Annotated in this window: 57 protein-coding genes (1 of these 57 cut by a window edge); 22 read left to right on the top strand and 35 right to left on the bottom strand. The window is 71.1% G+C overall.

What is annotated here, in order from left to right; translation table 11 throughout:
- On the bottom strand, window positions 1-301 hold the 5' portion of the coding sequence (locus AB0230_RS09160; RefSeq protein ID WP_363578275.1) for a TetR/AcrR family transcriptional regulator. The gene continues 326 nt to the left of window position 1, outside the view; the window shows 301 of its 627 coding nt (coding positions 1-301); it begins with the start codon at window positions 299-301; the stop codon falls past the left edge of the window.
- 117 nt (window positions 302-418) lie between these two features.
- Here AB0230_RS09160 and AB0230_RS09165 point away from each other — a divergent pair, with 117 nt between their 5' ends.
- From AB0230_RS09165 to AB0230_RS09175, 3 genes are all read left to right on the top strand, one after another.
- Window positions 419-3,307: an MMPL family transporter gene (locus AB0230_RS09165; RefSeq protein ID WP_366375310.1), complete on the top strand. Its 2,889-nt coding sequence runs from the start codon at window positions 419-421 to the stop codon at window positions 3,305-3,307.
- The gene (locus AB0230_RS09170; RefSeq protein WP_366375312.1) at window positions 3,304-5,388 is read left to right on the top strand and encodes a YhgE/Pip domain-containing protein; all 2,085 of its coding nucleotides are present in this window, start codon (window positions 3,304-3,306) and stop codon (window positions 5,386-5,388) included. The genes AB0230_RS09165 and AB0230_RS09170 overlap by 4 nt, the downstream gene beginning before the upstream one ends.
- Before the next feature lie 507 nt (window positions 5,389-5,895).
- Complete coding sequence (locus tag AB0230_RS09175) at window positions 5,896-6,465, top strand: DUF559 domain-containing protein (RefSeq protein WP_366375314.1); 570 nt, start codon at window positions 5,896-5,898, stop codon at window positions 6,463-6,465.
- Window positions 6,466-6,636: 171 nt separating this feature from the next.
- Here AB0230_RS09175 and ccsB read toward each other — a convergent pair whose 3' ends face one another.
- From ccsB to AB0230_RS09210, 7 genes are all read right to left on the bottom strand, one after another.
- Window positions 6,637-7,647 carry a c-type cytochrome biogenesis protein CcsB gene (gene ccsB, locus AB0230_RS09180; RefSeq protein WP_315995119.1) on the bottom strand — a complete coding sequence of 337 codons (1,011 nt, stop codon included), beginning with the start codon at window positions 7,645-7,647 and terminating at the stop codon, window positions 6,637-6,639.
- A gap of 4 nt (window positions 7,648-7,651) precedes the next feature.
- Window positions 7,652-9,334 (bottom strand): cytochrome c biogenesis protein ResB, encoded by a 1,683-nt coding sequence (locus tag AB0230_RS09185; protein ID WP_366375316.1) that lies wholly within the window; start codon window positions 9,332-9,334, stop codon window positions 7,652-7,654.
- A gap of 13 nt (window positions 9,335-9,347) precedes the next feature.
- Window positions 9,348-10,097 carry a cytochrome c biogenesis protein CcdA gene (locus AB0230_RS09190; RefSeq protein ID WP_363390823.1) on the bottom strand — a complete coding sequence of 250 codons (750 nt, stop codon included), beginning with the start codon at window positions 10,095-10,097 and terminating at the stop codon, window positions 9,348-9,350.
- Entirely contained in the window at window positions 10,094-10,699 is a 606-nt protein-coding gene (locus tag AB0230_RS09195) for a TlpA disulfide reductase family protein (protein WP_315995122.1), read from the bottom strand. The genes AB0230_RS09190 and AB0230_RS09195 overlap by 4 nt, the downstream gene beginning before the upstream one ends.
- On the bottom strand, window positions 10,699-11,340 hold the full coding sequence (locus tag AB0230_RS09200) for a histidine phosphatase family protein (protein ID WP_315995123.1): 642 nt from the start codon (window positions 11,338-11,340) through the stop codon (window positions 10,699-10,701). Before AB0230_RS09200 ends, AB0230_RS09195 begins: the two co-directional genes overlap by 1 nt.
- Before the next feature lie 79 nt (window positions 11,341-11,419).
- Window positions 11,420-12,121: a DedA family protein gene (locus AB0230_RS09205; protein ID WP_366375319.1), complete on the bottom strand. Its 702-nt coding sequence runs from the start codon at window positions 12,119-12,121 to the stop codon at window positions 11,420-11,422.
- A gap of 100 nt (window positions 12,122-12,221) precedes the next feature.
- Window positions 12,222-12,776 (bottom strand): DUF6264 family protein, encoded by a 555-nt coding sequence (locus AB0230_RS09210; protein ID WP_363390828.1) that lies wholly within the window; start codon window positions 12,774-12,776, stop codon window positions 12,222-12,224.
- A 15-nt stretch (window positions 12,777-12,791) separates the two neighbouring features.
- On the opposite strand from AB0230_RS09210, the gene aspS reads away from it, so the two are divergent.
- A complete protein-coding gene (gene aspS / locus AB0230_RS09215) occupies window positions 12,792-14,132 on the top strand; it encodes an aspartate--tRNA(Asn) ligase (protein WP_315995126.1) in 1,341 nt (446 codons plus the stop codon).
- A 73-nt stretch (window positions 14,133-14,205) separates the two neighbouring features.
- Window positions 14,206-15,270 (top strand): ABC transporter ATP-binding protein, encoded by a 1,065-nt coding sequence (locus AB0230_RS09220; RefSeq protein WP_366375321.1) that lies wholly within the window; start codon window positions 14,206-14,208, stop codon window positions 15,268-15,270.
- A gap of 39 nt (window positions 15,271-15,309) precedes the next feature.
- Here the strand turns inward: AB0230_RS09220 and AB0230_RS09225 are convergent, their stop codons facing one another.
- The 6 genes from AB0230_RS09225 to AB0230_RS09250 all read right to left on the bottom strand — a co-directional run bounded on the left by AB0230_RS09225 (window position 15,310) and on the right by AB0230_RS09250 (window position 17,244).
- The gene (locus AB0230_RS09225; RefSeq protein ID WP_366375323.1) at window positions 15,310-15,612 is read right to left on the bottom strand and encodes a Dabb family protein; all 303 of its coding nucleotides are present in this window, start codon (window positions 15,610-15,612) and stop codon (window positions 15,310-15,312) included.
- On the bottom strand, window positions 15,609-15,887 hold the full coding sequence (locus AB0230_RS09230) for a glutaredoxin family protein (protein ID WP_315995129.1): 279 nt from the start codon (window positions 15,885-15,887) through the stop codon (window positions 15,609-15,611). Before AB0230_RS09230 ends, AB0230_RS09225 begins: the two co-directional genes overlap by 4 nt.
- 40 nt (window positions 15,888-15,927) lie before the next feature.
- Complete coding sequence (locus AB0230_RS09235; protein WP_315995130.1) at window positions 15,928-16,221, bottom strand: rhodanese-like domain-containing protein; 294 nt, start codon at window positions 16,219-16,221, stop codon at window positions 15,928-15,930.
- Window positions 16,222-16,338: 117 nt separating this feature from the next.
- On the bottom strand, window positions 16,339-16,437 hold the full coding sequence (locus AB0230_RS09240; protein WP_003792170.1) for an AURKAIP1/COX24 domain-containing protein: 99 nt from the start codon (window positions 16,435-16,437) through the stop codon (window positions 16,339-16,341).
- 83 nt (window positions 16,438-16,520) lie between these two features.
- Window positions 16,521-16,712 carry a helix-turn-helix domain-containing protein gene (locus AB0230_RS09245; protein ID WP_076677409.1) on the bottom strand — a complete coding sequence of 64 codons (192 nt, stop codon included), beginning with the start codon at window positions 16,710-16,712 and terminating at the stop codon, window positions 16,521-16,523.
- A 136-nt stretch (window positions 16,713-16,848) separates the two neighbouring features.
- Window positions 16,849-17,244, bottom strand: coding sequence for a metalloregulator ArsR/SmtB family transcription factor (locus AB0230_RS09250; protein ID WP_315995131.1), 396 nt, complete (start codon window positions 17,242-17,244; stop codon window positions 16,849-16,851).
- A gap of 68 nt (window positions 17,245-17,312) precedes the next feature.
- Here AB0230_RS09250 and AB0230_RS09255 point away from each other — a divergent pair, with 68 nt between their 5' ends.
- On the top strand, window positions 17,313-18,755 hold the full coding sequence (locus AB0230_RS09255; protein WP_315995132.1) for a potassium transporter TrkG: 1,443 nt from the start codon (window positions 17,313-17,315) through the stop codon (window positions 18,753-18,755).
- Window positions 18,748-19,419 (top strand): TrkA family potassium uptake protein, encoded by a 672-nt coding sequence (locus AB0230_RS09260; protein ID WP_056224009.1) that lies wholly within the window; start codon window positions 18,748-18,750, stop codon window positions 19,417-19,419. The genes AB0230_RS09255 and AB0230_RS09260 overlap by 8 nt, the downstream gene beginning before the upstream one ends.
- A gap of 143 nt (window positions 19,420-19,562) precedes the next feature.
- Here AB0230_RS09260 and AB0230_RS09265 read toward each other — a convergent pair whose 3' ends face one another.
- Both AB0230_RS09265 and proC read right to left on the bottom strand, forming a co-directional pair.
- A complete protein-coding gene (locus AB0230_RS09265; protein ID WP_366375326.1) occupies window positions 19,563-19,850 on the bottom strand; it encodes a DUF1905 domain-containing protein in 288 nt (95 codons plus the stop codon).
- A 1-nt stretch (window position 19,851) separates the two neighbouring features.
- Window positions 19,852-20,697, bottom strand: coding sequence for a pyrroline-5-carboxylate reductase (proC, locus tag AB0230_RS09270; protein ID WP_366375328.1), 846 nt, complete (start codon window positions 20,695-20,697; stop codon window positions 19,852-19,854).
- 121 nt (window positions 20,698-20,818) lie between these two features.
- Between proC and AB0230_RS09275 the strand changes: the two genes are divergently transcribed.
- Window positions 20,819-21,931: an alpha/beta hydrolase gene (locus AB0230_RS09275; protein ID WP_363390846.1), complete on the top strand. Its 1,113-nt coding sequence runs from the start codon at window positions 20,819-20,821 to the stop codon at window positions 21,929-21,931.
- A gap of 30 nt (window positions 21,932-21,961) precedes the next feature.
- Window positions 21,962-22,891, top strand: a complete 930-nt coding sequence (locus AB0230_RS09280) for an LLM class F420-dependent oxidoreductase (RefSeq protein ID WP_363390849.1) — start codon at window positions 21,962-21,964, stop codon at window positions 22,889-22,891.
- A gap of 22 nt (window positions 22,892-22,913) precedes the next feature.
- Here AB0230_RS09280 and tadA read toward each other — a convergent pair whose 3' ends face one another.
- Complete coding sequence (tadA, locus tag AB0230_RS09285; RefSeq protein ID WP_366375489.1) at window positions 22,914-23,345, bottom strand: tRNA adenosine(34) deaminase TadA; 432 nt, start codon at window positions 23,343-23,345, stop codon at window positions 22,914-22,916.
- Window positions 23,346-23,432: 87 nt separating this feature from the next.
- Between tadA and upp the strand changes: the two genes are divergently transcribed.
- The gene (gene upp / locus AB0230_RS09290; protein WP_076677423.1) at window positions 23,433-24,065 is read left to right on the top strand and encodes a uracil phosphoribosyltransferase; all 633 of its coding nucleotides are present in this window, start codon (window positions 23,433-23,435) and stop codon (window positions 24,063-24,065) included.
- A gap of 99 nt (window positions 24,066-24,164) precedes the next feature.
- Here the strand turns inward: upp and AB0230_RS09295 are convergent, their stop codons facing one another.
- The gene (locus AB0230_RS09295; RefSeq protein WP_366375331.1) at window positions 24,165-27,707 is read right to left on the bottom strand and encodes a TM0106 family RecB-like putative nuclease; all 3,543 of its coding nucleotides are present in this window, start codon (window positions 27,705-27,707) and stop codon (window positions 24,165-24,167) included.
- 109 nt (window positions 27,708-27,816) lie between these two features.
- On the opposite strand from AB0230_RS09295, the gene AB0230_RS09300 reads away from it, so the two are divergent.
- Window positions 27,817-29,877 carry an NAD(+) synthase gene (locus tag AB0230_RS09300; protein WP_366375333.1) on the top strand — a complete coding sequence of 687 codons (2,061 nt, stop codon included), beginning with the start codon at window positions 27,817-27,819 and terminating at the stop codon, window positions 29,875-29,877.
- 24 nt (window positions 29,878-29,901) lie between these two features.
- Here the strand turns inward: AB0230_RS09300 and AB0230_RS09305 are convergent, their stop codons facing one another.
- Window positions 29,902-30,399 carry a DUF427 domain-containing protein gene (locus tag AB0230_RS09305; RefSeq protein ID WP_363390858.1) on the bottom strand — a complete coding sequence of 166 codons (498 nt, stop codon included), beginning with the start codon at window positions 30,397-30,399 and terminating at the stop codon, window positions 29,902-29,904.
- 91 nt (window positions 30,400-30,490) lie between these two features.
- Between AB0230_RS09305 and AB0230_RS09310 the strand changes: the two genes are divergently transcribed.
- The 4 genes from AB0230_RS09310 (at window position 30,491) to AB0230_RS09325 (ending at window position 32,627) form a co-directional block, all read left to right on the top strand.
- Entirely contained in the window at window positions 30,491-30,688 is a 198-nt protein-coding gene (locus AB0230_RS09310) for a hypothetical protein (protein WP_366375335.1), read from the top strand.
- A complete protein-coding gene (locus AB0230_RS09315; RefSeq protein ID WP_167494236.1) occupies window positions 30,685-30,825 on the top strand; it encodes a hypothetical protein in 141 nt (46 codons plus the stop codon). The genes AB0230_RS09310 and AB0230_RS09315 overlap by 4 nt, the downstream gene beginning before the upstream one ends.
- A gap of 204 nt (window positions 30,826-31,029) precedes the next feature.
- A complete protein-coding gene (locus AB0230_RS09320; protein WP_366375337.1) occupies window positions 31,030-31,974 on the top strand; it encodes an aldo/keto reductase in 945 nt (314 codons plus the stop codon).
- Between the two features lie 95 nt (window positions 31,975-32,069).
- Window positions 32,070-32,627: a nucleoside phosphorylase gene (locus tag AB0230_RS09325; RefSeq protein WP_315995142.1), complete on the top strand. Its 558-nt coding sequence runs from the start codon at window positions 32,070-32,072 to the stop codon at window positions 32,625-32,627.
- Window positions 32,628-32,650: 23 nt separating this feature from the next.
- Here AB0230_RS09325 and AB0230_RS09330 read toward each other — a convergent pair whose 3' ends face one another.
- The 7 genes from AB0230_RS09330 to AB0230_RS09360 form a co-directional block, all read right to left on the bottom strand.
- Window positions 32,651-34,153, bottom strand: coding sequence for an MFS transporter (locus tag AB0230_RS09330; protein ID WP_315995143.1), 1,503 nt, complete (start codon window positions 34,151-34,153; stop codon window positions 32,651-32,653).
- Between the two features lie 250 nt (window positions 34,154-34,403).
- On the bottom strand, window positions 34,404-34,586 hold the full coding sequence (locus AB0230_RS09335; protein ID WP_315995144.1) for a hypothetical protein: 183 nt from the start codon (window positions 34,584-34,586) through the stop codon (window positions 34,404-34,406).
- A 34-nt stretch (window positions 34,587-34,620) separates the two neighbouring features.
- Window positions 34,621-37,755, bottom strand: coding sequence for an SMC family ATPase (locus tag AB0230_RS09340; RefSeq protein WP_366375340.1), 3,135 nt, complete (start codon window positions 37,753-37,755; stop codon window positions 34,621-34,623).
- Window positions 37,752-38,906 carry an exonuclease SbcCD subunit D gene (locus tag AB0230_RS09345; RefSeq protein WP_366375342.1) on the bottom strand — a complete coding sequence of 385 codons (1,155 nt, stop codon included), beginning with the start codon at window positions 38,904-38,906 and terminating at the stop codon, window positions 37,752-37,754. The genes AB0230_RS09340 and AB0230_RS09345 overlap by 4 nt, the downstream gene beginning before the upstream one ends.
- Window positions 38,907-39,065: 159 nt before the next feature.
- Complete coding sequence (locus AB0230_RS09350; protein WP_363390874.1) at window positions 39,066-39,383, bottom strand: hypothetical protein; 318 nt, start codon at window positions 39,381-39,383, stop codon at window positions 39,066-39,068.
- 1 nt (window position 39,384) lies between these two features.
- Window positions 39,385-39,594 (bottom strand): hypothetical protein, encoded by a 210-nt coding sequence (locus AB0230_RS09355; protein WP_315995148.1) that lies wholly within the window; start codon window positions 39,592-39,594, stop codon window positions 39,385-39,387.
- 169 nt (window positions 39,595-39,763) lie between these two features.
- Window positions 39,764-40,063, bottom strand: a complete 300-nt coding sequence (locus tag AB0230_RS09360) for a GNAT family N-acetyltransferase (protein ID WP_366375345.1) — start codon at window positions 40,061-40,063, stop codon at window positions 39,764-39,766.
- Between the two features lie 440 nt (window positions 40,064-40,503).
- Between AB0230_RS09360 and AB0230_RS09365 the strand changes: the two genes are divergently transcribed.
- The 3 genes from AB0230_RS09365 to AB0230_RS09375 all read left to right on the top strand — a co-directional run bounded on the left by AB0230_RS09365 (window position 40,504) and on the right by AB0230_RS09375 (window position 42,719).
- The gene (locus AB0230_RS09365) at window positions 40,504-41,265 is read left to right on the top strand and encodes a winged helix-turn-helix domain-containing protein (RefSeq protein WP_363390878.1); all 762 of its coding nucleotides are present in this window, start codon (window positions 40,504-40,506) and stop codon (window positions 41,263-41,265) included.
- A 73-nt stretch (window positions 41,266-41,338) separates the two neighbouring features.
- Window positions 41,339-42,328 (top strand): DNA-3-methyladenine glycosylase 2 family protein, encoded by a 990-nt coding sequence (locus tag AB0230_RS09370; RefSeq protein WP_366375347.1) that lies wholly within the window; start codon window positions 41,339-41,341, stop codon window positions 42,326-42,328.
- Between the two features lie 169 nt (window positions 42,329-42,497).
- Entirely contained in the window at window positions 42,498-42,719 is a 222-nt protein-coding gene (locus AB0230_RS09375) for a hypothetical protein (RefSeq protein WP_315995152.1), read from the top strand.
- Window positions 42,720-42,723: 4 nt separating this feature from the next.
- Here the strand turns inward: AB0230_RS09375 and AB0230_RS09380 are convergent, their stop codons facing one another.
- The 4 genes from AB0230_RS09380 to AB0230_RS09395 are packed head-to-tail and all read right to left on the bottom strand — an operon-like array spanning window position 42,724 to window position 46,474.
- Window positions 42,724-43,482, bottom strand: a complete 759-nt coding sequence (locus AB0230_RS09380; protein WP_366375349.1) for an ATP-binding cassette domain-containing protein — start codon at window positions 43,480-43,482, stop codon at window positions 42,724-42,726.
- The gene (locus AB0230_RS09385; RefSeq protein WP_366375351.1) at window positions 43,479-44,489 is read right to left on the bottom strand and encodes an iron chelate uptake ABC transporter family permease subunit; all 1,011 of its coding nucleotides are present in this window, start codon (window positions 44,487-44,489) and stop codon (window positions 43,479-43,481) included. The genes AB0230_RS09380 and AB0230_RS09385 overlap by 4 nt, the downstream gene beginning before the upstream one ends.
- Window positions 44,482-45,456 (bottom strand): iron chelate uptake ABC transporter family permease subunit, encoded by a 975-nt coding sequence (locus tag AB0230_RS09390; RefSeq protein ID WP_366375353.1) that lies wholly within the window; start codon window positions 45,454-45,456, stop codon window positions 44,482-44,484. Before AB0230_RS09390 ends, AB0230_RS09385 begins: the two co-directional genes overlap by 8 nt.
- Window positions 45,457-45,496: 40 nt before the next feature.
- The gene (locus AB0230_RS09395; RefSeq protein WP_363578252.1) at window positions 45,497-46,474 is read right to left on the bottom strand and encodes an ABC transporter substrate-binding protein; all 978 of its coding nucleotides are present in this window, start codon (window positions 46,472-46,474) and stop codon (window positions 45,497-45,499) included.
- An 82-nt stretch (window positions 46,475-46,556) separates the two neighbouring features.
- On the opposite strand from AB0230_RS09395, the gene AB0230_RS09400 reads away from it, so the two are divergent.
- A complete protein-coding gene (locus tag AB0230_RS09400; protein WP_363578251.1) occupies window positions 46,557-47,339 on the top strand; it encodes a siderophore-interacting protein in 783 nt (260 codons plus the stop codon).
- Between the two features lie 43 nt (window positions 47,340-47,382).
- On the opposite strand, the gene AB0230_RS09405 is transcribed toward AB0230_RS09400, so the two are convergent.
- Together AB0230_RS09405 and AB0230_RS09410 are read right to left on the bottom strand one after the other, a co-directional pair.
- Complete coding sequence (locus AB0230_RS09405) at window positions 47,383-49,143, bottom strand: S16 family serine protease (protein ID WP_366375491.1); 1,761 nt, start codon at window positions 49,141-49,143, stop codon at window positions 47,383-47,385.
- Window positions 49,143-49,604, bottom strand: coding sequence for a GNAT family N-acetyltransferase (locus tag AB0230_RS09410; RefSeq protein ID WP_363578250.1), 462 nt, complete (start codon window positions 49,602-49,604; stop codon window positions 49,143-49,145). The genes AB0230_RS09405 and AB0230_RS09410 overlap by 1 nt, the downstream gene beginning before the upstream one ends.
- 89 nt (window positions 49,605-49,693) lie before the next feature.
- Between AB0230_RS09410 and AB0230_RS09415 the strand changes: the two genes are divergently transcribed.
- Complete coding sequence (locus tag AB0230_RS09415) at window positions 49,694-49,984, top strand: DUF4287 domain-containing protein (RefSeq protein WP_315995159.1); 291 nt, start codon at window positions 49,694-49,696, stop codon at window positions 49,982-49,984.
- Here the strand turns inward: AB0230_RS09415 and AB0230_RS09420 are convergent.
- Window positions 49,981-50,595 carry a MerR family transcriptional regulator gene (locus tag AB0230_RS09420; RefSeq protein WP_366375356.1) on the bottom strand — a complete coding sequence of 205 codons (615 nt, stop codon included), beginning with the start codon at window positions 50,593-50,595 and terminating at the stop codon, window positions 49,981-49,983. The two genes, AB0230_RS09415 and AB0230_RS09420, sit on opposite strands and share 4 nt — an antisense overlap.
- A gap of 69 nt (window positions 50,596-50,664) precedes the next feature.
- Between AB0230_RS09420 and AB0230_RS09425 the strand changes: the two genes are divergently transcribed.
- Together AB0230_RS09425 and AB0230_RS09430 are read left to right on the top strand one after the other, a co-directional pair.
- Entirely contained in the window at window positions 50,665-51,177 is a 513-nt protein-coding gene (locus AB0230_RS09425; protein ID WP_366375358.1) for a DUF4188 domain-containing protein, read from the top strand.
- A gap of 4 nt (window positions 51,178-51,181) precedes the next feature.
- Window positions 51,182-52,042 carry a sulfurtransferase gene (locus tag AB0230_RS09430; RefSeq protein ID WP_366375360.1) on the top strand — a complete coding sequence of 287 codons (861 nt, stop codon included), beginning with the start codon at window positions 51,182-51,184 and terminating at the stop codon, window positions 52,040-52,042.
- Window positions 52,043-52,078: 36 nt separating this feature from the next.
- Here the strand turns inward: AB0230_RS09430 and AB0230_RS09435 are convergent, their stop codons facing one another.
- Together AB0230_RS09435 and AB0230_RS09440 are read right to left on the bottom strand one after the other, a co-directional pair.
- A complete protein-coding gene (locus AB0230_RS09435) occupies window positions 52,079-53,404 on the bottom strand; it encodes an NAD(P)/FAD-dependent oxidoreductase (RefSeq protein ID WP_366375362.1) in 1,326 nt (441 codons plus the stop codon).
- Between the two features lie 109 nt (window positions 53,405-53,513).
- The gene (locus tag AB0230_RS09440; protein WP_363390915.1) at window positions 53,514-54,968 is read right to left on the bottom strand and encodes an amino acid permease; all 1,455 of its coding nucleotides are present in this window, start codon (window positions 54,966-54,968) and stop codon (window positions 53,514-53,516) included.
- Window positions 54,969-55,010: the final 42 nt, after the last annotated feature.

Here is a 55,010-nt window from a genome sequence, read left to right on the forward strand (position 1 = left end):
CCTGGACGAGCTGCAGCACGTCGCCGGCGTCTTCGAGGCCGCGACTCTCGATCGATGTGACGCGCGCGCGCACCGCCGCGATCGTCGTCTCCGCCGATCGCGCGCACAGGGCCAGGAAGAGCTCCTCCTTCGACCCGAAGTTGGAGTAGAACGCGCCGCGGGTGAAGCCGGCACGCTCGCAGATGGCCTCGACCGACGCTCCGTCGATGCCGACCTCGGCGAACATCTCGGCTGCGGCATCCATGAGACGGACGCGTGTGTTCTCGCGGCGGCGCGTCGTCGCGGGCGCGGAATCGGTCATCCGAGGCCTCCTGTTCTCGGGTGACATCCAGGTTCGACAGCACCCCCGAGGGTCTAGGATACATTGTTGTATCCGATACGGTGATGTATCGACCCGTTCACCGATCTGGGAGTCACCGTGTCGACATTCCTGTACACCCTCGGGCGTTGGTCGTTCCGTCACCCGTGGCGCGTTCTCACGGCCTGGCTGCTCGTGCTCGTGCTCGCCGGCGGAGGTGTCGCGCTGTTCGCGAAGGGCACCGACAACACCTTCACGATCCCTGGCACGGAGTCGCAGGCGGGCCTCGAGATGCTCGGGCGCACGTTCCCCCAGGTGAGCGGCGCCAGCGCCGAGATCATCGTGGTCTCCGCCGACGGGGCGAAGGTCACCGACCCGGCGTATCAAGACGCCGTGCAGAAGACGTCGACCGACATCGGCGACCTCGATTTCGTCGAAGCCGTGACCGACCCCTACGACACCCGCATCTCGGGCGGCATCTCCGACGACGAACGCGCCGCCATCGTCCGCATCCAGTTCTCCGGCGAGGCCACCGAGGTGCCGCAGGCCACCGAAGACGGGCTCCGCGAGGCCGCGACGGCTCTGGGCGAGGCACTTCCCCCCGGTTCGCAATCCGTTCTCGGTGGGCAGCTGTTCGCCACCGAGATCCCCGGCGCCTCGCTCACCGAAGCCCTCGGCGTGCTCATCGCCGCGCTCGTGCTGATGGTGACGTTCCGCTCGTTCCTGGTGGCCGGGATGCCGCTGGCCACCGCCATCCTGGGCGTCGCCCTCTCGATCGCCCTCATCTTCATCGCGACCGGCTTCGCGACCGTGTCGTCGACGACCCCGCTGCTGGCGGTGATGTTGGGCCTGGCGGTCGGCATCGACTACGCGCTCTTCATCGTGTCTCGACATCAAGACCAGACGAGAGCGGGCATGGACCCCGAGGAGTCCACGGCCCGCGCGGTCGGCACCGCGGGTTCGGCCGTGGTGTTCGCCGGCATCACGGTGCTCATCGCCCTCATCGGGCTGAGCTTCGCCGGCATCCCGTTCCTGACGACCATGGGGATCGCCGCCTCCGTCGCCGTCGCGATCGCGGTGTGCGTCGGGCTGACGCTCACGCCGGCCTTCCTCGGCTTCGCCGGTCACCGTGTCGTCGGGTGGGGATACAAGCGCCCGAAGAAGCGCTCGCGCACCGCCACCGCCGAAGACGACACGGCCGCCGCCGAAGAGGCCGCCGCCGAGAGCGTGCGACGCGCCACCACCGCGGCCATCAAAGCCGAGCGGAACGGCCCCGCCAAGCGCTGGGTCGGCCTGGTGACCCGGCATCCGGTGGTCACCACCGTCGCGGTGATCGGGCTGCTCGGCGTCACCGCCGTTCCCGCCGCGTCGCTGGCCCTGACCCTGCCGAACGCCGGCCAACTGCCCGAGGGCGACGAGGCGCGCGTCGCCTACGAGCTGACCGACGAGTACTTCGGACCGGGAGCGAACGGGCCGCTCATCATGACCGGCACGATCGTGACCTCGAACGATCCCCTCACCCTCATGACCGACATCGGCGACGAGATCGCCAAGATCCCCGGGGTCGCCGAAGTGGCCCTGGCCACCCCCAACGAGACCGCCGACACCGGCATCGTGCAGATCGTCCCCGAGACCGCACCCGACGACCCCCGCACCGCCGACCTCGTGCGCGAGCTGCGGGCTCAGGAGGATCGCCTCTACGACGAGTTCGGCGTGCGCCTGCTCGTCACCGGCTACACCGCGGTGACGATCGACATCTCCGACCAGCTCGGAGCCGCGCTCCTGCCCTTCGGCCTCTTCGTCGTCGGACTCTCCCTCGTGCTGCTGATGATCGTGTTCCGCTCGATCTGGGTTCCGCTCACCGCTGCGGGCGGATATCTGCTGTCGGTCGCCGCCTCGTTCGGCGTGGTCGCCGCGGTGTTCGAGTGGGGCTGGTTCGCCGATGCGCTGCATGTCGCGAAGGTCGGGCCCATCATCAGCTTCATGCCGATCGTCGTGATGGGCGTGCTCTTCGGCCTCGCCATGGACTACCAGGTCTTCCTCGTCTCGCGCATGCGCGAGGACTACGTCCACGCGAAGCGCGAGGGGCGCACACCCCGCGAGGTGGCACTCGGCGCGGTGCGCAGCGGCTTCGCGGCATCCGCCCGTGTCGTCGTGGCGGCCGCGGTCATCATGTTCGCCGTGTTCGTCGCGTTCGTGCCCGAGGGCGACTCGAGTCTCAAGCCCATCGCTCTGGGGCTCGCGGTCGGCGTGGCCGTCGACGCGTTCCTCGTACGCATGACCCTCGTCCCGGCGATCCTCGCGCTGCTGGGCGCGAAGGCCTGGTGGATGCCGCGCTGGCTCGACCGCATCCTGCCCAAGCTCGACGTCGAGGGCGAGGCCGTCGAGCGCGAGGTGCACCTCGCCGAGTGGCCCTCCGAGCCCGCGCTGGCGATCGCCGCCGACGACCTGCGCACCAGCGTCGCCTCCGAGACCGCGGAGCCGGTCTTCCGCGACGTGTCGATGCGACTGGGGTACGGCGGCACCCTGCTCGTGACGGGAGAGAGCCGCACCACGCGCGCACTTCTCCTCGCCCTCGCCGGTCGCCTGTCGAAGATCGAGGGGAAGCTGCGCGTCGACGGGCTCCTGGTGCCCGAACGCGCCGGTGCCGTGCGGGCCCGCGTCGGTGTCGCCCTCCTCGACGACCCCTCGACGGCGGAGGCGGACGTGGCCCAGGCCGTCGCCCGCGGCACACGCATCGTCGTCGTCTGCGACATCGACCGCCTCGACGACGACGCCCGCGATGACGTCGCACACGTGCTCCGCCGCGCGGCCGTCGAGGCCCGCGAGCGGTCGGGCGACGCGTCGTCACCCTTCACGCTCGTCGTCTCTGCCCGCGACGAGCGCCGTGCCCTCGCCCTGCTGTCCGAGGCGCACCGCCCCGACGTGACCTCCCTCCCGTTGCCCACGCCGCGACGGCACCGCTCCGAACCCGAAACCTTCGCCGATCTCTCCGAGGTGTTCGCATGACTCTCCCCGTCGAGCGCTCCCGCTCGCGCCGCCCCGTCACGTGGTTGACGCTCATCGGCGTGCTCCTGCTGCCCGCCGTGATCGGCGGCATCCTGGTGGGCGCGCTGTACAACCCCACCGACCGACTCGAGAACATCACGGCCGCGATCGTCAACGACGACAAGGCCGTCGAGCTGAACGGCCAGCTGGTCCCCCTCGGTCGGCAGCTCACCGGCGGCCTCGTGAAGGGCGCCGACGATCAGCCGAGCAACATCGACTGGGTCATCTCGAACGACGAGGATGCCGCGGCCGGTCTCGCCGACGGCACCTACACCGCCGTCGTCACGATCCCCGAGAACTTCACCGCCGCCTCGTTGTCGACGCGCCCCGGCGAGACGCCGGTCAAGGCGACCATCGGCGTGCAGACCGCTCCCGACGCGCGCGTCGTCGACGGAGCGATCACCTCCGCGCTCGCAACGACCGCCACGAGCGTCTACGGGGGCGAGCTGTCCTCTCAGTACCTGAAGAACGTCTTCCTCGGCTTCACGACGCTGAGCGACCAGCTCGGTTCCGCGGCGAGCGGCGCCCATCAGCTGGCCGACGGGGCATCGCAGGCCGCGTCCGGCGCGGGTGATCTGCGCGACGGCCTGGGACAGCTCTCGAACGGAGCCTCGAGCCTCGCCGATGGGGCGTCGCAGCTCGCGGCCGGCGCGGGTCCGCTCGCCGACGGCGCGACGCAGTTGGCATCGGGCTCGGCGGCGCTCGCGAACGGGACGCGGGATGCCGCGGCGGGAGTGAGCAAGCTCGCGACCGGTGCCGACGGCATCGCGGCCGGCAATCAGCAGCTCGCGACGCAGATCAACGGTCTCGCCGACCAGATCCCGCCGGGTTTCGCCGACGACGCGCAGAAGCTCGCCGATGCCGCCCCGCAGGTCAACAAGGCTCTCGTCGACGCGAACGCCGCCCTGCAGAAGGCGGCGGCGGAGTGCACGGGGACCCCGGAGCAGTGCCAGGCGCTGCGCGATGCGGCAGCCGCCGCCGCGGCCTCCCTCGACCGGGCCACCGACACCGTCACGCAGATCGGCGACCTCGCCGGTCAGGCGGCGCAGCTGCCCACGGGCATCCGTGCGATCGCCGACGCCAACCAGCAGCTCGCCGACGGCGCGACCGGCCTCGCCGGTGGCGCCCGCGAGGCGGCCTCCGGACTCGGCACGCTCGCCGGCGGCATGGACGGCATCGCCGGGGGCGCGACGAAACTGGCCGACGGCGCGACGCAGTTCGGCACCGGAGCCGCGGCCCTCGGCTCGGGCGCCGCGCAGCTGGCATCCGGAGCCTCCGGCGCCGAAGACGGCGCCGGCCAGCTCGCCGACGGCGTGCAGCAGGTCGCGACGGGAACATCCTCCCTCGCCGATGGGCTCGACACCGCCGTCGCGCAGTTGCCGACGTACACCGACACCCAGGCGACCACCCTCGCCGACGTCGTCGCCGACCCGGTCTCGGCCACGGGCGCAGACAATTCGTTGTTCGGCCTCGCCGCGGTGCCCCTGTTGGCCATGGCCGTGCTGTGGTTCGGCGGACTCGCCTCGTTCGTCGCATTCCAGGCGGTGTCGGCGCGTGCTCTCACCAGCCGTCGCCCGTCCGCGCTGGTCGCGCTGCGCGGCTTCGCCCCCGCTGCGCTCGTCGGCGCCGTGCAGGGCCTGCTGGTCGCCTCCGTCGTCCAGATCGCCTCGAAGTACGACTGGGGCGACTGGGCCCTCTTCGCCCTCGTGTGCATCGCGGCCGGCATCGCCTTCGCCGCCGTCCACCAGGCCCTCGTGGCGGTGTTCGGCGGAGCGGGCCGATGGATCGCGGCGGTGATCGGCGCCCTGGCCCTGGCCGCGAGCATCGTGTCGACCGTGCCGCCCGCGCTGGCCGCCGTGGCATCCCTGCTGCCGACCGCCCCCGCCTACGACGCGATGCTCGGCGCCCTGTCGTCGGCCGGCGGAGTCGGGGCGGGTATCGCCGGGTTCGTGGTCTGGGCCGTGCTGTCGCTCATCGCCACGACACTGATCGTGGTGCGCCGCCGCACCACCTCCACCCGCGCCGCCGCCCAGCCCGCGTAAGCGCGCGGGTGCCCGACGCGCCCTCTCCTGTCGAGTGTCCAAGACACGCCGCCCCTGGCCGCGAGAGACGGCGTTTCTTGGACACTCGAGGGCGGTCCGGGGAGTGCACCACTCCTTCACAGCGGGGGGTATCCACAGCAGAGCGGGGGCCGGGCGGCCCACGCGCGGACGATCGTGTCTGCTGTGGGCATGCACCCGCACGCACTCCCCCCTGAACTGCGCTCGGCGTTCCACGTCCGCGACGCGGATGCACACGGCGTCCCCCGCCGGCGGCTCTCCGCCGGTGACCTACGGTCGCCGTTCCATGGAGTGCGCGTCGCGCGCGAAGATCCGCTGGAAGGTCTGGAGGCGAGATGCAGGGCATTTCTCCCTCGGATGATCGGCGCGCAATTCTTCAGCCACTCGACCGCCGCCACGCTGTGGGGGATGCCCCTCCCGTTCCGCCCTGACGACTTTCTGCATGTGAGCGCGGTTCCCCCCGCGCGGGAGCCTCGCACGGCAGGTGTCGTGGGACATCGCTTGGTCATGCCGTCGGAGGGTGTCACACTGCGCGCCGGCCTGCCGGTCGCAAACCGCGTCGAGACCTGGGCTCAGCTCGGCTCGCTCGTCCCGATGGAAGACCTCGTCGCCGCGGGAGACTGGGCGTTGTCACAGGGCGACACCGTGTCAGACCTCGACGCAGCTGCACGACGCGCACGGCGTCGCGGAGCAGTCGCCCTCCGCGAGGCAGTGCAGCTTGTCAGACCCGGAGCGGAATCTCCGCGAGAGACGGCCGTGCGCCTCGTCCTCCTGCGGGCGGGCCTGCCCGAGCCGCACCTCAACTGGACCCTCTGCACGGCAGACGGGGTCTTCGTCGCTCGACTCGACATGGCCTACCCCGACCACCGGGTAGCGGTCGAGTACGACGGGCGGCAGCACGCCGACGCAGACCAGTTCCGACGGGATGCCGACCGCTGGCGCGCCATTGCCCGGGAGGGGTGGACGCTCATCCGTGTCGTGGCCCACCACCTCGAGACGCCGATGCAGGACATCGTCGCACCCGTGCGTCACGCGCTCCGCGCGGCCGACGCCCCTTGAGTGTCCAAGACATGCCGTGTCCACCCGCCGCCAGCGGCATGTCTTGGACACTCAAACCCCGCCGCCCATCGGGCGAGGGCATCGCGCCCGGGCCAGAGCCGGGACGTTCCGCGAAACACGAAGGGCCCGCCCGGCGACAGCCGGACGGGCCCGGGAACCGGGTGAGGGTCCTTACGTCGTCAGGCCGCTGTAGGCGTGCAGGCCCTTGAAGAAGACGTTGACGATCGTGAAGTTGAACAGCACCGCAGTGAAGCCGATGATCGACAGCCACGCCGAGCGGGTGCCGCGCCAGCCGCGCGTCGCGCGGGCGTGGATGTAGCCCGCGTAGAGCACCCAGATGACGAAGGTCCAGACTTCCTTGGTGTCGAAGCCCCAGAACCGGCCCCATGCGTCGTTCGCCCAGATGGACCCGGCGATGAGGGTGAAGGTCCAGAAGATGAATCCGACGATCGCGAAGCGGTAGGCCAGCGACTCGAGGGCGTCGGCGTTCGGAACCGTGCGCAGGAAGCTGCGCTTCGGTTCGGCATCCACCGGGGCTTCGGCGAGCTTGCGCTCGCGCCGCGTCTGGATGAGCTGCACGACCGAGAGCCCGAAAGCGAGGGCGAACAGTGCCGTCGCGAGACTCGCGACGAAGACGTGCACGACGAGCCAGACCGACTTCAGCGGGTCGGCCAGCGGAACGACCTCGACGTGGAACGCCAGCGTCGCGCCACCCAGCAGCAGCACCGCGAGGCCGGTCATGAGCGAGCCGAGGAAGCGCAGGTCGTAGCGCGTCAGCACGGCGAGGTACACCGCGATGATCAGCAGCAGGCCGGTCATGGCGAACTCGTACATGTTCGACCACGGCACGCGCTCGGCTGCGATCCCGCGCAGGACCGTCGCCACGAGGTGGAAGACGAAGCCGAGCGCCGTCAGCACCGTGCCGAGACGCGCCCACAGGTAGCGGGGCTTGGCGGTGGAGGCACCGGATGCCGACGACCCGGCGCCCGAGGAGATCACTCCCCCGCCACCCGCGGTCACGAGCTCGCGCGCGACGACCTCGTCTTTGGCCTTGAGCGCGAGGTCGGAGCGGCGCGCGAGATCGATGGCGTACGCGATGAACGCCAGCACGTAGATGGCGACCGCCGTCCACACCAGGAGGAGGGAGATCTCGTCGAGGAGAAGCGGGTCGGTTCCGGGCATGGTCTCAGTCTACTTTTCCGGTGTCGGGGTGGCTCTGGGGAGGAGGGCCGGGGAGGGTCGCGCCGTGCTTCTCGGCGAGCTGATCGACGGCGGCGGCGAGCGTCGGGTCCTCACCGCGCGCGAGGCCCGCGTACTCGACGAGCACCGAGCCGCCCTGCGGGGTCGCCTTGACCCACATGCGGCGACGCGGGACGAAGAGCGCGGCGAGCAGGCCGAGCAGCGCCAGCAGGGCGAAGGCGAGCACCCACGGTCCGGCGAGGTCGCGGTGGATCGACAGGGATGCGAAGCGCTTGACCGATCCGTCGTACCCGACGGCCCCCGCGGGCGCCTCGTTCTCGAAGGTGATGGTGCCGAGGCCGTTGGGCAGATCCTCGGTCTGCCCGGGCATGAGCTGGATGGCGGGGTTGCCGCTGTCGCCGCCGGCGATCTGCGTCATGCCCGACGGATCGAGCGTGTAGACCGAGCGGGGCGTTCCGTCGTCGATGCCGAGGTCGCCCTCGTACACGCGCAGCGTCAAGGTCGGGTACTCCAGCGCCCCGTACGTGGAGGTCAGCGCGCCCGAGGGCAGCACGTCCATCGTCGGGTAGAAGAATCCGAGCAGACCGAGCTGTTCGGGCAGACCGTCGGCGACCTTAATGACGCCGAGCGAGGTCATGTTGGCATCCTGCGGCAGGAACGCGACCGAGTCGTGGAACACCTCGTTGCCCTCGGCGTCGCGGATCGTCACGGTCGGGGCGTAGCCGTTGCCGAGCAGGTAGACGCGGTCGCCCTGCACGTCGAGCGGGTGGTTGACGCGCACCTCGCCGTCCTGCGGGTCGGTGCCGGGGGCCTGCGTCGTCACGTGCGCCACGAAGTCGCCGGCTTGTCCCGAACCGGGCTGCCCGGGCGGAACGTAGGACACGTCGAACTTGTCGAGCGTCATCGAGTAGGGCGTGAGGGTGTCTCCGCTGACGAAGCGACCCGGGTTGAACGAGGAGTAGTCGAGCAGGCTGTTCGCGAAGGCCTGGCCCTCGACGAGCACGCGTTGACCGGTGTAGGTGAAGCCCCCGCCGACACCGACGGCGATCAGGACGCCCACGAGCGCGCCGTGGAAGAGCAGATTGCCGGTCTCGCGCAGGTACCCGCGCTCCGCCGACACCGAGAACGACCCGCGCCCGTCGTAGCGCGCCACCCGGTAGCCGCTCTTGCGCAGCTGCGCGGCCGCGCTCTCCACGGCGGCGGTCGCCAGGGCATCCGCATCCGCGTCGACCGCGATCGAGCGGGAGCGGTGGTCGTCCAGGCGCGACAGACGCGCGGGCGTGCGCGGCGGCTGCGAGCGCAGCGCCTTCCAGTGGTGCTTCGTGCGCGGGAGCACGCAGCCGATCAGCGAGATGAACAGCAGCAGGTAGATCGCCGAGAACCAGGGCGAGGTGTAGACGTCGAACAGGCTGAGCTTGTCGAGCACCGGCGCGAGATCGGGGTTGTCGGTGAAGTACTGCGTGACGCCGTTGGGGTCGGCGCTGCGCTGGGGCACGAGCGATCCCGGGACGGCGGCGATCGCGAGCAGGAGCAGCAGCACGAGGGCCGTGCGCATGCTGGTCAGCTGGCGCCATCCCCACCGCAGCCATCCCACGACGCCCAGGCGCGGCTGGGTGACCTCGTCGGACGTGGAGTCGGCGTGGTCGGACGGACGCAGCGGGTCGGTCATCGTGTTCCCTCGATCAGAGCGGGAGTTGGACATTGCCCATCACCCCCTGCAGGGTCGACATCCACTGGCCCCACAGGCCCGTCACCATGAGCAGGCCGAGCACGATCAGCAGCGCTCCGCCGATGAGGTTCACGACGCGGATGTGCGTGCGCACGAACGCCACGGACTTCGTCGCCCACCCGAAGCCGAGGGCGAGGAGCAGGAAGGGGATGCCGAGGCCCAGCGAGTACATCAGCCCGAGCAGCGCCGCCCGGCCGGGATCCCCGAGGTTGTACGACACGGAGATGATCGCCGCCAGCGTGGGCCCGATGCACGGGGTCCAGCCGATGCCGAGGGCGATGCCCAGCAAAGGGGCGCCGATGAGCCCCAGGTTGCCACGGGACTGCATCCGCACCGAACGCTGCGCGAGGCCGAACAGCCCGATGAACACCAAGCCCATCAGGATGATGACCACGCCCATGACGCGCGTGATCACGTCGGCGTAGGCGAGGAAGAAGGCGCCCAGCGTTCCGCCCAGCACATTGACGGCCATGAACACGACCGTGAACCCCGCGATGAACAGCAGGGTCCCGCCGAGCAGCCGTCCTCGACCGGGCCCGGATGCCGAGCCCCCGCGCGGGGCGACGGCACCGCCGATATACCCGAGGTAGCCCGGAACGAGCGGCAGCACGCACGGCGAGAGGAAGGAGATGAGGCCGGCCGCGAGCGCGATGGGAACGGCGACCCACAGCGCGCCGTCGAAGACGAGGGCGCCGGGGTTCACGCGCTCTCCGCCACGAGCGTGCGCACGATCGCCTCGAGGATCGAGGCCTCGGGCAGCTCGCCGACGATACGGGCGGCGACGCGGCCCTGCTTGTCGAGCACGAGGGTGGTGGGGGTGGCGTTCAACGGCGTGGCCTTGTTGAACGCGAGCTTCAGCTGGGCGTCGTCGACCGCCATCGCGCTGGAGTACGACACCTCGTGGTCGCGCGCGAACGACAAGGCGGTCGCGGGCTGGTCGTAGGTGTTGATGCCGAGGAAGGCGACGTCCTGTCCCTGGAAGCTCTGGTAGGCCTGCTCGAGACGCGGGGCCTCGATGATGCAGGGACCGCACGTGGCGTACCAGAAGTTGACCACGAGCACCTTGCCCGAGAAGTCGGCGCTCGAGACGGGCGAGCCGTTGTCGAGCGTGCCGGAGAACTCCACGGGCTCGCCGCGCTGATCCGCCGCGATCTCCTTGGTCTGGAACCCGTTGGCGGCGATGTAGCCCTTGTTGTCGCCGGCGCGGTACTGGTCCGCGAGGGGGTCGGCGCTGCAGGCCGCCAGACCCGTGACGAGCGCGGCGGAGGCGAGGACCGCCCCGACCGCGGAGAGGATTCGGCGCATCACACGGCTCCTACGTCGACGGCGCCGGCGGTGGACGCCGGCGTTGCGTACGCCACCTCGACGAACCGCGGACCGCCGGCGCCGTCGCGCCGTTCGAAGCTCGTCACGCTCGACAGCGCGCAGCGACGCTTGCGCGGGTCGTGTCGGGTGGGCTGGTGGGACAGGGCGAGGTGGGTCACCCAGATGGGGAGCTGGTGCGAGACGACGACGACGTCGCCCGCGGGCACACGGTTCCAGGCGTCATCCATCGCCGCGACCATGCGGGCGACGATCCGCTCGTACGGCTCGCCCCAGCTGGGGACGGCCGGGCGGCTGAGGTGGCGCCAGTTGAGGGGATTCGCGAGCGCCTGCTTCATCCGGCGCCCTTCGAAGACGTTGGTGGGCTCGATCACCCGGTCGTCGATGAACGGCTCGGCACCGAACAGCTCGACGAAAGGCTCGGCGGATTCGCGCGTGCGCTGCAGCGGCGAGACCACGAGAGCGCTCACCGGCCGCTCGAGGCTCTTCACGTACTCGGCCGCCTGCCGCGCCATGCGCCGACCGTCGACGCTCAGGCCGAATCCGGGGAGCCGACCGTAGAGCACGCGACGGGGGTTGTACACCTCTCCGTGGCGCACGAGATGAAGGCGATCGGCGGGCACGATCCCAGTCTAGGCGCGGGTTCTGTGGTCTGACTGAGTCCGGATGCCGGTTGCCTCGACGTGGAGATATCCCGCCGGGTCAGGCGTCTTTGCGCGCGGCGAGCAGCGAGCGCACGCGCGAGTACAGGAACCACGCGACACCGATGCCGACCGCCGCGATCACGATGTACTGCAGGATCGACGCGTACTCCTCCACGATGTGCCAGTTCTCGCCGAGCAGGTACCCGGCGAGCACGAAGATCGTGTTCCAGATGAGGCTGCCCGCGCCGGTGAGGAGCCCGAAGCGCCAGAGCGGCATCTTCGCGACTCCCGCGGGGATGCTGATGAGGCTGCGGAAGATCGGGATCATGCGCCCGAAGAACACCGCCTTCCCCCCGTGCCTCTCGAACCAGGCGACCGTGCGATCGACGTCTTCGGGGTGCAGCAACGGCATCTTCGCGGCGAACGCACGCAGACGCCCCGCGCCCAGCCACCGCCCGAGCCCGTAGAGCGCGAAGGCGCCCACCACGGATCCGAGCGTGGTCCACAGCAGCGCCTCGAAGAGCGTGAACGAGCCGCGGCTCGCGGTGAGCCCGGCCATGGGCAGCACGACCTCGCTGGGCAACGGCGGGAAGAGGTTCTCGAGGGCGATCGCGACACCGGCGCCGACGGGGCCGATGACCTCCATGAGCGACACGGTCCAGTCGGCCAGCGAGGTCAGCCACGACTGGCCCTCCGTCGAGCCCGACCCGGCGCGCACCGGAGAGAGGGAGGGAGACAGGGAGAGGGTGACGTCGGTCATCGGGTGCCTTCGCGCTCGGTGATCAGCCGCCCGTGCGGGCGCCCAAGGGTCAGGTTACGGGCCGGTCAGGCGCCGTTGCTGGGGGTTGCCCCGGAGCGGTTCAGGATGCCGTGAGCCCGGCACCCACGAGCGCCGCGGCGATGAACCACACGGCGACCATCGAGAGGATCGCGACCAGCGGCACCCAGAACGCCAGGCGATGCCGTACGAGACGGATGATCGCCACGACGAGCCCGACCACGAGGATCACCCACGGCGCGATGACGGCGATCCAGAACCCGAGGTTCATCAGACCGGCGTCGCACGCCTGCGCTCCGCAGACGCGCGCGGCGGAGGCGAGGACGACACCCGCGTAGGAGGCCGCGAGCGCCAGGAGGGGCAGGAGCACCAGCAGAACGATGGTCGTCGCGACGTCCCACGGCCGGGGGGCACGCCCCCGTGGTTCCGGACGCAGCGTCCGGAACGACTCCGGGGGGAGGGAGAACGTCACGAGCGCCATCATAGGGATGCCGCGTCGGAATCCGAGGGTTCGCGCCCGCCCGGGCCTCGACGAGCGACGAGCGGCGTCTCTTCCGCCCGCCGCACGGGGCCCACGTCCCGCGACACCGGGCGACGAGGCGCGAGGACGGCGGGTGGGGGCCGCCACCACCCGCACGTAGACTGGTCGATCGTGAGCGAACGCGTCCTGGTCAACCAGCTGAAGTCCCTCCCCGCCGGCCCCGTCGAGGTGTCGGGATGGGTCGAAACCGTACGCGATCAGAAGAAGGTGCAGTTCGTCGTCCTCCGCGACGAGACGGGCGCCGTACAGCTGGTCAACCCGGCGACCCGCCCGACGGAGGACGCCGCGGACCAGGATGCCGCCGCCCTCGCCCTGACCGAGACGATCGGCGCCCTCGCGACCGGCACCTTCCTGACGGTGCGCGGGGAGCTCAAGCACGACGAGCGTGTCAAGCTCGGCGGCGTCGAGATCAAGGTCGGCGAGCTCGTGATCGCGGCCGCGGCGAACCCCGAGACCCCGATCGCCGCCGACAGCAGCCCCGACAAGCGCATGGACTACCGCTTCATCGACCTGCGTCAGCGTCGCAACAACCTCATCTTCCGCGTGCAGACGACGCTCGAGCACGCCATGCGCACGTACTGGGTGGAGCGCGATTACATCGAGGTGCACTCGCCCAAGCTCATGGCATCCCCTTCGGAGTCCAACGCGGAGCTGTTCGAGGTTCCCTACTTCGAGGACAAGACGGCCTACCTCGCGCAGAGCCCGCAGTTCTTCAAGCAGATGGCCCAGGTCGCCGGCTTCGGCAAGATCTTCGAGATCGCGCCGGCCTTCCGCGCCGACCCCTCGTTCACGAGCCGTCACGCGACCGAGTTCACCTCGATCGACGCCGAGATCAGCTGGATCGACTCGCACGAAGATGTCGCCCGCATGCAGGAGGAGCTCCTGCAGACCGCCTTCCAGGCCGTCGCCGACAAGCACGGCGCGGAGATCCAGGAGCTGTTCGGCGTCGAGGTGCAGGTGCCCACCCTGCCGTTCCCGCGCATCCCGCTCGCCGAGGCCCGCGAGATCGTCGCCGCGCGCGGCTACGACATCCCCCGCACCGACGGCGACCTCGACCCGGAGGGCGAGCGTCAGATCGCGGCGCACGTGCAGGAGACCTACGGTCACCAGTTCGTGTTCATCACCGACTACCACCCCGCGATCCGCGCTTTCTACCACATGCGCGACGAGGAGACCGGACTCACCAAGTCGTACGACCTGCTGTTCAACGGCGTCGAGATCACCACGGGCGCGCAGCGCGAGCACCGCGTCGAGGTGCTCATCGAGCAGGCGAAGGAGAAGGGGCTCGACCCCGAGCACCTCGACTTCTACCTGGACTTCTTCCGCTTCGGCGCCCCGCCGCACGGTGGCTTCGGAATGGGCCTCGCCCGCGTGCTGATGCTGCTGCTCGGTGAGTCCTCGATCCGCGAGGTCACCTACCTCTTCCGCGGACCGACGCGTCTGGCCCCGTAAGTTTCGACCTGACGACGCCCGGGGTTCACCCCCCGGGCGTCGTCGTGTCATCCGGGGTCTCTAGCGTCGGGTCATGGTCGCCATCACTCCGCTCGATTCCCCATCGGGAGGCGCGTCGCGCCCGACGGGCTGGACCATCGTGCTCGACGGCGTGCGTCGCGAGCGCGCGGGCACCGTCGTCCTGGACGACGTCGACCTCGATGTCGCCCCGGGCCGCATCGTCGGGCTGGTCGGCCCCTCGGGCTGCGGAGCCTCCACACTGCTGCGGCTCGTCGGCGGAGCCGAGCGACCCGACGCCGGGACGGTGACGATCGAGGGACGGGTGGGCGCTGCGGCGCCCCGCGTCGCGGAGGTGCGGGATCGCACCCCCGTCGCCCGCTTCGGCCGCGCCCGCGCGGCGATCGTGGCCGCAGCCCGGCAGGCGGGCGTGATCGACCCGGATGCCGAGGCCGACCGTCTCTGCGACCTGGTCGGCCTCTCGACGGGCCACAAGAGCGTGCACCGTCTCTCGCACGGCGACCGTCAGCGCTGGGCGGTGGCCCGCGCGCTGGCCTCGCGGCCCCGGGCCCTCGTGCTCGACGACGCCCTCGCTGCTCTGCACACGAGTGCTCGCGCCGAGACGCGCGACCGTCTCGTCCGGGAGCTCCGCGAGCGCGGTGTCACCACGCTCTGGGCGACGCGCGACACCACTGAGGGGGCCGCGGTCGCCGACCACCTCGTCGTGATGGATGCCGGACGCATCGTGGCGTCGGGCAGCCCCGACGAGGTCTACGCGCGCGTCGCTGACGCGGCGGTCGCGGAGGTCCTCGGTCCGGTGAGCGCGGTGCCCGGGATCGTCGAGGGAGTGGTCGTCGAGGTCTGGGGGCAGGAGCTCCCGCTCGCCGGCTCCGCGCACGACGGACACTGCGAGGTCGTCGTGCGGCCCGAGAACGTGCTGCTGGTCGGCCCCGACGTTCCGGGGATGGACGCCGTCGTGGAGGAGACGACGTTCCTGGGCAGCGTGCGGCGTTCGACCGTGCTCACCCGCGACGGCAGCCGCGTCGTCGTGGAACATGCGCCCGATCAGCGCGTCGACGACCGTGATGCGGTGCGCATCGCCCTCGCAGCCGTCCCGGCGACGGTGCGCCCGCTCGAATGACGGCAGCCGACGGCGTCACCGCCGGTCCGCGGCGACCCCTCAGAACGGGTAGTCGACGCAGGACCGCTCGGCGACCACCGAACGGACGAAGCCCGCGACCTCCTGGTGGGCCGGGTGCACCTGGTAGCGCTCCAGCGCATCCACGTCGGCGAACTCGCTGACCAGCGCGACATCCCAGTTGGACTGCGGGTTGGCCACGTTGCGCCCGACCTCGATGTGCACGATGTCGTCGATGACCTCGCGAAGGGCCATCAGGCGCTCCGAGATCTGCTCGGCGTGCAGCGCACGGGTGTCGGCGTCGTCCGCCGCGAGCTTCCACAGGACGATGTGACGGATGCTCACGACGAGGCTCCTTCAGGGTCTGCCGCCAGCAGCGCGGCACGGAGACGGTCGGCCGACACGCGCCAATGCGCGTGCAGGTCGCCGTCGATGAGGACGACCGGGATCTTCTCCCACCACGTGGCGAAGAGTGCGGGATCATCGGCGATCGACGCGTGCTCGATCTCGACGCGGTCCGCCACCTCGGCGGGGAGGCCGTCGACGACGCTCTCGACGATCTGCTCCGCCACGTCGCACAGATGGCACTCGGGCTTGCCGATCAGCGTGAGGGTCGTCACGCCTCCATCCTAGGAGGCGCGGACGGACGGGAGACGAAGGCTAGGCCTCGACGTCGTAGCCGGCGGCGATCCAGTCGCCCGTGCCGCCCTCGACGTTCGTCGCGTCGTGACCGCGCGCCGACAGGGCCTCGACGACACGCGCCGAGCGTCCGCCGGCCTGGCAGATCACATCGAACGGCTCGCCCGGGAGTTCGTCGAGGTGCTCGCCGATGCTCGACATCGGCATGTTGACGGCGCCGGGCACGTGGCCCGCGGCGAACTCGTGCTCCTCGCGCACGTCGATGAGGGGACGCTCGCGCCCCGCGTGCAGGTCGTGGACCGAGATGGACTGCATGCTTTCCTCCATGGAGACGGAACGAGCGGGCGCGGAGACGCCGCGCCGGTAGGCGGAACGTGCACGGATACACGAAGCGCCCGTCGCATCGGACAGGCGCTCGGTGTGGTGGCCGCGTTACTTCTTGTTGCGGCGCTGGTGACGAGTCTTGCGAAGCAGCTTGCGGTGCTTCTTCTTCGCCATGCGCTTACGGCGCTTCTTGATGACAGAACCCACGGAAAACCTCACTAAGTCGGGGTCTGGGTGCCGATGTCGGCGCCCGGGAACACTAGGCGTTCGGAAAAAAGCCTCGGATCAGTCTAGCCGACGTCGGACACCGGTCGCTGCACAGCCTCGACGACGGCCGATTCCGGCACGCGGTAGCTGCGTCCGAACCGCACCGCCGGCAGTTCGCCGGCGTGCACGAGACGGTAGACCGTCATCTTGGACACGCGCATCAGCTCGGCGACCTCGGCGACCGTCAGAAACCGCACGTCCGGCAGCTCGGCCATCGCTCACCCCTCGTTCCGGGTGAACTCACCCTCCTGATGCTGAGCACACTCTAGGGTCTGCGCGCGACGGCTGTAAACCTGTGGGCCCTCTGTGACGGATGTGCTGTGTGGACGCCGCACAGCGGCATCCGGATGCTCACCGGCCGGGGAGTTTTCGCAACGCCGTCGAGAAAGAGTGCTTGACGGATGCCGCGGCCCGGCCGACGACCTCGGCGGCGTGCACGGCGGACTCCGGCAGGGCCGGTTCGTTGTCCTCTTCGATGGAGAAGAAGGGCACCAGCCAATCATCGACCTCGTCGAGCGGAGCAACGGCGAGGCTGTAGTAGCGGTGCTGCCCCTCCTCGCGCACGGACACCAGCTCGGCCTCGCGCAGCACCTTCAGGTGCTTCGACACCGTCGGCTGGCTCACCCCGAGCGCCGCCACGATCTGGGAGACGCTCGTGCCCCGCTCACCGCCGGTCGCGCGGTCGAGGAGCAGCTGAAGGATGTCGCGACGCGTTCCGTCAGCGATCACGTCGAAGATGTCCGCCATGGCATCAGATTAGCCGCGCCCCGGCCCGAGTACCATGATTCGGGTTCGGGTATCGGAGGGAGCGGCGCATGGCGGCGACGCCGAATGAGGCGCGACTGCCGGTGCGCGCGCGGCGCATCGCCTACGAGGCATGGGATCGTCTGCGCAATCTCACGACAGCATCCCCGGCCCGTTTCGCCGTCCTCGTCTTCGCGACTCTCATCGCCCTCTTCACGGCGCTCTTCTCCCTCCCCGCCGCTTCCGCGACGGGCCAGCGCATCCCCCTCGCCGATGCCCTCTTCACCGCGGTGTCGACGATCTGCGTCACGGGTCTGTCGACGATCAACATGTACTCGGACCTGTCGCCGCTCGGCCGTGTCATCACGTACATCGGCGTCAACGTGGGCGCCCTCGGCGTGCTGACGCTGGCATCCATCCTCGGACTCGTCATCTCGAAGCGCCTGGGACTGCGGGCGAAGCTCATCGCCGCCGGAGACAGCAATCCGCTGCGCGCCCACGGCGGCCCGGTCAACGAAGGCCAGACCGTGCGCCTGGGAGAGGTCGGTCAGCTGCTGCGGACGGTGGCCCTGTCGACCCTCGTGATCGAGGCGGTCCTCACGGTGCTGATCTACCCCTCGTTGATCATCGGCGGCATCCATCCCCTGGTCGCCCTGTGGGAGGCGCCGTACTACGCGGCCATGGCGTTCACCAACACCGGCTTCATTCCGAACGCGGACGGGCTGACCCCGTTCGCGCAGGACTACTTCCTGCTGACCGTGCTGATGGCGGGGGTGTTCCTCGGGTCGATCGGGTTCCCCGTCATCTTCACGCTGTGGCGGCACTACTGGAAATTCCGCCTGTGGTCGCTGCACGCGAAGCTGACGATCATCACCACGGTGGTGCTCTTCTTCGTGGGAGCCGGCGTCATTCTCCTGCTGGAATACGACAACCCCCTCACATTCGGGAGCATGGATGCGTGGGACACCACGTTCCAGGCCTTCTTCCTCTCGGCCATGACGCGCTCCGGCGGCTTCAGCGTCATCGACATCGGCGACCTCAACGGGGCGACGCTGATCGTCGGATCCATGCTCATGTTCGTCGGCGGGGGTTCGGCATCCACCGCCGGCGGCATCAAGGTCACCACCCTCGCCGTGCTCGCCCTCGCGGTCTTCTCCGAGGCGAAGGGCCGCCCGTCGGTGCAGGCGTTCGGCCGCCGCATCCCCAGTGATGTGCAGCGCGTCGCCCTCTCGGTGGTCGCCTGGGGAGCGACGATCGTCGCGGTCTCGACGGTGACCATCAGTCGCATCACCGACGCGCCCATCGAGCATGTGCTGTTCGATGTCGTCTCGGGGTTCGCGACCGTGGGGCTCTCGACCGGACTCACCGCCGAGCTCTCCGACCCGGCCGTCTACGTGATGGCGGCCACGATGTTCATGGGGCGCATTGGTACAGTGACTCTCGCCGCGGCCGTGGCGGCATCGTCGAGGTCGCAGTTGTACGCGCTCCCCGTGGAAAGGCCCATCGTTGGTTGAACGCATCCGCAGTGACGCCCCCGTCCTGGTCATCGGGCTCGGGCGCTTCGGGGCGGCCTGCGCGGGCGAGCTCGACCGCCTCGACCGCGAGGTGCTCGCCGTCGACGGCAACCTCGAGCTCGTGCAGAAGTGGTCGGAGCGCGTCACCCACGCCGTCCAGGCCGACGCCCGCAACATCGACGCGCTCCGCCAGATCGGCGCGCAGGACTTCCAGGTCGCGGTCGTCGCCGTCGGGTCGCTGATCGAGGCCTCGGTGCTCATCACCGCCAATCTCGTCGACCTCAAGGTGCCGCAGATCTGGGCGAAGGCGGTGTCGCAGTCGCACGGCAAGATCCTCGCCCGCGTCGGCGCGAACCACGTCATCTACCCCGAGGCCGAGGCCGGAGAGCGCGTCGCCCACCTCGTGAGCGGGCGCATGCTCGACTTCATCCGCTTCGACGACGACTTCGTGCTGGCCAAGATGTACCCGCCGAAGCTCGTGCGCGGCGTGGGGCTGAACGAGTCGGGCGTCCGCAGCAAGTACAACGTCACGGTGGTCGGAGTGAAAAGCCCCGGACGCCCCTTCCGCTACGCCGAGGCGAACACGGTGGTCACCAATCACGACCTCATCATCGTCTCGGGCACGAACAGCGACATCGAGCGCTTCGCCTCCCTCGATCGCTGACACGGCGCCGCGGCGCGCCCTGCGTCCGCGCTGACGCGACCCTGCCGCGCGGCGGCCCCGGACGGGCACCCTGCGAGCGCTCGACGCTCTCCCCGCCCGGGGGCTTTCGCCCCTTGCGCGAGCGGTCGCCGCGGGGAGACCCGTCACGCGTCGATGTCGAGCACGACCTCGATCTCGTCGTCGACGCCGAGCCCCTCGGCATCCTGGAGCGCCTTCTTGATCGGGACCACGTAACCGCCGTCCTTCGGCCAGAGGGCCGTCGCGACGCGCGTGGAGCCGACGGTGACGGAGGCCGGGATCATGCCCCAGCCGTACGTGACCACCCGCGAGACCTCGGCGATCATGGCCGCCTCCCGCGGCGGCACGGTGACGAAGTGGTACGGCGCGGGGCCGCGCCAGTACCAGATCGTGCCGGGGAAGCGCAGGCGCATGTCAGCTTCCGGCGGCGAGCTCTCTCGCCCGCGCCAGGGCCGCCTCGGCGCCCCGGGTGAACGTGTCGTCGAGGTGCGCCGCCTGCAGGACGGCGACCGCGCGCTCGGTGGTGCCCTTGGGGCTCGTGACCCGGCGGCGCAGCTCGGCGGGGTCGACGTCGGAGGCGTCCAGGAGCGTCGTCGCGCCGATGAAGGTCTGCTCGGCCAGCAGCCGGGCCTGGTCGTCGTCGAAGCCCATGCGTATGGCGGCCTTGGTGAACTCCTCCACCAGCAGGAAGACGTACGCCGGGCCCGAACCCGAGATCGTGGAGAGCGCGTCGATCTGCGCCTCGGGTACCTCCAGCACCGCGCCGACGGTCTCGAAGAGCGCTCGGACGACGGCGACGTCGTCGGCGGATGCCGCGGGTCCCGCCGCCAAGCCCGTCACGCCCTTGCCGACGAGCGACGGGGTGTTCGGCATCGACCGCAGGGTCGCGACCTCCTCGCCGAGGTGGTGAGCGAAGGTGGCGAGGGTCACTCCCGCGGCCAGGCTCACCACGATCGCCCCGGGCCGCAGGTGCGGCGCGATCTCGTCGAGCAGATCGGGCACCATGGCGGGCTTGACGCCGACGAGCACGATGTCGGCCTGCGCGACCGCCTCGGTGTTGCCCCGGGGGTTGGCCTCGAGAGCAACACTCGTCACGCCGTCGAGCTCGGCGAGCTCCGCGGCCTTGGCGATGGAGCGGTTGGTGGCGGTCACTCCCCCGTCGGCGAGTCCCGCGGCGACGAGTCCGCGGAGGATCGCACCGCCCATCGAACCGGCGCCGAGAATCGCGATCGGGGGCAGCGAGCTGGTGGCATCCGTCATGAAGCCCAGTCTACGAAGCAGCCCCGTCGCGCGGGGCAAGCCTGAGTGCGACCGAAAGGGGCGGGCGTTAGCATCGGAAGCCGGTGTACCGGGGCACCGGCGAGCGACACGGAGGACCTGCATGACTCTCTTCGACGGCATCAGCGCACGCCTGGTCGAGACCGACCGGCTGGGTGTCAACGTGCTCGAACGGGTCGGCGACGACCCGGCGACGACACCGGATCACACCGTCGTCTTCGTGCACGGCAATGTGTCGTCGTCGCTGTTCTGGCAGGAGATCATGCAGGACCTGCCGAGCGACCTGCGGGTGCTCGCGGTCGATCTCCGCGGGTTCGGACGCACCGAGCACACCCCGATCGACGCCACCCGCGGCGTCCGCGATTTCAGTGACGACCTCTTCGAGACCATGCAGGCGCTCGGCATCCCCGAGGCCCACCTCGTGGGGTGGTCGATGGGCGGGGGCGTCGTGATGCAGTACGCGCTCGATCACCCGGTGCGATCGCTCACACTGCAGTCCCCCGTGTCGCCCTTCGGGTTCGGTGGCACGCGACGCGACGGCACGCGCCTCACGGATGACGACGCGGGTACCGGCGCGGGCGGTGCGAACCCGGACTTCGTGCAGCGTCTCATCGATCACGACACCACGGCCGACGCACCCACGTCTCCGCGCTCGGTGTTCCGCTCCGGCTACGTCGCCCCGGGCTACACGAGCGAGCACGAGGACGTGTGGGTCGAGTCGATGCTCACCACCTCGACCGCCGGTGGCAACTACCCCGGGGATGCCGTGACCACCGCGACGTGGCCGGGATTCGCCCCGGGGACCACGGGCGTGCTGAACACCCTGGCGCCGAAGTACTTCGACGTCTCGGGGATCGTCGACCTCGACCCCAAGCCGCCCATCCTCTGGATCTACGGCACCGCCGACGCGATCGTCTCGGACGCGTCGTTCTACGATCTCAACCACCTCGGCGCCCTCGGCGTCGTTCCGGGATGGCCGGGCGCCGACGTCGCACCGGCCCAGCCGATGGTCTCGCAGACCCGCGACGTGCTCGCGGCCTATGCCGAGAAAGGCGGGGAGGTGACCGAGGTCCCGGTCGAGGGTGCGGGGCACTCGGTGCACCTCGAGCGTCCGGCGCAGTTCCGCCGCGCCCTGCTCACCCACATCGGTTACGTGGGCCGCCCCGCCGACCCGGCGCCGCCCACCGAGGCCATCATCCTGCGTTCGGCCGACTGACCTCCCCCCCTCGACCCCCCGGAGACCCTCGTGGAGTACTGCCTGTTCACCGAGCCCCAGCAGGGCTTCAGCTACGACGACCAACTCGCCTTCGCGCAGTCGGCCGAGCGCCACGGTCTCGACGGCTTCTTCCGGTCCGACCACTACCTCCGCATGGGCGAGGGCGACCCGCGCCCCGGCCCCACCGACGCGTGGACGACGCTCGCCGGCCTCGCCCGGGAGACCTCTCGCATCCGCCTCGGAACCCTCGTCTCGTCGGTCACCTACCGCGTCCCCTCGATCCTGGCGATCCAGGTCGCCCAGGTCGACGCGATGTCGGGCGGTCGTGCCGAGCTCGGCCTCGGCACGGGCTGGTTCGAGCGGGAGCACGCGGCTTACGGCATCCCGTTCCCCGCGAAGCGGTTCGACCTGCTCGAGGAACAGCTCCAGGTCGTCACGGGCCTGTGGCAGACCCCGGATGCCGAGACCTTCAGCTTCGAGGGCGTGCACTACCGGCTCGACGAGGCGCCCGCCCTGCCGAAGCCCGTCCAGCCGCAGGTCCCCGTGATCGTCGGGGGCGGAGGACCGAAGCGCACTCCCGCGCTCGCGGCTCGCTATGCGACCGAGTTCAACATCGGTTTCGTCGCCGAGGACGTCGTCGCCGAGAAGTTCACCGTCGTTCGCGCGGCGTGCGAGGCGATCGACCGCGATCCCGCCTCGCTGAAGCTGTCGGTGGCCCTGCCCACCATCGTCGGGCGCGACGACGCCGAGATCTCGCGTCGCGCCGAAGCCGTCGGCCAATCGCGGGAGCAGTTCGACAACGGCGCCAACCTCATCGGCACCCCCGCGCAGATCGCCGAGAAGGTCGAACGGCTGCGCGCGCTCGGCGCGGAGCGCGTCTACTTCCAGCTCATGGACCTGCGCGACATCGAGCACGCCGACCTCGTCGGCGCCGAGGTGCTGCCCCTCCTGCCCCGCTGACGGCCGTCGGGCGCGGGAACGCTCAGCGGCGGCCCGCGAAGAAGGAGCGCAGCTGCGCGGCCGCCCGCTCCTCCTCGACCCCGCCGACCACCTCGACACGATGCGGCAGGCGCCGGTCGCGCAGAACGTCGTACATGGATCCCGCGGCGCCCGCCTTGGCATCCCACGATCCGAACACGACGCGGGGCACGCGCGCCTGCAGGATCGCCCCGGCGCACATGACGCAGGGCTCCAGCGTCACCACGAGCGTGCAGCCGGCGAGGTGCCAGGACCCGATCCGGGATGCCGCTTCGCGCAGGGCCACGATCTCGGCGTGCGCCGTGGGATCGTTCGTGACCTCGCGGAGGTTGCGGCCCTCACCGATGACGGTGCCGTCCGCATCGAGGACCACGGCGCCCACCGGGACGTCGCCGTCGCCCTGCGCGTCGTCCGCGAGGGCGAAGGCTCGACGCATCGCGGCGAGGTCGCGATCGGTGGGCGTCACGGGGGCTCCGGAAAACGAGGGCTGAGGCGCGCGGGGGAAGCGGTTAGCCTTGAGCCTATGCGTGTCCACGTCGCCGACCACCCCCTCATCACCCACAAGCTCACGGTGCTGCGTGACGTGCAGACGTCGTCGCCGGTGTTCCGGCAGCTCACCGAGGAGCTCGTCACGCTCCTCGCGTACGAGGCGACCCGGAACGTCCGCGTCGACCCCATCGAGATCCAGACGCCCGTCACCACCACGATGGGGGTGAAGATCAGCGAGCCGCGCCCGATCGTCGTGCCGATCCTGCGCGCGGGTCTCGGCATGCTCGAGGGCATGGTCAAGCTCCTCCCCACCGCCGAGGTCGGCTTCCTGGGGATGGTGCGCGACGAGGAGACCTTCGAGCCCACGACGTACGCCGAGCGTCTGCCCGACGACCTGAGCGACCGTCAGTGCTTCGTGCTCGACCCGATGCTCGCGACGGGCGGGTCGCTCGGCGCCGCCATCAAGTTCCTCTTCGCCCGCGGAGCGCAAGACGTCACGGCGATCTGCCTGCTCGGCGCCCCGGAGGGTGTCGCGGCGATCGAGAAGCAGGTCGAGGGGCACGACGTGACCCTGGTCCTGGGCGCCGTCGACGAGCGCCTCAACGAGAAGGGGTACATCGTGCCCGGACTCGGTGACGCGGGCGACCGCCTGTACGGCACGGCCTGACGGAGCCCGTCGAGGTCAGGCGTCGGCGCCCACCGGACGCGCGAACGCACTGCGGCGGGCTCCCGTCGGTCCCCCACGGCCCGACGCCGCCCCTCGACGTCAGGCGTCGGCGCCGACCAGACGCGCGAACGCGCTGAGGCGTGCGACGCCCTCGGGCGTGCGGGGCAGGTCGTCGAGCAGAGCAGGCGACGAGATGACGTACGCCGCCTGCATCGCGCGCGAGATGGCGACGTTGATGCGGTTGCGCAGCAGCAGGAACTCGAGCCCGCGCGGGGCGTCCCGGCCCGATGACGCCGCCAGGGTGAGGATCGCGACCACCGCCTCCTTCCCTTGGAACCTGTCGACTGTCCCGACGGGGACGTCGCCGTAGCCCGCCGCGGCCAGCGCTTCCTCGACGGCGACCTGCTGCGCGTTGTACGGGGTGATGACGATGATGTCGTCGGCGCGCAGTGCACGAGGAGGTTCCACCGTCGCGGAATCTCCGGCCCCGCCCTCGGCCCCCGTCCACTCGCGACCGACCAGATCGGCGACGATGCGCACGACCTCATCGGCTTCCTCCGGCGATGCCGTGGCGTTGCCCCGGTGCGGCACCGGACGTACGTGCACGCCCGGGGCGATGCCGTCGAGGTATCGGAGCGCCGTGGACGGGTGCGCCGCGAGGCGACCCTCGTACGACAGGCGCGACACCGGCTCCGCGACCGCGGGGTGCATACGGCGGGTGCGCGCGAGGAAGTACCCCAGTTCGGGGGGCACGACCTCGGCCCCGTCGATGATCCACCCCAGCGCCGACGTGTCGACGGGCTCGGGGTGCGTGCCCTGGCTGACCTGCGGGAGCTGCTGCGGATCGCCCAGAAGGAGCAGACGGGTCGCGGCGAGGGAGACGGCGATGGTCGAAGCCAGCGAGAACTGACCCGCTTCATCGATGACGAGGAGGTCGAGGCTGCCGCGGGGAATGCGCGCCTCGTGACTGAAGTCCCAGGCGGTGCCGCCCACGACGAATCCGTGCGCCGCGTTCTCGCCGGTGAAGGCCGCGACGCCGTTCTTGGGCAGCACCGTGAACGCGTGCGCGGCGCCGGGGTCTTTCGGCGCCTTGCCGACCCGGGACGCCGGCACACTCGCCGCGATGACCCGGTCGAGCATGTGCTCGATGGTGGCGTGAGACTGCGCCACCACGCCCACACGGAAGCCGCGCTCGGCCACCAGCCGCGCGATGACGTGCGACCCGACGTACGTCTTGCCGGTGCCCGGGGGTCCCTGCACCGCGAGGTAGCTGTGGTCGAGGTCGGCGACGCTGCGGGCGATCGCCGCGACCTCGTCGTCGCCGGCAGCGCCCGCGATGGCGGTCACGGGGGCAAGTGCGCCGGACCGGGTGCGCGGGGGGATGCGGCGCAGGATGTCGGCCGCGGGGCCGTCGGGGATACTCGGCGCGGCGGCGAGCACCGCATCGGCCCACGCGTCGATCGCCTTCTGCTGGTTGCCGGCCCGCGGCGGGGCGGGAGGAGTGAGGGCGAGCGGCAGATCGTCCCAGGTGACACCGTCGGCCGCGATCTCCTCGATCACCACGCCGTCGTCAAGCACCTCGCGCACCGTCACGCGGCGCGCACCGTGGATCCAGCGGGGGCGCGTCTCGAGGGGGAACGGCGCGGGGAGGTCGTAGACGGCGAAGGGTTCGGCATCCGGGCTCACCCGGGTACCGGGAGCCAGCTCGCCGCGCAGCTCGACCAGACGCCGCTCGGACCCGCGTCCCGACTCGGAGATGTGCCAGTCGGTCCGCACCCGGGAGCGCGCCGCGTCGACGACGATCACGTCGCGCGTCTCCTCCCACACCGACAGCGGCTCGCGCAGGCGCAGGAAGTGCGTGGCCCAGTAGGTCTTCTCTTCGCGCGGGTAGTAGTCGATCGCGGCGGCTGCGAGCCGCAGGGCGGTGGCGTCGGGCTCCGCGGCATCGGCAGCCCACCTCTGCAGCGCCGTCGCGCGCGGCGACGGCTCGTACGCCTGCTCGTCAGGCTCGGCACTGCGCGAGGGGACGGCTCCCGACTCGCGCGCCCGATCGACCAGCCAGTCGCGCAGGCGCCGGGTGGAGACGCAGTCGTAGCGGTTGTAGTCGGCGAGGTCGTCGAGCACGCGTCGGGCGCCCGCGGCGTCGCCGTCGGCGGCCAGGGCCCGCGCTTCGACGTACTTGACGATGGAGTCGTCGCCGCGCTGGACGTCGCTCGTGCGCACCTCGTCGCCCATGTAGAGCGGTTCGAGCTTCTTGATGGAGTAGGACCGCGACCCCACGCGCAAGGCGCGCCGGACCACCGGGTAGAGGTCGACGAACACCCCGTCGCGCAGGAGCCGGTCGACGTCGGCCTCGCGCACGCCGTAGCGGGCCGCCATGGTGAGCAGATGCGTCGGCTCGTAGGGGGCGTAGTGGTAGATGTGCATCCCCGGGTATTGCTGACGACGCAGAGCGACCATGTCGAGGAACCGTTCGAGGGCGGCGCGTTCCTCGGCGAACGTGTGCGCCCACAGGGCGCCGTAGGTCTCTCGGCTGTCGACCCAGCCGAAGAGGTAGTCGATGCCCCAATGCTCGCCGGTGCCCTCGGTGTAGAGCGGGTCGCCCTCGAAGTCGAAGAACAGGTCGCCGTGATCGGGCCGGGGCAGCACGCCGAGCGATTTGGGCGCGACGACCTCGAACGTCGGTACGGCGTGGGCGGGGACCTCGGCGCTGGGCACGCCCGCGGGGCTCTCGAGCTGCAGTCGCGCCTGTGTCCGCAGCGAGGCGAACGTGTCGGCGCTCATCGAGGTCGGAGCCTGCGCGCCTGCGGCCAGCTCGTCGATCGTTCGAATGCCGGCGGCGCGAAGCCGCTCGCGCTGCACCGGTCGCATGCCCGCCACGAGCAGCAGGTCGCGGTGCGCGACCACCTCGAGTTCGCAGGTCGCGCAGCGGCCGCACGCCACGACGTCGAGGGCACCCCGACCGTCGCCCCAGGCGATCGCCTCGCCCGCGGCCCCTCGCGCGACATCGCGATCGGCGATCAGGGCGCGCAGACGCGCACGGCGCAACGCGAAGACCGGCAACAGGTCGTCGACCCGATGCGTGCTGGTCGTGCCGTCGCCGAGGAGCAGCTGCACGTCATCGGACCTCCGTACGCCGAGCCGATCGAGCTGGTCGACGTAGGCCGCGAGCTGCATGAGCGCGGTGACACGCGCCCGACGTGCGAGCTTCGTGTCTTGCACGATCCAGGGACGGATGCCGTCGGCATCCGCTTCGTCGGCGCGCACGAGAAAGTCGGCGAAGCCGACGAACTCGGCCGTCGAGAACGCGGCCTGATAGACGACCTCGACGGCGGGATCGGCGAGGGCGTCGTCCGTGAGGCGCACCGCCTCGGCGAGGGCCTCGGCGTCGGACGAACGGGCGGCGGGGATCTCACGTACCGCGTCGCCTAACCGCGCGCGGTAGTCGTCGAGGACGCGCAGCTCGTGGGCGGTGCCGAGACGAGCGGCACGCTCCAGGGTGGCGTCTTCGGGATCGTCGACGGGGGCGACCCGTCCGAGCTTCGCGTCGATCGCTCGGAGCCAGGCGAACTCGCATTCCGCCGCCGCCTTGAGGTCGCTGGCGCTCCAGACGACCCGATCGTCCTGCTCGATGTACCGCATGGTGTTCCACGCTAATCGCGACCTCCGACATCGGGTTCACGGCATCCACAGGGTGCCCGTCGCGCACATCCGCCGTCGCGCTGTCGGACGGGCCTGACAGACTGGTCGGGTGATCACCGATCTGCCGTTCGAGAGCGTCTACCGGCACGGGTTCGCGCGCGTCGCCGCCTGCACCGTCCCCGTCGCGGTGGCGGACCCCGCCACCAACGTCGACGCCGTGCTGACGTCCGCTCGCGCCTGTCACGACGAAGGCGTCGCCGTCGCCGTCTTCCCCGAGCTCTGCATCACCGGATACGCGATCGACGACCTCGTCATGCAGGATCCGCTGCTCGACGCCGTCGAGGCGGCCCTCGACCGGCTGATCACCGCCTCGGCCGACCTCCTTCCGGTGCTGCTGGTCGGGGCACCGCTGCGCCACGGAAACCGCCTCTTCAACTGCGCCGTGGTGGTCCACCGCGGGCGCGTGCTCGGGGTGGCCCCGAAGGCGTACCTGCCGACCTACCGCGAGTTCTACGAGCACCGCTGGTACGCCCGGGGCGACGATCAAGCGGGTCAGGTCATCACGGTGGCCGGCCGCAGCGCCCCGTTCGGCCCCGACCTCCTCTTCGAAGCGGTCGACGTGCCGGGCCTCATCCTGCACGCCGAGGTGTGCGAAGACGTCTGGGTCCCCGTACCCCCGTCATCGGGTGCGGCTCTGGCCGGGGCGACGGTGCTCGCCAACCTCTCCGGCAGCCCCATCACGATCGGCCGGGCCGACGATCGCACGCTCCTGTCCCAGTCGCAGTCGCTGCGCTGTCTCGCCGCCTACGTCTACGCGGCGGCGGGGCAGGGCGAGTCGACGAACGACGTGTCGTGGGACGGCCAGACGATGATCCACGAGGGCGGGCAGCTGCTGGCCACGACCGAACGCTTCCCCGACGGTCCCCGTCGCAGCGTCGCCGACGTGGACCTCGACCGCCTCCGCCAGGACCGCCTGCGGCAGGGAACCTTCGACGACAATCGGCGCACCGTCAACCCGGTGTTCCGCACGGTCTCGTTCGAGCTGGCGCCGCCCGCGACCGACGTCGGGCTGCGGCGCGCGCTCGACCGTTTCCCGTTCGTCCCCGACGACCCCGACCGCCTCGCCCAGGACTGCTACGAGGCGTTCAACATCCAGGTGTCGGGCCTGGTTCAGCGTCTCGAGGCGATCGGCCGGCCCCGTCCCGTGCTCGGAGTGAGCGGTGGACTGGATTCCACCCACGCCCTGCTCGTCATCGCCCGTGCCATGGACCGTATGGGGCGCCCGCGCAGCGACATCCTCGCGTACACCCTCCCGGGATTCGCGACCAGCGACAAGACGAAGAGGAACGCGATCGCCCTCGCCGAGGCTGTCGGAGCGACGATCAAGGAGATCGACATCCGTCCCGCGGCATCCGAGATGCTCTCCCGCATGGGCCACCCCTTCGCCGCGGGCGAACCGGTGCACGACGTGACTTTCGAGAACGTGCAGGCCGGCCTGCGCACCGACTACCTCTTCCGCCTCGCCAACATGAACGGCGGCATCGTCGTGGGCACCGGCGACCTCTCCGAGATCGCGCTCGGATGGTCGACCTACGGCGTCGGCGACCAGATGAGCCACTACTCGGTGAACCCGGGGGTGCCGAAGACGCTCATCCAGCACGTCATCCGCTGGGTCATCGGCTCGGGCGAGCTGAGCGCCGAGACGGTCACCGTGCTGCAGGCTGTGCTCGACACCGAGATCAGCCCCGAACTCGTCCCCGCGGGTCAAGACGGACGCATGCAGTCGACCGAAGACCGCATCGGCCCGTACAACCTGCACGACTTCACGCTCTACCACGTGCTGCGCTTCGGTTTCCGACCCTCGAAGATCGCCTTCCTCGCGGCGCACGCCTGGTCGGATCCGGATGCCGGAGCCTGGCCGCCCGGCTACCCCGAAGGCGAGCGGCCGTCGTACGACCTCGTCACCGTGGCGAAGTGGCTCGAGGTCTTCCTCTCCCGCTTCTTCGGGTTCGCGCAGTTCAAGCGCACCGCCATCCCGAACGGGCCGAAGGTCTCGCCTGCGGGATCGCTGTCGCCGCGCGGAGACTGGCGCGCCCCGTCCGACGGCAACGCCCGCGCGTGGCTGGCCGATCTGCACGCGGCCGTGCCGCAGGCTTTCGCGCGCGACTGACCGCGCGACGGACGAGGAGCCGGGCTACCAGCCCATCGATCCCGGCACGCCCTTGAACGGGCCGGCGAGGTCGCTCGTCACCCAGCCGCCGTAGAATCCGCCCGGCTGCGGCTCGACGACCTCCCCTCCGAGGACGCACCGGTCCATCTCCCCGGCGTAGACGGCGACGCGATCGTCGAGGATCTCGTACCCGGGCATCGGATGCGGGTAGTTCCAGGCCGCGCGCACGGCGACCGCTCCCCCGCCGCCGTGGACGTCGAAGTAGCGCGCACCGCCCTTGAACTCGCAGAACGACGCTCCCTCACCGAGCGTCAGCGCGTCGCCGAAAGCCGCGATGGGCAGGTAGTAGACCGGAGGGTGGCTGGTCTCCAGCACGCGCACCACGTCGTCGGTGTCGACGATGCGCACGCCGCCGAAGTCGATCTGCGCGCGCTTCCTCACCCGTTCGACGCGGGGCGGCCGCGGGTAGTCCCACACGGACTCCTGGCCGGGGCGGACGGGATCGGGAACGGGGCGCGCCATGCGCATACGCTACGCCGGGACGGACGGGGGTGGGCCCGATCGGCTCAGGAGAACCACAGCTTTTCGGTAGCCTGGGGGGAAGGGGGACAGCGTGAGCGATCAGAAGACGTCGAACGTCAGCCGGCGGTACCGGGTGTATCAGATCGTCGGCATCGTCCTGGCCGTGCTGTTCCTCGCCCTCGGCGTGGCCGCGTTCGTCACCGGGGGCGGGCCGATCATCGCCGCCATCGCCGTCATCGGAGGTCTCGCCGTGCTCGTCGTCTCGATCGTCATGATGGTGCGCTCGTGAGCGCGCCCGAGGGCCCCGCCGGCGACGGCAAGAAGAAGTACCCCGCCGGGACGGTCGTGATCTGGATCGCCGGAGCCGGCATCGGCCTGTGGCTGCTCGTCAGCGGACTCATCGGCATCCTGTCCGGCGGAAGCTGACCCGGCGCGCCGCGGGGAACGCCCGCGAGAGTTGCGCGATCACGCGCGCGTGATCAGAACGCGCGCGCGGCGGAACGCGCGCCGGCGCGAGGCCGAGACACGCGAGCGCGTGGACCCGAGACACGCGCGAGCGCGCGTCCCGGGAATGCCCACGACAGCGCGCGGTTGTCCTCGAGGTCACTCGACCTCTGCAGAAAGGGCATCATGACGCGCATCGGACGCAGCGACCTCGACATCCTCCCCCTCTCGCTCGGCGGCAACGTCTTCGGCTGGACCGCCGACCGCGACACCTCGTTCGAGGTGCTCGACGCGTTCCACGCCGGTGGAGGCAACTTCATCGACACCGCCGACGCTTACAGCGCCTGGGTTCCGGGCAACGCGGGTGGCGAGAGCGAGACGCTGATCGGCGAGTGGCTGGCCTCGCGCAAGCCGGAGAACGTCGTGGTGGCGACGAAGGTCAGCCAGCACCCCGATTTCCGCGGCCTGTCCGCCAAGAACGTGCGCGCCGCCGCCGAGGCCTCGCTCGGTCGCCTCGGTGTCGACACCATCGACCTGTACTACGCGCACTTCGACGACGAGCAGACGCCCCTCGAGGAGACCGTCGCGGCCTTCGCCGACCTGGTCACCGACGGTCTGGTGCGCTACGTCGCCGTGTCGAACTACTCCGCCGCCCGGATCCGCGAGTGGATCTCGCTCGCCGAGGCCGCCGGCGCCGACCTCCCCGTCGCCGTGCAGCCGCACTACAACCTCGTGCACCGCACCGAGGTCGAGCGCGACATCGTCCCCGTCGCCGAGCGGTACGGCATGTCGCTCGTGCCGTACTACGCCCTGGCCAGCGGCTTCCTCACGGGCAAGTACCGCAGCGCGGATGCCGCGGGCGACTCGCCCCGGGCAGAGGGCGCCGCGAAGCTGGCCACCGCGGCCGGACTCGCCCTGATCGACGCCCTCGATGAGGTGGGTCGTGCCCACGAGGCGTCGATCGCGTCGACGGCCCTCGCGTGGCTGCGCGCGCAGCCGACGGTCGCCGCCCCCATCGCGAGCGCGTCGAAGGTCTCGCAGGTCGCCGACCTGCTGGCCAGCGCCTCCCTGGAGCTGACCCCGGATGAGATCTCGCGCCTCACGGACGCGTCGGACGCGGCCCAGAGCTGAGTTCGTGCCCGTGTTCCGCTCGGCGGGACACGGGCACGCTCGGCCCCTGTTCTCGGCATCCGTTCTCCTCCGCCGATTCCGGCGAGAATGAGAGGGTGAAACTCCTGGTCGCCGCCCACGCATCCGAACTCGTCGCCTTCGAGGACGACCTCCCCGGCTTCGAACGCCTGCTCACCGGAGTGGGCAAGATCCCGGCCGCGTACGCGTTGACGCGTGCGCTGTCGACGGGCGAGTACGAGGAGATCGTGGTCGTCGGAACGGCCGGCGCGATCGACGACGAGGTCGAGGGCGGGATCTACGACCTCGCCGGCGCGATCCAGCACGACGTGAAAGGGCTGGACGGCACCTTCGGCGAGCACGTCTCGCTGCCGACGCGGGTCGAAACGGGCCACGAGGGCCTCGTCATCGCCACGGGCGACCATTTCGTCGACGACGCCGACACCGTGCGGCTCATCCGCGAGCTGGGGGCGAGTCTGGTCGACATGGAGTCGTACGCGCTGATCTGGGTCGCCCAGCAGTTCGGTGTGCCCATCCGCATCCTGCGCGCCGTGTCCGACCGCGCGCAGGACGGCGCGACCGAACTGTGGGATGACGTGGTCGAGCGCTGCAGCCACGACCTGCGCGCGGAGATCCGCTCCCGCTACGGCGTCTGACCCGCAACGGCAGAGGCCGCGGCTCAGGGCGTCTGAGACCCCGACCGCGCGCGGCCGGCGAGGTCTGCCACGCCGACGATGAGCGCCAGCCCGAGGAAGATGCCGACGGTGATCATTCCCGACGCGTAGGCGTCGTGGTACAGCACGACGGTGTCGTCGACGCTGCCCTGCTCGCGGTACACCGTGGCGTAGAAGAGGGCGAGGGCGATCGCCGTGCCCACCGCCGTGCCGATGCGCTGGCCGAGCTGACCGACGGATCCCGCGACCCCACCACTGCGGACGGGGATGTCGGCCAGGGTGAGGGTCTGATTGGGGGAGATCACCAGGCCCCCGGCGAAACCGCCGAACACCATCACGGCGGCCATCGCCCACGGCGTCCATTCGGGCGCGGTGAACAGGGCGACGAGCACGAGCCCGCCGGCGGTCACCACCATGCCGAGGATGCCCCACACCACGAGCGGACGTCCGAGCCGGGTCACGAGGTTCCCGCCGACCCATGAACTCGCCGCCGACGCGACCGCGAACCCGATCGTGACCATGCCGGCGAAGACCGGCGCGAGTCCCAGACCGCCCTGCAGGAAGAGCGTGCCGAGCAGGAACATCGCCGGCACGGCCGAGAAGTACGCGGTCGAGATCAGCACGCCGTTGCGGTACGACGACAGCGAGAAGATCGAGAACGGCATGAGCGGCATCCGCCCCCGATCCGCATAGCGGCGCTCCCAGAAGACGAAGGCCGCGGCGAAGACGACGGATGCCACGAGCAACCACCACCGGTTGGGATCGTCGTCGGGGCTGCCCGTCGTGAACAGGAACGGCCACATGAGCGCCAGGATCGTCAGCGCGAACAGCAGGACGCCGACGGGGTCGAGGTCGAGGCGGCGCCGCGATTTCTCGCGCGTGTTCGGCAGCAGCCACGCCGCGAGGGCGATGACGACGGCGACCAGGGGGATGTTGATCCAGAAGATCAGCCGCCACCCGTCGGTGTCGCCGCCCAGCGCGATGAGCAGACCACCGAGCGTCGGACCGAAGGCGGTGGCGATACCGATCGTGGCTCCGAAGAGACCGAAGGCGCGCCCGCGCTCCTTGCCCTGGAACAGCTGCTGCACCAACCCGAGCACCTGCGGCATCTGGATGCCGGCGGCCACGCCCTGCAGCAGACGGGCGACGAGCAGCACCGTGGTGTTCGGAGCGAGCGCGCAGGCCAGGCTCGTGACCAGGAACAGCGACAAGCCCACGAGGAAGAGCACGCGGCGCGAGCGGATGTCGCCCAGACGCCCCGCCGGCACCAGGACGAGCCCGAAGGTGAGGATGTAGCCCGAGACGACGAGCTGCAGCTCGGTGGGGCCGGCGTTCAGAGCTGCCTCGATCGACGGAAGAGCGACGTTGACCTTCGTGAGGTCGAGGATGGTGAGCGCCGCCACGGCGACCGCGACCCAGTAGGCCCTCCAGCGATGCTTCGGCGACAGCGCGATGTCGCGGGTGGCGGGGTGGGCGGTCTCTGCGGGGGCGGGCGACTTCTCGGACATCGAGGGGGACGCTACTCCCGACCTCCGACACCACGGACGGGCTTGCGTCGGCCCGACCGACCGCTACGCAGCGGATCGTCGGCGCGCGGGACTCATCGCCGACCGGTGCTGTCGCGGCGGAACGTCACCCCTGCGGGACCGATCGCCGACCGCCCGTCGACATGGCGCACGGGCGCGCCGCCGGCGCATCACTGTATCGGTCGCCCCCGTTGCGGCACAGGAGCGGGTCGCCGACGCAGCGCTCCGTCGGTCAGTCCACGTCGCGGCGCGCGAAGACGGCACGCAGCACGAGGAACACGATGAGCGCGACGATCGCGACGGCGACGAGGCGGAAGACGAAGGCGATGAGCGAGAACAGCACGTTCACGACGACCCAGGCGATGATCACGGCCGCGATGACCCCGAGAACGGTCCAGAGGGTGCTCTTGCGCATGCGATCAGCCTAGACGGGCGTGCTGCCCCCTCTCTCAGACAGGCGTCACCACGTGGTCGTGCCGGATCACGCTCGGGCCCCGCGGGGTGGCCGTCACGTGCAACTGCGCCGGCAGTTGATCCTTCATCGAGGCCACGTGGCTGATGACGCCCACCGTGCGTCCGCCCTGTCGCAACTCGTCGAGGGTGCGCATCGCGAGGTCGAGCGTGTCGTCGTCGAGGGAGCCGAACCCTTCGTCGATGAAGAGCGTGTCGAGATGGATGCCGCCCGCCCGGGCGGTGACCACCTCGGCGAGCCCCAGGGCGAGGGCGAGCGAGGTCAGGAAGGTCTCTCCCCCGGACAGCGATTGCGGCGGTCGGCACTGCCCGGTGAACGCGTCCATGATCTCGAGCCCGAGCCCGCTCGCGGCGCCTCGAGCCGCGAGCGCGTCGGTGTGCTGCAGACGGTAACGGCCGGACGACATGTCATCGAGGCGGACGTTGGCGGCCGCCACGATCTCTTCGAGCTCCGCCGCCAGGACGAAGGTCTCCAAGGTCATGCGGCGCGTGTTCGGCGCGCGTCCCGCGACGGTGTCGGCCAACCGCGCGATGACCGCGTGCTCCGCGACCAGCGCGGCGACCGAGGCGTGAGCGGCATCGGCGCGCTCCGCGAGCGCCCGCAGTCGCTCGGCCAGCGCCCGCGCTGCCGCGTGTGCCGCAGCCGCATCTTGCACGGCCGTTCGCGCGGAGGCGACCTCGGCGACGAACGGGGCGAGCTCGAGCGGCTCGTCATCGGCACCGGCGAGCTGGAGCTCGAGCTCCAGGAGCCGTTCCCGGGCGGAGGTCACGGTCGCGGTGTACTCGGCCACCACGCCCTCGAGTCGACGTCGGTCGATGTCGGAACGCAACGCGGCCGCGACGGAGGCCGCGTCGGCGAACGGGCTGTCGGCGATCAGCGCAGAAAGGGCCCGGTCGGCCGCCTCCTGCGCCTCGAGCGCCCGGGCCAGATCAGCGCGCGCGTCACGGAGCTCGCGGATCACGTCGCGTCGTGCCCGGAGGTCGCGCTGGCGCGCGGCGACCGAGTCGAACGACCCGCGCGCGTCGGCCACGACCCGTTGGAGGTCTTCGGCTCGCTGCCTCGCGAGCGCGAGCTCCTGGCGGGCCTCGGCGAGCTCGTCGCCCACTTCGTCGAGGCGTCGGGCGATCTTCTCCCCGAGATCGCTCGCTGCCGCGCGCTCGAGCCGCACCCGCTCGTGCTCCTCCGCATCGGCGGTCGCCTGAGCGACCTCCTCCTCGCTTGTCGCGAGTCGGGCCGTCAGCGTCTGGACGTCTTCTCCGCCCGCCCGAGCCGCGGCCAGGGCATGGGCGTCTCGCGCGACCCGCGCCGCGTCGGATGCGAGGCGGTCTTCTTCGGCGGCGAGGTTCTTGCGCTCCTCAGCGGACGCCAGTTCATCGTCGGAGACCGGTGCGGCGCCGCCCCGCGCGGGGTGCGGATGCTCCCGCGAACCGCACACGGCGCACGGCTCGCCGTCGACGAGATCGTGGGCGAGCTCGACGGCGGCTCCGTCGAGCCGTCGCCGGAGGAGCGTGGTCCACGCCTCGACGGCTCGCTGGAGGGCGTCGGAGCGGACGAGCGACGCGAGGTCGGCCTGATCGCGGTGCTCGAGCAGACGGGCCGCTTCGCGAGAGGCCTCGAGGCGGCGACGCACTTCATCACGCGCGACGATCGCGGCCTCCCGACGCGCGGCTCCCGTGACGAGTTCGGTCAGACGCTCGTCGAGCGTCGCGAGCATCGCGGGGAGGTCGGCGCGGCCGCCGACGAGAGCCTCTCGTTCCGCGTCCGCCGTCGACACCCGCGCGAGGATCCTCTCGATGTCGGCGTCGACCCCGCGCGCCTCGCCCTCGGCGGCGAGCGCCGCCTCTCCGCGGGACAGCGATGCGGTGAGGTCGTCGGCGCGCCGGGCCAACGCGTCGTCGAGGTCGACGGCGACGCTCGCCTCGACGGGAGGCGTGCTCATGTCGGGCTCGACACCCGGCGTACGCAGGAGGGCGATGTCGTCGTCGGTGCTGCCGACCGATTCGCCGAGCACCCGCGCGGCGTCGGCTGCGGCGCGCACGCGATCGGTCGCGGCGGCCGCGGTCGAGGCCGTCGCCGCCTCGCTCTCGAGGGCGCTGCGAATGCCTTCCGCGTCCGCCGCGAGGGCGGCTTCGGCGCGGAACGCGCGGATGCGTTCGTCGTCGCCCTCCAGAGTGGCGAGCCGCTCGCGGACCCGTTGCCGCTCGTCCTGACGCTCCCGCAGCGCGGTCGCATCCCGCTCCGCGAGCAGGGCGGCGTCCAGGCGCGCATCGGCTGCCTCGCGTTCGCGCGCGAGGGTCTCGACGCGGTACTCGGCGCGTTCGACGGACCGCACGATACGGGCCAGCCGGTCGACGCTCGACAGTGAACCGGCGTGGGCGTCTGCGCCGGCATCCCCCGACTGGTCGGCGTCGACGCCACCGTGGTCGGGGTCGACGGCATCGAGCTCTCCGGCCAGGCGTTCGGCCTCGTCGAGCAGAGTGGTCACCTCCACCCCCTCGGCCGCGAGCGCGTCGTGGGCGCGCTTGCGGCGGTCGTCGAGATCGGTGGCGTACTGCTCGAAGGTGCGGGTGCCGAACAGGGTGCGCAGGAGGCCCAACCGCTCGTCGTTCTTCGCGAGCAGGAATCGCGCGAAGCGGTTCTGAGCGAGCAGGATGACCTGGAGGAACTGCTGCTGCGAGAGCCCGAGGATCTCGTCGAGCTGCGCGGCCACGTCGACGGGGCGCGCGGCGACGCCCGTCCACCCCTCGTCGGTCGACACCTCGAGCAGCGCCCGGTGGGGCTCCTTGGTCGTTCCCCCGCCTCGGCGCTTGGGGCGCTCGAACTCGGGCGAGCGCGTGATGCGCCAGCGGCGCCCGGCGGCGCTGAACTCGAGCGTCACCCGCGTCGGATCGTCGGGTGCGCAGTGATCGCTGCGCAGTCGACGCTCGGCGCCGTCGTATCGCGGGACTCCCCCGTACAGGGCGTAGCAGACGCCGTCGAGCACACTCGACTTGCCCGCGCCCGTGCGGCCGGTGATGAGGAAGATGCCGTCCGCGGCGAAGGCGTCGAAATCGACGGTCTGCGTCTCGAGGAACGGTCCGAAGCCCTCGAGTTCGAGGCGGTGCAGCTTCACGACCGTGCCTCCGCGACTCGACGCGCGTCGAGCACCTCCCGGATGAGGGCGCGTTCGGCCTCCGACGCCGCCTCGCCTTCGCGAACGTGCGAGAGGAAGGCGTCGATGACCTCGCCGTCGTCGCGAGCCGCACGCACGCGTCGGGCATAGCCCACGGCGTCGTCGTCCCTCGTGTTCTCGGGGAGGTGCACGACGGTCGCGCACCATGGGAAGCGGGCCTGCAACCGGCGCATCGGATCGGGCTGCGGAGTGGCGTCGGTGTATTCGGCGCGCACCCAGTGCTCGTCGTGACCGGCGAACCGGTCGGCCGTGAGCAGCTCTTCGAGCGACCCCCGCAGGGTCGCGAGAGGCCGTGGGACCGGCAGGGCGAGCCACGACACCGTGGCGAGGCCGTCGGCGTCGAGATCGACGAGCCAGGACCCTCGCGGCTTGCCCGCCTCGCCGAAGCTGTAGTGCACCGGCGCCCCCGCATACCGGACCCGGTCGGACAACTGCTGACGACCGTGGATGTGCCCCAGTGCCACGTAGTCGGGCCCGTCGAAGGTCGACAGCGGGACGACGTCGAGACCGCCCTGGCGGATCTCGCGCTCGACGCCGGGCGTGGAATCGACCCCGGCGGCGAAGCAGTGGGCGGCGACCACGGCACGACCGCCGCGCTCGGCCATGTCGGCGCGGATGAGCCCGAACGCGTGCGCCATCGTCTGCGCCTGAGTGCGCAGCTCGACGCCCTTCCACAGATGGCGCACGATGGCGGGCTCGAGGTACGGGATGCCGTAGACGTGCACCGGACCGTGGGCGTCGACGAGGGTGACCGGCGTCCCCACCGTCGCGGGGTCGGTGATCACCGTGATCTCGTCGCGCAGCAGTGCGGACTGGAAGCCCAGCCGCGCCGCCGAATCGTGGTTGCCGCTGGTGACCACGACCTTCGCCCCGGTCTCGGTCAGAGAGGCCAGCGTCTGCGTGAGCACGGGGTAGCAGGCGGCCGACGGAGCGGCCGAGTCGAAGACGTCTCCGGCCACGACGACCAGGTCGACGGCGTTCTCGCGCACCTGCTCGACGAGCGCGGCCAGCACCGCGCTCAGCGCGTCGAGCGTCGAGTGCCCGTGGAAGGTGCGCCCGATATGCCAGTCGGAGGTGTGCAGGATCCGCATGCAGCCACGGTACGTCGCACCTCCGACATCGGCTCGCAGCGACGCCCGACGGGGAGCCCGTGCGCGGCGCGGCGCGGCGTCGTCCGGGAGGGCGGGGGTCGCCGCCGAACGCACGAACGCCCCGCATCCCGGAAGAGTGCGGGGCGTTCACGACGACGGTCAGGAGCCGGCGACCTCCGCCGCGATCGCCCGGATGCGGTCGTCGCCGAGGTCGAGCCCGACCTCTGCGAAGCGCTGACGCAGCACGTCGGCGATGCGCTCCTCGCTCTTGTCGCCGACGTCGGCGCGCGTCTGCACGATCACACCCTGGATCCGGGCCTCGTCGTCGGTGGGGTGCGTGTCCATCGCCGGCCCCGACTGCTCGTCGGGGCGCGCGGCCTTCCGGTCGCTGTGCAGCGCTCCGCCGACCGAATCGGCTGCTCCGGCGCCGCCGTCCGGGCCGTCGGCAGGCTCGGGGGCCCGTGTCTCGTCCGTCATGTCAGTCCTCCGTGCTCAGGTCGGGGTCGATGCCGTGGCTGGCGGCGTCGCCTTCGATGGGATCCGAGGGCGCGGCGTCGTTCAGACGCGGCGAGCCCTTCGCGCTGTCGTTGCGCTCGGCGGTCTCGGCGTCGGCGACGTCGCCGCTCTCCCATCCACCGGGCGGATCGGCGTCGATGACGCCTTCGGGCAGATCGCGGTCGTCGTTCATGACTCCCCCTTTCGAGATCTCCAGCTTCCTCGGGCCGCGGAACCCGCGGGCAGGGGTTGACGCTCGCCGACGGCGCGCGTAGGTGCGGGCATCAGCCCCGCTGCGACGCCGAACGGGGTCGCGCGCGCCCGCCGGCGGAGCGGCCCGGAGCGCAGTCGCCGCCCGACCGTCAGGACGTGCGACGAGCCTGCAGCAGACGCGCGCGCTCGGGGTGCGCCTCGAACCACTCCCCCACGTACCAGCACACGGGGATGATCTCGCGGTCACCCGCGGCTTCGATCGCGTCGACCGCCCGCTCCGTGATGACGGCGGCGTACCCGTGCCCGCGGAAGGTCGGGACGGTGAAGGCGCGTGTGAGGGCGACGGTGCGCCCGTCGTCCCGGTAGTCGAGGACGGAGACGAGGTCGTCCCCGTCGTGGAGGGTGAATCGGGATGCCGTCTTGTCGTCGGCGAAGCTCAGATCGGCCATGCCGAGAGAGTACGCCGCTCCCGCGAGGGCGAGCTCTTCCGAGCAGAATGCCCGGCTCTCTCCGAGATCCCCCACCGACGCTGAGCAGAATGCTCGGCGATCCGACGCGCAGGACGGATTTGACGGTTCCCGACGCGGTAGGTAATAATCGCCCCCATGACTGTGACTGCGCTTTCTCTGTCCGCCCGGGAGGCGAACAGGACTGCCGGCATGATGATGCCCGGCCGCGCCGTCATGTGTTGTCGAATGTGCCGCTAACAGCGACCCCTCGCCCGGACGACCTCGTGCTTCTGAACGCCGACCTCGTCCCCCGGTCACCTGAGACCCGCGTCGATCACGCGCTCCACGGTGCCGCGCTCCGGCCCTTCGGCCCTCACCTCCCGTCGAACCCCGCTCTCTGACGACGCTTCCGGGTTCACCCACCCAAGGACTTTCTCCTCATGTCGATCTCCGCTGTTCTCGACCGCCCTCAGACCGCCTCCGCCGCCCGCCCGCAGGCTCCGCGCGTGACCGTCCCCGCCACGCCCCGAGCCGCCGCTCCGCGCCCCGCCGCGGTGACCGACCCTGCGGCCGCCGCCGACGCTCCCCGGGCGGCGACCGCCACCGCTCCGCGCGGGTTCGCCCTGTACGTCGGCATCGACGAGGCCAAGGCCGCCGCCGCCGGCGTCAGCCTCGGCACCCTGGTGGAGGCCCTGCGTCGCACGCTCGGCGAGCTGGCGCCCGCCGCGGAGACGTACGCCACGGTCGCCCTGGCCCCCGTGGGCTCCGGCGGTCGCGACGTCGACGTCGTCCGCCTCGCCCTGCACGAGCCGTCGGCCGTCGCGCGCACGAAGGACGAGCCCGCCGAGGAGGACCGCGCCCCCGGCGGCGTGGTCGTCGACATCTCGCGCAAGCGCGTCCTGATCGACGGCGAATCGGCGGCCTTCACCTTCAAGGAGTTCGAGCTGCTGCAGTACCTCGTCCTGCGCGAGGGACGCACGATCGAGCGCACCGAGCTGGTCGCCTCATTGTGGGAGGGCGCGACCGACGACGACGCCCCCGGCGAGCGCACCATCGACGTGCACGTGCGGCGCCTGCGCGCCAAGCTCGGCGCCTACGAGGACATCGTGCGCACCGTGCGCGGCGTCGGCTACCGCTTCGACCGTCACGCCGACGTCTCGATCCGCTACGGACACGGCACGCCCTCGCCCGACCGTTTCTGATCGTTCCGGCCTCCGCGCAGCGGATCGGGCCCACGGATGCCGCGATGTCGGCGATGCGACGTAGGGTGTCGGCATGAGGTCGACCGGGGTGCGCACGCGGCGCTCGACGCGCGAGCTCATCGCACCGGCTGAGCGCCCCCTCGAGACCGAGTATCGCCCCGCTCGTGCGGTCGACATCGGTCGCACGGTCTCGGCGCAGCGCCACGGCACCAACGACCCGACCTACCTCGCAACCGCGCCGCTGGCGAACGGCGGCGTCGTCTGGCGGGTCAGTCGCACACCCATTGGTGTTGCGACTCTCGCCCTCCGTCAGCGTGTCGGGGGTGGCGTGAGGGCGGCGGCCTGGGGGCCCGGCGCCTCTTGGGCGCTCGACCAGCTCCCCGCCCTGTGCGGCGCGCACGACGATCCCGACGATTTCGATGCGTCTCGGCACCCGTCCGTCGCGGCGTGGCACCACCGGCATCCCGATCTGCGTATCGGGCGCACCGACCTGGTCTTCGACGCTCTGGTGAGCGCCATCATGGAGCAGAAGGTCACGAGCATGCAGGCGTTCTCCGCGTGGCGGAGCATCGTCACCTGGTACGGCGAGCGGGCACCGGGTCCGACGCCGCGCCCCATGTTCGCCCCGCCCGACATCGAGGGTTGGCGACACGTGCCCTCGTGGGCCTGGCACCGTGCGGGTCTCGAACCGCCCCAGTCGCGCACCATCGTCGAGACCGCGCGTCGCGGAGCCACCGTCGTCCGCGCGGCGAGCGCGGCGACCGACGGCGAGGCGCGAGATCGCGTCTTCATCAGCCTGCGCGGCGTCGGTATCTGGACGAGCGCCGAGGCGCGCATCCGCGCCTTCGGAGACCCGGATGCCGTGAGCGTGGGCGACTACCACCTCGCTCACCAGGTGGGGTACGCCCTCACCGGTCATCGCACCGACGACGACGGGATGCTCGAGCTGCTCGAACCGTTCGCGGGGCACCGGCAGCGCGTGATCCGCCTCATCTACGCCGGTTCGGGGCTGGAGCCCCGACGCGGTCCGCGCCTGCACCCGGAGGATCACCGCGATCGGTGACCGCCCCACGGGGGCGAACACGCCGGGAGGCGATGCCCGCCTGTGCCGCCCCAGGAATGCCCGCGGAGCGCTCGACGCGTTCGAACGGAAACGGGCCGCGGCACCGACCGCGTCGCACCGAGGACGCAACCACCCGCCCGGGCGAGCACGCGCCGCCTAGTGTGGGCGCATGATGCAATCGGGCACCGGCTGGCCGCGCGGACGTACGTACTGGGTCCTCGGGAGCGTGCTGCTGCTGGGGCTCGGCATCCTCTTCGGACTCGTCTGGCAGAACGTCTGGCTGGGTGTGGTCATCGCCGCCGCCGTATCGGTCGGCTGGCTCATCGCCTACGAGTCGAGTCGGGGCCGCAACGTCGGCGTCAACGACGAGGACAACGGCATCCAGCTCTGACGGCTCACCGGTAGTACACCGCCAGCGGATACGGTCCGTCTCGACGCACGTCGACGGGGGTGCCGAAGACCTCCTCGAGCGTGTCCGGTGTCATGAGCTCTCCCGGGGTGCCGACGTGCACCACCCGCCCCTCCGCGAGAGCGACGATGCGATCGGCGTAGGCCGCCGCGAAGTTGATGTCGTGCACCACGATGACGATCGTCTTGCCGAGTTCGTCGGCCGCGCGGCGGAGCTGCCCCATCATCGCCACGGCGTGCTTCATGTCGAGGTTGTTCAGCGGCTCGTCGAGAAGGATGTAGTCGGTGTCCTGCGCGAGCACCATCGCCACGTACGCCCGCTGGCGCTGCCCGCCCGAGAGCTGATCGAGGTACCTGCCCGACAGCTCGGTGAGGTCGAGGAAGGCGATCGCCTCGTCGATCTTCGCGTGGTCGAGAGCGGTGAGCCGCCCCTGCGAGTGCGGAAAGCGTCCGAAACCGACGAGCTCGCGCACCGTGAGGCGCGTGACGAAGTGGTTCTCCTGCCGCAGGATCGACACGATCTTCGCGAGCGTCCGCCCCGGCGTCGTCGTCACGTCGTGGCCGGCGACGGTGACGCGGCCGCTCGTCGCGGTCGTCAGGCGCCCGACGATCGTGAGCAGGGTCGACTTGCCCGCGCCGTTCGGGCCGACCAGCGCCGTGACCCCTCCGGCGGGGATGTCGAGGGTCACGGGGCCCAGCACGGTCAGGTCGCCGTAGGTCATCGTGATGTCGGTGAGCGAGATCACAGGCTCCCCTTTCGGAGGAGGTAGACGAGGAAGAAGATGCCGCCGACGAACTCGATGATGATCGAGAGCATCCCGGCGGCGTAGAACACGTGCCGCAGCACGACGTACGCGCCGAGCAGGGTCGCCATGCCGAGCAGCACCGCGAACGGCAGCACCACGCGGTGCTGCGCCGAGCCCGCGAGCTGGTACGCGAGGGTCGCGACGATGAAGCCGAAGAACGTCATCGGCCCGACCATCGTGGTCGACACCGAGATCAGCACGGCCACGAGCACGAGCATCCCGATGACCTCGCGCCGGTAGGCGAGTCCCAGATTGACGGATGCCTCGCGGCCGAGCGCCAGCACGTCGAGGCGATGCCGCGCGCGCCAGACGAGCACGAGCACCACGGCGACGACGAGGGCGCCCCACGGCAGGTACTCGGCATCCGAGTTGGAGAGGTTGCCGAACAATCGGGCCGAGAGGATGTCGAAGTCGCTCGGTGTGAGGAGCCGCTGCATCACGGTGGAGAGCGAACCGAAGCCGACGCCCAGCACCACGCCGACCAGGAGCATGATGTGGAGGTTCCCGCGACGACCGGCGAACAGCCAGCCGTACAGCAACGTCGCGAAGCCCACCATGAGCACGCTCTGCACGACGATCTTGAGCAGGCCATCGGTCGCCGAGAGCGCCGCACTGCCGAAGAAGAACACGAGGGCCGTCTGCATGACGACGTAGAGCGCGTCGAAGCCCATGATCGACGGGGTCAGGATGCGATTCGCCGTCGCGGTGTGGAACAGCACCGTCGCCACCGCCTGACAGCAGGCGACGAGGGCGATGGTCGCGACGCTCACGACGCGGAGGTTCACGGCGAGCCAGAAGGCCCGCGAGCCCGGCTCCCCCGGCACGTTCCAGGTGAGGACCCCGACGGCGGCGACCACCACGACGAGGATCAGGATGCCGAACCGCAGGGCGATCCGCGGGCGTCGGGCCGTGCGCGGCGGGGCGGAGCGGACCAGCACCTCAGCCACGGGCACGCACCCGCAGCAGCAGGGTGATGAACACCGCGGACCCGACGACCCCGAGGATCATCGAGACGGGGACCTCGAACGGCATCCGGATCACCCGCCCGACGATGTCGCACACGACGACGATGGCCACCCCGCCCAGGCATACCCAGGGCAGGTTGGCGCGGGCGTTGTCGCCGCGCCACATCGACACGAGGTTCGGCACGACCAGCCCGAGGAAGGGCAGGAAACCCACCACCACGGTGGTGACGCCCGTGGCGACCGCCACGAGAGCGGTGCCGATGAGCATCACGCGCGTGTGGTCGAGCCCGACCGAGGTCGCGATGTCGCGCCCGAGGCCCGCAACCGTGATGCGGTCCGCGTACAGGAAGACCAGGAGGACGACGATGGCGACGACCCACAGCACCTCGTAGCGTCCGCGCACGATCGAGGTGAAGCTGCCCATGAACCACGTGCCGAGCATCTGCAGCGAGTTGGTCGAGACGGCGAGGTACGTGGTGAAGGCCGAGACGACCGCGCCGAGCATGATCCCGATGAGCGGCACGACGAGCGAGGACCGCAGGGAGATCCGGCGCAGGATGCCGATGAAGACCATCGTTCCGACGAACGCGGCGACCGATGCCACGACCATCCGGACGATGAGCGGCGCGGCCGGTGCGAAGAGCACCGTCACGAGCAGACCGAGCGCGGCCCACTCGGAGGTGCCCGTGGTGGAGGGCTCGACGAAACGGTTCTGCGTGAGCAGTTGCATGATGAGGCCGGAGACGGCCATCGCGCAGCCGGCGAGGACGAGGGCGAGGGTGCGGGGCACGCGCGAGATGAAGAACATCTCGGCGCCGAAACCGTCGCCGGCGATGTCGTAGGCGCCGACGAAGAGCGACAGGACGACGAGGCCGGCGACGCCCGCGAGAGCCGTCGGCACGGCGAGGCGACTCCGGAGCGTGGGCGGAGAGGGAGCAGTGACGATCATGAGCGGGGTGGGGGCCCGGGCATCCGGACCCCCACCGGGGTCAGGAAGCGAAGGCCTCGGCGGCCGAGCGGTAGAGCTTCGTGTAGGCCTGGATGCCCTCGTCGAGGTAGAAGCTGCCGTCGAGGTACACGATCTGGTTCTTCTGCACCGCGGGGACGTTCTTCAGCGCTTCGGCGTTCTCGACGAGTTCCTTCGCGGAGACATATCCGTCCTCCCCGAACATCGCGTCGCGGTCGAGCACGAACAGCCACTCCGGGTTCGCGGCGGCGATCGCTTCCACGCTGATGTCGTCGCCGTGCGAGGCGTCCTCGGCCGCGCGGTCGAGGGCGGGGGTCAGGCCCAGCGTCGGGAAGAGGTGTCCGACCCCGCGGCCTTCTCCGGGAGCGGCGTACGAGATCTTCCCCCCGGAGGTGATCAGCCCCATCACCGTCTGCGACGGGTCGTACGCGGCCTTCGCGTCGGCGATGGCGGCATCCAGATCCGCGTTCAGCGTCGCCGCCTCGTCGTTCTTGTCGAAGACCTGGCCGAGGATCGCGGTCTGACGCTTGAGCTCGGACGTGTGCTCCTCGCCGTCGCGCGGGCTCGTCTCGATCGTCGCGGGCTGGATCTCCTTCAACTGGTCGTAGATCTCGCGGAAGCGGTAGCCGCCGACGATGAGATCGGGGTCGGCCGCGAGGATGTTCTCGATGTTCGGCTCGCGGTGCAGGCCCGCGTCGAGCACCTCGTCGCCGCCCGAGAGCGAGGGCCAGAGGTCGTACATGAGCGGCTTGGGGGCCGCGACGAGGGTCACGCCCCACTCGCTGAGCGTCTCGAACGTCGTGTTGTCGAGCGCGACGACCCGCTCCGGCGCCACCGGCACCTCGATCGATCCGTGGTTGTCCTCGACCGTGACGGTGGTCGCTGCGTCGCTCTCGGCGGGCGCGGCTGCTCCCGAGGCGCAGCCGGTGAGGGCGAGCGCGGCAGCGAGCGAAACGATCGCGGCGGGGCGGAGGGCGGTGCGGGACAGGCGAGAACTCATGTGTGTCACTCCGGTGCTGTGTACGGTGCGCGAGCGGTGGGAGGACCCCGACCCTCGGAAAAGTTAGGTTAGCCTTAGCTATGTGAATCTGTCGAACTCGCGATGCGACGCCCGCCTCGAACCCCGCCGACATGACCTCGTCTTCCGTTCGGCGACGCTCGCTGCTCGGACGTTCCTCACGCCGGCATACGTGCGCCTGCGCCTCGAGGGCCGCGATCTGCGGGGTTTCGACTCCCCCGGCGCCGACGATCACGTGCGCGTGTTCTTCCCCGAGGCAGCGGCCACGACGGACGAGATGCGGACGTCACCGAACCGGGAGTACACGCCCGTCGGGTGGGATGCCGAGGCCGGACGACTCGACATCGACGTGGCTCTGCACGGCGACGGGGTCGGCAGCCGATGGGCCGAGACGGCCCCGATCGGCGCACCCGTCGGCGTGGGCGGACCGCGGGGATCGATGGTACTGACGGGCCGACCGGACGCGTGGCTGCTCGCCGGCGACGAGACGGCGGTCCCGGCGATCCGGCGGTTCGCCGAGGCGATGGATGACGAGGCCGTGGGGCGCATCGCCGTCGAGGTCCCTTCCGCCGCCTACGACCTGCCCATCGCCGCACCCACGGGTGTGGAGGTGGTCCAGCTGCACCGCGGAGAACGCCCCGCGGGCTCGGAGCTCACCGATTGGTTGGACGCGCTCGACCTCGAGGAGCGGCCGGACGGCTGCGTCTTCGGCTTCGTCGCCGCCGAGCAGTCGATCGTGCGGGCGGGTCGGGCACTCCTGCTCGACCGATGGACCGGCGACCCTGCAGCGACGATCGTGAAGGGATATTGGAAGCGCGGAACGGCGGAGTATCACGCGCCGCACTGATCCGTCGCCCGCCCTGCGCCGGCACGAACCCGCGGCCGCCCGGTCAGTCGCGCTGCACTCCGCCCGCGAAGGCCAGCACCCGCGCGCGCAGGAACGGCGTCGTGAACACCGCCGAGGCACCCGGGACGGGAGAGGATGCCGCGGCGGACGCCGCATCGGTGAGAGCGCCCCGCAGGAGGGGAAGGGCGGCACCGGTGGCTGTGAGGGCGTCGACCGCCCGGACCGTGTATTCGTCGGCGATCCCGATGCGTTGGGCGACGGCATCCGAGGGGTCGACACCGTCGGGCACCCGCACGGCGGACTGCGCCGACAGCGCCGCGGAGCTGCGCGCGAAGGCGGCGGTCGAGACACCCAGGGCGAGCCACGCTCCTCCCTCGTCAGCCCGCGCGCCCAACGCGTCGCGTGCCGTCTCGAGCGCTGTCGTGCGCAAGCCGTTCAGGTCGTCCGCCGCCAGCGGGCTGTCGCCGCGCCGCGCGTCGTAGGCGTCGGTCGCGGCCACCGCCGCCCGTCGCAGCAGCGACGCGAGACCGTCGAGGTCGGCGTCGGACGCGAGCCCGCCCGCCCCGTCGATGTCGGTGCGCAGTTCCGCGAGGGCCCGTGCGGTCTGTACCGCCGAGGATGCCAGGGCAGCGGAGGTCAGCCCCGCGGCGGCGAGCGAGGGGTCGGCGTCGGCCGCGAGGAACGCCTGCGCCTGCTGGGCGAGCGCGTCGGCCTCGGCCGCCCACCCGATCGCGGCGAGCACCGGATCGGCATCGTCGAGCGACGAGGGTGCCGCTGCCAGTTCACCCAGCAGCGCGTCGGCGTCGGCAACGGCGGCCGTCGCGAGCGTCTGCGCATCCGTCGATGCAAGCGCGGGCGCCGCAGCCGCGGCGGCGGTGTCGGCGGCGGTCGTCGCGGCGGCCCACGCGCCGCCCGAGTCGTCCTCCGCGAGCAGCTGCTCGCCGCGCGCGACCGCCGCCCGCGCCCGGTCGGCGAGGGTGCTTCCGGGCGCGGAGTCGAGCGACGACCGCGCGCGATCCAGCGCATCGTCGACGGCGGTGGCCACGGCATCCGGCACCGCGGGTGCATCCGCCGCCGTGGGCAGGGCCGAGGGCGAGGGGGGAGGCGTCGGGAAGACGGACTCGGGGAGGTCCTCCCCGGTCATGACCGCGTACGCGCTCGCGATGTCGGCGACCTCGGTGATGGTCATCCCCCCGGTCGCGGCGAGCTGATCGAGGTCGACGGCCATGCCCTCGGCATCCACCGCCGTCCGCTGGCCCGCGGGCACGAGGATGGTGTCGATCCCGCCCGCCTCGATCGCTGCCGAGACCTGTTCGGGAAGCCCCGCCACCGGACTCACGGCACCGAGCGGGGTCACCCCGCCCGTGAGCGCGACCCCGGGCTGCACGTCGGCGCCGTAGTACAGCGCGAGCACGCCGACCGCGGTGACCGCCCCCGCCGCGGGGGTGGCGATGCGCGCATCGAAACCGAACGTGTACGCGGTGTCGGGCCGGGCTCCGGTGAGCAGCGTGGCCGCGGTCACGGCCGTCCACGTCGCTGACTGGGTGATTGGGTCGACGCCGCTGACGTCGTTCTCGGTGATGTCGATGCTCAGGTCACCGCCGTCTGCGGAGTCGGCCGTGATGCGCTGGCTGGTCACCCCGCCCTTCTTGCCGCTCGCGTAGAGAACGGGCACGGTCAGCTCCGACCCCGAGAACGACCCGTCGGAGCCCGAGCCGAACCCCAGCGAGAACTTCAGGTCGCATCCCGCCAGAACGAGCACGCAGGCGAGCGCGAGGGCCGCGACCGGCAGCGACCGACGCATCACGCGGTGCCGACGCTGGGCGCGCGACTCATCGGCACGTGCGGGATGCCGTCCTCCGAGAAGCGCTCGCCCGAGACGACGAAGCCGAACCGGCCGTACCACGGCGCGAGGTGCTCCTGCGCGTCGAGCAGGATCGGGATGCCGGGAGCCTCGGCATCCAGGTGGGACACCGCCGCGCGCATGAGGTCGGCGGCGATGCCGCGGCCACGGGCAGCGGCGGCGGTGGCGACCCGACCGATCCGCGTGTTCGACGGCTCGCGCAGGAGACGGAGCGTCGCGAGCACGTCGTCGCCCTCGCTCGCCCACATCAGCTCGGCGCCCGGCTCGATGTCGCGCCCGTCGATCTCGGGGTAGGCGGCCTCCTGCTCGACGACGAACACGCTGACGCGCATCCAGAGGATGCGGTACAGCGTCAGCGGGGCGATGTCGGCGACGGGCGCCCGGTGCAGGGTGACGGCCATCCTTCGACCGTACCGGGGCGTCGCGCACGGCGCGGACGCGACCGCCTCTTCGATGGACGTGGTCGGGACGGCGACGCTAGCCTCGCGTCATGTCGTTCCAGGCGTACCTCGACAACATCGAGACCAAGACCGGGCTCACCCCTCGTCAGTTCCTCGCCCTCGCCGATGAGCGCGGGTTCGGGCCCGGCACCAAGGCCGGCCCCATCCTGCAGTGGCTGAAGGACGACTACGACCTCGGTCGTGGTCATGGGATGGCGCTGGTCCACGTGATCACGAAGGGCCCGAAGATCAGCGACGCGCACGTCGGCCGCCCCGGTCCGCACGGCGACGCGACAGACGAGCTCTGGCTCGACGGCGCCGCGTCGAATCCGCGCGCCTAAGGGGCGCCGGAGCCGAAGCGTCGCGAGGCGGCCACCTGCTCGGCGACGCGACGGAGCGCCAGGATGAGCGGCTCGACGAGCGCCGTGCCCAGCACCACGTAGCGCACGGCGTCCTCGATCGAGGTGTCGGGAGTCGCCGCGAGCTCGGCCTCGGCGAGCGCACCGAGGTGCTCGAGGTAGGCGTCCATGACCGCGTCCGGCACCGTGAACCCCGCTCGATCGAGGGTCGCGAGGGCGTGCGCGACCGCGGCGATCTGCTCGGGGAAACAGTGCTGCGGCGCGCCGCCCATGCGATCCAGCAGCGCGAACGCCGCGGTGAGGTCGAGATCGGTGGAGGCCGCGGGCGTCACAGCGGCGTTGGCCGCACCGAGGAGGTCGTACGGGTTCTCGGGCGGCTCCTCGAGGACCGCGACCACTTTGCGCACGCCCGCGATCCCCACGCCCGCGTCGACGAGGGCGCGGATGACGCCGAGGCGCTGCACGTGCGCCTCGCCGTAGGCGGCCTGCGTAGGGGAGGACCGCTCCCCCTCGGGCAGGAGCTTCTCGCGCAGGTAGTACTTGATCGTGGCGACGGGGACGCCGCTGCGCGTCGCCAGTTCTGAGATCCGCACACTGCCCCCTTGACTCGATAGCAGGACTATCCAACACTGGATAGTGACACTATCGAGTGAGGACGAGCCATGGCATCCATCAATCAGGGTCGGATGACCCACCGCTGGGACGACGAACTGGTCGTCTTCCACATCGGCATGACCGTCAACCGCTGGTGGCGCGTCGACCAGTGGATGCCGTTGATGGGCGACATGCCCAGGATGCTGCGCGAACTCAGCGTCGACCCCGATTCGGGTCTGATGGGCTTCACGATGTTGCTCGGATCGCGCGGCCCCTACCTCGTGCAGTACTGGTCGTCGCTCGACAAGCTCTACGCCTACGCCTCGGCGCCGTCGCACGAGCACCGGCCCGCGTGGACCCGCTTCAACCGTCGAGCGCGGAAGAACCCCGGCGTCGTCGGCATCTGGCACGAGACGTACCTCGTCGACCGGGCCGAGACCATCTACGTCGGCACTCCCCCGATGGGCTTGCCGAAGGCGACGGCCGTCGTGCCGATCCCGTCCCGTCACGACCGGGGTCGTGCACGCGTGGCGGACGGCCGCACGCACAGCGCCCGGGCCGGAGCCGCGGGGTCAGAATGAGCGTATGGAATCGATCCTCACCACTGCCGCCGACCTGAACGCCGCCCTCGCCGCGGGGGCGTATCCCGACGGCGGGCCGGTGCGCGTGCTCGACGTGCGGTGGCGGCTCGATCGCCCCGACGGTCGGCCGGACTATCGTGCGGGGCACGTCCCCGGCGCGCAGTACGTCGCCCTCGACCGCGACCTCGCCGCGCACGGCGTGCCGACCGAGGGCCGGCATCCGCTGCCCTCGGTCCACGACCTGCAAGCGACGGCGCGGCGGTGGGGGATCGATGCAGGCGACACGGTCGTGGTCTACGACGACGCGAACAACATGGCGAGCGCCCGGGCCTGGTGGCTGCTGCGCTACGCCGGTCTCACCGACGTCCGCCTCCTCGACGGGGCCCTGCGGGCCTGGAACGACGCCGGGTACGAACGAGAAGAGGGGGATGCCGCGCCCCCGGCCCCCGGGACGGTCGAACTGACGTACGGCGCCCTGCCCGTCCTCGACTTCGACGACGTCGCCGACTTCGCCGCCGAGGGACTCCTGCTCGACGCGCGCGCCGGCGAGCGCTACCGCGGCGAGGTCGAGCCGATCGACCCCCGCGCGGGACACGTGCCCGGGGCGGTCAGCGCCCCCACGACGGAGAACATCGGCGACGACGGCCGCTTCCGCTCACGCGAGGAGCTGGGATCGCGTTTCCGCATGCTCGGCGCCGAGGACGGCGTGAGCGTGGGGGTGTATTGCGGGTCGGGGGTGACGGCGGCGCACCAGGCCGTGGCCCTGACGCTCGCGGGATTCGAGCCGCGGCTGTACCCGGGATCGTGGAGCCAGTGGTCGAACCACCCCGAGCTGCCCATGGCGACGGGATCCGACCCGCGCTGAGCAGGCTCCCGCGACGAGGGACCCCGCGCCGCGGCGTCAGACCCAGAGGTCGCTGACCGGCACCTCGCGGCCCAGAACGTTCTGCGCGGCGCGGTGCCCGGACAGCATGGCGCCGGGAACCGTCGCCGGGTCGTCTCCCCACGTCGCCTCCCCGGCCAGATGCAGTGTCCCGTCCCCGAGGGGTGCGGCGAGGTCGTCGTGGTCGGCGCCGACCGAGCCCGGCAGCATGTAGGCGTACGAGCCGCGCGAGAACGGGTCGTCCTGCCAACGGGTCACGATCGCACTCTCGGGCTCGGCCACGGCGCCACCGTACAGGCGCCGCAACTGCGCGAGGGTGGAGGCGACGATCTCGTCGTCGCTCCACTCCCGCGTGGCGACGGCGGCAGGACCCGCCGCGAATGTCAGCAGGGCGGGTTCGTCGTGCAGGCGCCCCAGGTCGTACCAGGAGTGCCACCACTCCCCCTCGTCGCCGAGCTGGCGGATGCCGTAAACCCCGGCATCCCAGAACCGTTCGGCGAACCGCAGCACGACCTTCTCGAAGGCGTTCATGCGCAGAAGGCCGAGCGCGCGGGCGTGCGCCGCGGGCAGGGCGGGCTCGAGCACGAGATCGCCCGCGTGCAGCACCCCCACCGGCACCGTGACCACGACGTGCCGAGCGCGGAACGTGCCGCGGGCGGTCTCCACCTCGGCTCCCTCCGACGACCACCGCACGCGCGAGACCGCGTGGTCGAGGCGCACGTCGAGCCCCTCGGCGAAGTTCGAGGCGAGCTCGTCGTAGCCCTGCGGGAACACCACCTCGTCGCCGTTGACGGTGTCGTCGTCGAGCCCGTGGGCGCCGAGGCCGTGCATGCCGATCCCGTACTGCTCCTGGGCCCGACGGTCGTTGTACTCCCGCACGCGCTCCGCGCGTTCGGCGTCCCACCCCTGGGCGGCGAGCGCGCGCTCCACGACCTCACCGTAGGTCGCATCGTCGTCGGCCGCGGCGATGACGTCGACCAGGACGGCGTTCAGCGTTCGGATGTCGTCGGCGTACTGCCGCACGGCCTCCGGGGAGAGACGGCGCCCGGCGGCGTCGAAGTACGTCAGCGGACGAGAATCGGGCTGGTATCCGCCGACCGTGAACTCCACCGTCGGCATCCCGAACGCGCGGGCCGCCTCGGCGACCGGGCTGTCGTCGATGCCGTGGATCCACGACGCGCCGCGATCGGTGACGTGCCCTCCGCTGCGGTCGGTGAAGACGCGCCCGCCGACGCGGTCGCGCGCTTCGAGCACGACCACCCGATGCCCGTGGCGAGCCAGAAGCCGAGCGGCGGCGAGGCCCGAGATGCCCGCCCCGACGACGAGGGTGTCCACCGTGTCCATGCGTCCTCCGCGTGCTCGTGGTGAAGCGACGGTACTGCGGGGCCGGGCCCGGCGGCATCCGCCACCCCGGCGAGCAGACGCGAAGCGGATGGACAGCGCGTACAGCGCGTCAGTCGAGCGGTGCCTCTTCGTCGCGCCGAACGGGAGTGACGCCCTTGCGCCCGTAGCGCAGCCAGAAGAACAAGTAGCACAGGCCGACGAAGGGGATGCCGAAGTACAGGGCCGCGACCTGATTCTCATCGAACGCGATCGCCACGATCGACGCGGTGAGCAGCACGAAGGCGAGGATGGGCACGAGCGGGTACAGCGGCGTGCGGAACGCGAGGGTGGAGACGTCACCGCCGTCGCGGAAGAACTGCCGCCGGTGGAAGAACTGCGCGGCGACGATCGACATCCACACCGCGACCGCCGCGAAGCCGGCGATCGACACGAGCACGAGGTACACGGTCTCGGCGGCGATGACGCTCGAGATGAGCGACACCAGACCGATGGCGAGGCTGACCAGCAGGGCCACCATCGGGATGCCGCGCCGCGTGAGCCGCGTGAAGGCGCGCGGCGCGTAGCCCTCCTCGGCGAGCGAGAACAGCATCCGCGCGCACGAGTAGAGCCCGCTGTTGCCCACCGAGAGCAGCGCCGTGATGACGACGAAATTCATGATGTCGGCCGCGTAGGGCACGCCGACGTACTCGAAGACGTCGACGAACGGGCTCGACGACAGCCCCGCCTGCTCGTAGGGCAAGAGGGCGGCGATGACGACGATCGAACCGACGAACAGCACGAGCAGACGCAGCACCGTCGAGCGCAGCGCCCGCGGGATGTTGCGGCCCGGATCCTTCGTCTCGCCCGCCGCGACGCCGACGAGCTCGGCGCCGCTGAAGGCGTAGAACACCGCGAGGGAGGTGATGAGCACGCCTCCGAGACCCGCGGGTAGCAGCCCGTCGGGCGTGGCGAAGTTGCTGAGGCCGACCGCCGCGTGCGGCTCCGACGACAGCGGCGTGAAGCCGAAGATCGCCATCGTCCCCAGCACGATGAGCGCGACGATCGCGACGACCTTGATGAGGGCGAACCAGAACTCGGTCTCCCCGAACACGCGCGCCGAGATGGCGTTCAGGGTGAACAGCACGCCGGCGAACACGATGCACCACACCCAGACCTCGACGTTCGGGAACCATCGCTGCATGAGGATGCCGGATGCCGTGAACTCCGACCCGAGCGCCACCACCCAGCACAGCCAGTAGAGCCACGCCGTGGTGAAGCCGGTGGCCGGCCCCATCGTGCGCGCCGCGTAGATGTGGAGCGATCCCGAGACGGGATAGGTCACCGCGAGCTCGCCCAGGCAGACCATGACCAACCACACCACGAAGGCACCCAGCAGGTAGGCCAGCACCGCACCGAGGGGGCCGGCCTGGTGGATCGTGTAACCCGAGCTCAGGAAGAGGCCCGAGCCGATGACACCGCCGAGGGCGATCATGACGAGATGCCGGGCATCCATGGCCCGGCGCAGTCGGCGCGGTGCGCCCGCGGGGCCGGACGTATCGAGGGAGGAATCGAGGGGACGACTCATGGAGTGCTCGCATTCATGATCGAGCCCGGAGCCGTCGAGGCG

Origin of the sequence: Microbacterium sp. NPDC089190 (genome assembly GCF_040701795.1) — a bacterium.
GTDB classification, from domain to species: Bacteria; Actinomycetota; Actinomycetes; order Actinomycetales; family Microbacteriaceae; genus Microbacterium; species Microbacterium galbum.

What these genes read in the sequence shown, in the direction of transcription:
- AB0230_RS09205 (WP_366375319.1), bottom strand. Translation starts at nt 12,121, where the DNA reads ATGACCGACGTCACCCTCTCCCTGTCTCCCTCCCTCTCTCCGGTGCGC.
- AB0230_RS09295 (WP_366375331.1), bottom strand. Translation starts at nt 27,707, where the DNA reads ATGCGGTACATCGAGCAGGACGATCGGGTCGTCTGGAGCGCCAGCGAC.
- proC (WP_366375328.1), bottom strand. Translation starts at nt 20,697, where the DNA reads ATGACGGATGCCACCAGCTCGCTGCCCCCGATCGCGATTCTCGGCGCC.
- AB0230_RS09390 (WP_366375353.1), bottom strand. Translation starts at nt 45,456, where the DNA reads ATGATCGTCACTGCTCCCTCTCCGCCCACGCTCCGGAGTCGCCTCGCC.
- AB0230_RS09410 (WP_363578250.1), bottom strand. Translation starts at nt 49,604, where the DNA reads ATGGCCGTCACCCTGCACCGGGCGCCCGTCGCCGACATCGCCCCGCTG.
- AB0230_RS09395 (WP_363578252.1), bottom strand. Translation starts at nt 46,474, where the DNA reads ATGAGTTCTCGCCTGTCCCGCACCGCCCTCCGCCCCGCCGCGATCGTT.
- AB0230_RS09415 (WP_315995159.1), top strand. Translation starts at nt 49,694, where the DNA reads ATGTCGTTCCAGGCGTACCTCGACAACATCGAGACCAAGACCGGGCTC.
- AB0230_RS09250 (WP_315995131.1), bottom strand. Translation starts at nt 17,244, where the DNA reads ATGGCGGACATCTTCGACGTGATCGCTGACGGAACGCGTCGCGACATC.
- AB0230_RS09265 (WP_366375326.1), bottom strand. Translation starts at nt 19,850, where the DNA reads ATGCGCCTGCGCTTCCCCGGCACGATCTGGTACTGGCGCGGCCCCGCG.
- AB0230_RS09330 (WP_315995143.1), bottom strand. Translation starts at nt 34,153, where the DNA reads ATGTCCGAGAAGTCGCCCGCCCCCGCAGAGACCGCCCACCCCGCCACC.
- AB0230_RS09255 (WP_315995132.1), top strand. Translation starts at nt 17,313, where the DNA reads ATGGCGGCGACGCCGAATGAGGCGCGACTGCCGGTGCGCGCGCGGCGC.
- ccsB (WP_315995119.1), bottom strand. Translation starts at nt 7,647, where the DNA reads ATGCCCGGAACCGACCCGCTTCTCCTCGACGAGATCTCCCTCCTCCTG.
- AB0230_RS09245 (WP_076677409.1), bottom strand. Translation starts at nt 16,712, where the DNA reads ATGGCCGAGCTGCCGGACGTGCGGTTTCTGACGGTCGCCGAGGTCGCC.
- AB0230_RS09185 (WP_366375316.1), bottom strand. Translation starts at nt 9,334, where the DNA reads ATGACCGACCCGCTGCGTCCGTCCGACCACGCCGACTCCACGTCCGAC.
- AB0230_RS09170 (WP_366375312.1), top strand. Translation starts at nt 3,304, where the DNA reads ATGACTCTCCCCGTCGAGCGCTCCCGCTCGCGCCGCCCCGTCACGTGG.
- AB0230_RS09360 (WP_366375345.1), bottom strand. Translation starts at nt 40,063, where the DNA reads ATGGCCGATCTGAGCTTCGCCGACGACAAGACGGCATCCCGATTCACC.
- tadA (WP_366375489.1), bottom strand. Translation starts at nt 23,345, where the DNA reads ATGCGTCGAGCCTTCGCCCTCGCGGACGACGCGCAGGGCGACGGCGAC.
- AB0230_RS09335 (WP_315995144.1), bottom strand. Translation starts at nt 34,586, where the DNA reads ATGCGCAAGAGCACCCTCTGGACCGTTCTCGGGGTCATCGCGGCCGTG.
- AB0230_RS09305 (WP_363390858.1), bottom strand. Translation starts at nt 30,399, where the DNA reads ATGGCGCGCCCCGTTCCCGATCCCGTCCGCCCCGGCCAGGAGTCCGTG.
- AB0230_RS09405 (WP_366375491.1), bottom strand. Translation starts at nt 49,143, where the DNA reads ATGCGTCGGTCGCTGCCGGTCGCGGCCCTCGCGCTCGCCTGCGTGCTC.
- AB0230_RS09345 (WP_366375342.1), bottom strand. Translation starts at nt 38,906, where the DNA reads ATGCGGATCCTGCACACCTCCGACTGGCATATCGGGCGCACCTTCCAC.
- AB0230_RS09430 (WP_366375360.1), top strand. Translation starts at nt 51,182, where the DNA reads ATGGAATCGATCCTCACCACTGCCGCCGACCTGAACGCCGCCCTCGCC.
- AB0230_RS09235 (WP_315995130.1), bottom strand. Translation starts at nt 16,221, where the DNA reads ATGCAGTCCATCTCGGTCCACGACCTGCACGCGGGGCGCGAGCGTCCC.
- AB0230_RS09275 (WP_363390846.1), top strand. Translation starts at nt 20,819, where the DNA reads ATGACTCTCTTCGACGGCATCAGCGCACGCCTGGTCGAGACCGACCGG.
- upp (WP_076677423.1), top strand. Translation starts at nt 23,433, where the DNA reads ATGCGTGTCCACGTCGCCGACCACCCCCTCATCACCCACAAGCTCACG.
- AB0230_RS09425 (WP_366375358.1), top strand. Translation starts at nt 50,665, where the DNA reads ATGGCATCCATCAATCAGGGTCGGATGACCCACCGCTGGGACGACGAA.
- AB0230_RS09435 (WP_366375362.1), bottom strand. Translation starts at nt 53,404, where the DNA reads ATGGACACGGTGGACACCCTCGTCGTCGGGGCGGGCATCTCGGGCCTC.
- AB0230_RS09195 (WP_315995122.1), bottom strand. Translation starts at nt 10,699, where the DNA reads ATGCGCCGAATCCTCTCCGCGGTCGGGGCGGTCCTCGCCTCCGCCGCG.
- AB0230_RS09370 (WP_366375347.1), top strand. Translation starts at nt 41,339, where the DNA reads ATGAGGTCGACCGGGGTGCGCACGCGGCGCTCGACGCGCGAGCTCATC.
- AB0230_RS09355 (WP_315995148.1), bottom strand. Translation starts at nt 39,594, where the DNA reads ATGAACGACGACCGCGATCTGCCCGAAGGCGTCATCGACGCCGATCCG.
- AB0230_RS09375 (WP_315995152.1), top strand. Translation starts at nt 42,498, where the DNA reads ATGATGCAATCGGGCACCGGCTGGCCGCGCGGACGTACGTACTGGGTC.
- AB0230_RS09220 (WP_366375321.1), top strand. Translation starts at nt 14,206, where the DNA reads ATGGTCGCCATCACTCCGCTCGATTCCCCATCGGGAGGCGCGTCGCGC.
- AB0230_RS09440 (WP_363390915.1), bottom strand. Translation starts at nt 54,968, where the DNA reads ATGAGTCGTCCCCTCGATTCCTCCCTCGATACGTCCGGCCCCGCGGGC.
- AB0230_RS09350 (WP_363390874.1), bottom strand. Translation starts at nt 39,383, where the DNA reads ATGACGGACGAGACACGGGCCCCCGAGCCTGCCGACGGCCCGGACGGC.
- AB0230_RS09320 (WP_366375337.1), top strand. Translation starts at nt 31,030, where the DNA reads ATGACGCGCATCGGACGCAGCGACCTCGACATCCTCCCCCTCTCGCTC.
- AB0230_RS09365 (WP_363390878.1), top strand. Translation starts at nt 40,504, where the DNA reads ATGTCGATCTCCGCTGTTCTCGACCGCCCTCAGACCGCCTCCGCCGCC.